Origin of the sequence: Acinetobacter sp. YH12023, from assembly GCF_013420135.1 — a bacterium.
GTDB lineage: Bacteria > Pseudomonadota > Gammaproteobacteria > Pseudomonadales > Moraxellaceae > Acinetobacter > Acinetobacter amyesii.
Genome location: NZ_VOYU01000018.1, coordinates 1 through 51,005, shown reverse-complemented (window position 1 = coordinate 51,005; position 51,005 = coordinate 1). Strand labels below are relative to the sequence as shown.

General features: G+C 40.6%; 51 protein-coding genes. 24 read left to right on the top strand and 27 right to left on the bottom strand.

Annotated features, from left to right (window positions below; genetic code table 11):
• Window positions 1-167: 167 nt before the first annotated feature.
• Window positions 168-737: a peptidylprolyl isomerase gene (locus FTT92_RS15555; protein WP_180024952.1), complete on the bottom strand. Its 570-nt coding sequence runs from the start codon at window positions 735-737 to the stop codon at window positions 168-170.
• Window positions 738-838: 101 nt separating this feature from the next.
• On the opposite strand from FTT92_RS15555, the gene FTT92_RS15550 reads away from it, so the two are divergent.
• A complete protein-coding gene (locus FTT92_RS15550) occupies window positions 839-1,510 on the top strand; it encodes an acetoacetate decarboxylase family protein (RefSeq protein WP_180172563.1) in 672 nt (223 codons plus the stop codon).
• Between the two features lie 63 nt (window positions 1,511-1,573).
• Here the strand turns inward: FTT92_RS15550 and FTT92_RS15545 are convergent, their stop codons facing one another.
• On the bottom strand, window positions 1,574-2,644 hold the full coding sequence (locus tag FTT92_RS15545; RefSeq protein WP_078194436.1) for an alpha/beta hydrolase: 1,071 nt from the start codon (window positions 2,642-2,644) through the stop codon (window positions 1,574-1,576).
• Window positions 2,645-2,845: 201 nt separating this feature from the next.
• On the opposite strand from FTT92_RS15545, the gene FTT92_RS15540 reads away from it, so the two are divergent.
• The gene (locus FTT92_RS15540; RefSeq protein ID WP_078194437.1) at window positions 2,846-3,415 is read left to right on the top strand and encodes a hypothetical protein; all 570 of its coding nucleotides are present in this window, start codon (window positions 2,846-2,848) and stop codon (window positions 3,413-3,415) included.
• A 184-nt stretch (window positions 3,416-3,599) separates the two neighbouring features.
• On the opposite strand, the gene FTT92_RS15535 is transcribed toward FTT92_RS15540, so the two are convergent.
• Window positions 3,600-3,827, bottom strand: a complete 228-nt coding sequence (locus tag FTT92_RS15535; RefSeq protein ID WP_228144800.1) for a hypothetical protein — start codon at window positions 3,825-3,827, stop codon at window positions 3,600-3,602.
• A 939-nt stretch (window positions 3,828-4,766) separates the two neighbouring features.
• On the opposite strand from FTT92_RS15535, the gene grpE reads away from it, so the two are divergent.
• The 4 genes from grpE to FTT92_RS15515 all read left to right on the top strand — a co-directional run bounded on the left by grpE (window position 4,767) and on the right by FTT92_RS15515 (window position 8,994).
• Window positions 4,767-5,306 (top strand): nucleotide exchange factor GrpE, encoded by a 540-nt coding sequence (grpE, locus tag FTT92_RS15530; RefSeq protein ID WP_111885723.1) that lies wholly within the window; start codon window positions 4,767-4,769, stop codon window positions 5,304-5,306.
• A 120-nt stretch (window positions 5,307-5,426) separates the two neighbouring features.
• Entirely contained in the window at window positions 5,427-7,367 is a 1,941-nt protein-coding gene (gene dnaK, locus FTT92_RS15525) for a molecular chaperone DnaK (protein ID WP_078194438.1), read from the top strand.
• A gap of 214 nt (window positions 7,368-7,581) precedes the next feature.
• Window positions 7,582-8,493: a matrixin family metalloprotease gene (locus FTT92_RS15520; RefSeq protein ID WP_180172562.1), complete on the top strand. Its 912-nt coding sequence runs from the start codon at window positions 7,582-7,584 to the stop codon at window positions 8,491-8,493.
• Between the two features lie 123 nt (window positions 8,494-8,616).
• Entirely contained in the window at window positions 8,617-8,994 is a 378-nt protein-coding gene (locus FTT92_RS15515; RefSeq protein WP_171263823.1) for a hypothetical protein, read from the top strand.
• Window positions 8,995-9,062: 68 nt separating this feature from the next.
• Here FTT92_RS15515 and erpA read toward each other — a convergent pair whose 3' ends face one another.
• The 4 genes from erpA to FTT92_RS15495 all read right to left on the bottom strand — a co-directional run bounded on the left by erpA (window position 9,063) and on the right by FTT92_RS15495 (window position 13,015).
• Window positions 9,063-9,398, bottom strand: a complete 336-nt coding sequence (gene erpA / locus FTT92_RS15510) for an iron-sulfur cluster insertion protein ErpA (protein ID WP_078194440.1) — start codon at window positions 9,396-9,398, stop codon at window positions 9,063-9,065.
• 134 nt (window positions 9,399-9,532) lie between these two features.
• Entirely contained in the window at window positions 9,533-10,540 is a 1,008-nt protein-coding gene (locus FTT92_RS15505; protein ID WP_180024958.1) for a putative solute-binding protein, read from the bottom strand.
• Between the two features lie 202 nt (window positions 10,541-10,742).
• Window positions 10,743-11,753: a putative solute-binding protein gene (locus FTT92_RS15500; RefSeq protein ID WP_078194442.1), complete on the bottom strand. Its 1,011-nt coding sequence runs from the start codon at window positions 11,751-11,753 to the stop codon at window positions 10,743-10,745.
• A gap of 257 nt (window positions 11,754-12,010) precedes the next feature.
• Window positions 12,011-13,015: a putative solute-binding protein gene (locus FTT92_RS15495; protein ID WP_180172561.1), complete on the bottom strand. Its 1,005-nt coding sequence runs from the start codon at window positions 13,013-13,015 to the stop codon at window positions 12,011-12,013.
• 196 nt (window positions 13,016-13,211) lie between these two features.
• Here FTT92_RS15495 and FTT92_RS15490 point away from each other — a divergent pair, with 196 nt between their 5' ends.
• Complete coding sequence (locus FTT92_RS15490) at window positions 13,212-15,149, top strand: ATP-binding cassette domain-containing protein (RefSeq protein ID WP_168379520.1); 1,938 nt, start codon at window positions 13,212-13,214, stop codon at window positions 15,147-15,149.
• Between the two features lie 529 nt (window positions 15,150-15,678).
• On the opposite strand, the gene FTT92_RS15485 is transcribed toward FTT92_RS15490, so the two are convergent.
• The 5 genes from FTT92_RS15485 to dnaA all read right to left on the bottom strand — a co-directional run bounded on the left by FTT92_RS15485 (window position 15,679) and on the right by dnaA (window position 22,487).
• A complete protein-coding gene (locus FTT92_RS15485) occupies window positions 15,679-16,056 on the bottom strand; it encodes a hypothetical protein (protein ID WP_168379519.1) in 378 nt (125 codons plus the stop codon).
• Between the two features lie 170 nt (window positions 16,057-16,226).
• Window positions 16,227-18,695, bottom strand: a complete 2,469-nt coding sequence (gene gyrB / locus FTT92_RS15480; RefSeq protein WP_180172560.1) for a DNA topoisomerase (ATP-hydrolyzing) subunit B — start codon at window positions 18,693-18,695, stop codon at window positions 16,227-16,229.
• 43 nt (window positions 18,696-18,738) lie between these two features.
• Entirely contained in the window at window positions 18,739-19,821 is a 1,083-nt protein-coding gene (gene recF / locus FTT92_RS15475) for a DNA replication/repair protein RecF (RefSeq protein WP_078194447.1), read from the bottom strand.
• 23 nt (window positions 19,822-19,844) lie between these two features.
• Window positions 19,845-20,993 carry a DNA polymerase III subunit beta gene (dnaN, locus tag FTT92_RS15470; protein ID WP_078194448.1) on the bottom strand — a complete coding sequence of 383 codons (1,149 nt, stop codon included), beginning with the start codon at window positions 20,991-20,993 and terminating at the stop codon, window positions 19,845-19,847.
• Window positions 20,994-21,101: 108 nt separating this feature from the next.
• A complete protein-coding gene (dnaA, locus tag FTT92_RS15465) occupies window positions 21,102-22,487 on the bottom strand; it encodes a chromosomal replication initiator protein DnaA (RefSeq protein ID WP_180172559.1) in 1,386 nt (461 codons plus the stop codon).
• Window positions 22,488-23,146: 659 nt separating this feature from the next.
• Here dnaA and rpmH point away from each other — a divergent pair.
• From rpmH to mnmE, 5 genes are all read left to right on the top strand, one after another.
• A complete protein-coding gene (gene rpmH / locus FTT92_RS15460) occupies window positions 23,147-23,281 on the top strand; it encodes a 50S ribosomal protein L34 (protein ID WP_000831329.1) in 135 nt (44 codons plus the stop codon).
• 31 nt (window positions 23,282-23,312) lie between these two features.
• On the top strand, window positions 23,313-23,705 hold the full coding sequence (rnpA, locus tag FTT92_RS15455; protein WP_078189509.1) for a ribonuclease P protein component: 393 nt from the start codon (window positions 23,313-23,315) through the stop codon (window positions 23,703-23,705).
• A 9-nt stretch (window positions 23,706-23,714) separates the two neighbouring features.
• Window positions 23,715-24,035, top strand: a complete 321-nt coding sequence (gene yidD, locus FTT92_RS15450) for a membrane protein insertion efficiency factor YidD (RefSeq protein WP_078189510.1) — start codon at window positions 23,715-23,717, stop codon at window positions 24,033-24,035.
• A 5-nt stretch (window positions 24,036-24,040) separates the two neighbouring features.
• Window positions 24,041-25,807, top strand: a complete 1,767-nt coding sequence (yidC, locus tag FTT92_RS15445) for a membrane protein insertase YidC (RefSeq protein ID WP_078194451.1) — start codon at window positions 24,041-24,043, stop codon at window positions 25,805-25,807.
• Between the two features lie 92 nt (window positions 25,808-25,899).
• On the top strand, window positions 25,900-27,255 hold the full coding sequence (mnmE, locus tag FTT92_RS15440) for a tRNA uridine-5-carboxymethylaminomethyl(34) synthesis GTPase MnmE (RefSeq protein WP_180172558.1): 1,356 nt from the start codon (window positions 25,900-25,902) through the stop codon (window positions 27,253-27,255).
• An 85-nt stretch (window positions 27,256-27,340) separates the two neighbouring features.
• Here mnmE and FTT92_RS15435 read toward each other — a convergent pair whose 3' ends face one another.
• The 5 genes from FTT92_RS15435 to FTT92_RS15415 all read right to left on the bottom strand — a co-directional run bounded on the left by FTT92_RS15435 (window position 27,341) and on the right by FTT92_RS15415 (window position 30,195).
• On the bottom strand, window positions 27,341-27,808 hold the full coding sequence (locus tag FTT92_RS15435) for a hypothetical protein (protein ID WP_180172557.1): 468 nt from the start codon (window positions 27,806-27,808) through the stop codon (window positions 27,341-27,343).
• A gap of 193 nt (window positions 27,809-28,001) precedes the next feature.
• Window positions 28,002-28,250 carry a hypothetical protein gene (locus FTT92_RS15430; RefSeq protein ID WP_180172556.1) on the bottom strand — a complete coding sequence of 83 codons (249 nt, stop codon included), beginning with the start codon at window positions 28,248-28,250 and terminating at the stop codon, window positions 28,002-28,004.
• A gap of 16 nt (window positions 28,251-28,266) precedes the next feature.
• Window positions 28,267-28,530 (bottom strand): hypothetical protein, encoded by a 264-nt coding sequence (locus FTT92_RS15425; protein ID WP_180172555.1) that lies wholly within the window; start codon window positions 28,528-28,530, stop codon window positions 28,267-28,269.
• Between the two features lie 107 nt (window positions 28,531-28,637).
• The gene (locus FTT92_RS15420; protein ID WP_228144801.1) at window positions 28,638-29,813 is read right to left on the bottom strand and encodes an MFS transporter; all 1,176 of its coding nucleotides are present in this window, start codon (window positions 29,811-29,813) and stop codon (window positions 28,638-28,640) included.
• 115 nt (window positions 29,814-29,928) lie between these two features.
• The gene (locus tag FTT92_RS15415; protein ID WP_180172554.1) at window positions 29,929-30,195 is read right to left on the bottom strand and encodes a metal/formaldehyde-sensitive transcriptional repressor; all 267 of its coding nucleotides are present in this window, start codon (window positions 30,193-30,195) and stop codon (window positions 29,929-29,931) included.
• Between the two features lie 56 nt (window positions 30,196-30,251).
• On the opposite strand from FTT92_RS15415, the gene dmeF reads away from it, so the two are divergent.
• Together dmeF and FTT92_RS15405 are read left to right on the top strand one after the other, a co-directional pair.
• On the top strand, window positions 30,252-31,208 hold the full coding sequence (gene dmeF / locus FTT92_RS15410) for a CDF family Co(II)/Ni(II) efflux transporter DmeF (RefSeq protein WP_180172553.1): 957 nt from the start codon (window positions 30,252-30,254) through the stop codon (window positions 31,206-31,208).
• Window positions 31,209-31,324: 116 nt separating this feature from the next.
• Window positions 31,325-32,023 carry a DsbC family protein gene (locus FTT92_RS15405; protein WP_180172565.1) on the top strand — a complete coding sequence of 233 codons (699 nt, stop codon included), beginning with the start codon at window positions 31,325-31,327 and terminating at the stop codon, window positions 32,021-32,023.
• Window positions 32,024-32,103: 80 nt separating this feature from the next.
• Here the strand turns inward: FTT92_RS15405 and FTT92_RS15400 are convergent, their stop codons facing one another.
• The 3 genes from FTT92_RS15400 to guaD form a co-directional block, all read right to left on the bottom strand.
• Window positions 32,104-32,361 (bottom strand): GlsB/YeaQ/YmgE family stress response membrane protein, encoded by a 258-nt coding sequence (locus FTT92_RS15400; RefSeq protein ID WP_180172552.1) that lies wholly within the window; start codon window positions 32,359-32,361, stop codon window positions 32,104-32,106.
• 178 nt (window positions 32,362-32,539) lie between these two features.
• Window positions 32,540-33,067: a hypoxanthine phosphoribosyltransferase gene (hpt, locus tag FTT92_RS15395; protein WP_180103148.1), complete on the bottom strand. Its 528-nt coding sequence runs from the start codon at window positions 33,065-33,067 to the stop codon at window positions 32,540-32,542.
• Between the two features lie 224 nt (window positions 33,068-33,291).
• On the bottom strand, window positions 33,292-34,608 hold the full coding sequence (guaD, locus tag FTT92_RS15390; RefSeq protein ID WP_180172551.1) for a guanine deaminase: 1,317 nt from the start codon (window positions 34,606-34,608) through the stop codon (window positions 33,292-33,294).
• Between the two features lie 208 nt (window positions 34,609-34,816).
• Between guaD and FTT92_RS15385 the strand changes: the two genes are divergently transcribed.
• Window positions 34,817-35,431, top strand: a complete 615-nt coding sequence (locus tag FTT92_RS15385; RefSeq protein WP_257231762.1) for a nucleotidyltransferase family protein — start codon at window positions 34,817-34,819, stop codon at window positions 35,429-35,431.
• Between the two features lie 68 nt (window positions 35,432-35,499).
• Here the strand turns inward: FTT92_RS15385 and FTT92_RS15380 are convergent, their stop codons facing one another.
• Together FTT92_RS15380 and FTT92_RS15375 are read right to left on the bottom strand one after the other, a co-directional pair.
• A complete protein-coding gene (locus FTT92_RS15380; protein ID WP_180172550.1) occupies window positions 35,500-36,465 on the bottom strand; it encodes a TerC family protein in 966 nt (321 codons plus the stop codon).
• A gap of 302 nt (window positions 36,466-36,767) precedes the next feature.
• On the bottom strand, window positions 36,768-37,961 hold the full coding sequence (locus tag FTT92_RS15375; RefSeq protein WP_180110251.1) for a sugar transporter: 1,194 nt from the start codon (window positions 37,959-37,961) through the stop codon (window positions 36,768-36,770).
• Window positions 37,962-38,093: 132 nt separating this feature from the next.
• Between FTT92_RS15375 and FTT92_RS15370 the strand changes: the two genes are divergently transcribed.
• Both FTT92_RS15370 and FTT92_RS15365 read left to right on the top strand, forming a co-directional pair.
• Window positions 38,094-38,399, top strand: coding sequence for a GNAT family N-acetyltransferase (locus tag FTT92_RS15370; RefSeq protein ID WP_373684125.1), 306 nt, complete (start codon window positions 38,094-38,096; stop codon window positions 38,397-38,399).
• 306 nt (window positions 38,400-38,705) lie between these two features.
• On the top strand, window positions 38,706-39,032 hold the full coding sequence (locus FTT92_RS15365) for a GNAT family N-acetyltransferase (protein ID WP_257231761.1): 327 nt from the start codon (window positions 38,706-38,708) through the stop codon (window positions 39,030-39,032).
• Between the two features lie 68 nt (window positions 39,033-39,100).
• Here the strand turns inward: FTT92_RS15365 and FTT92_RS15360 are convergent, their stop codons facing one another.
• Window positions 39,101-39,436 (bottom strand): hypothetical protein, encoded by a 336-nt coding sequence (locus FTT92_RS15360; RefSeq protein WP_180172547.1) that lies wholly within the window; start codon window positions 39,434-39,436, stop codon window positions 39,101-39,103.
• A gap of 209 nt (window positions 39,437-39,645) precedes the next feature.
• Here FTT92_RS15360 and FTT92_RS15355 point away from each other — a divergent pair, with 209 nt between their 5' ends.
• Window positions 39,646-40,116, top strand: a complete 471-nt coding sequence (locus FTT92_RS15355) for a BLUF domain-containing protein (RefSeq protein WP_180109492.1) — start codon at window positions 39,646-39,648, stop codon at window positions 40,114-40,116.
• Between the two features lie 59 nt (window positions 40,117-40,175).
• Here FTT92_RS15355 and mpl read toward each other — a convergent pair whose 3' ends face one another.
• On the bottom strand, window positions 40,176-41,540 hold the full coding sequence (gene mpl / locus FTT92_RS15350) for a UDP-N-acetylmuramate:L-alanyl-gamma-D-glutamyl-meso-diaminopimelate ligase (protein ID WP_180172546.1): 1,365 nt from the start codon (window positions 41,538-41,540) through the stop codon (window positions 40,176-40,178).
• Between the two features lie 274 nt (window positions 41,541-41,814).
• On the opposite strand from mpl, the gene FTT92_RS15345 reads away from it, so the two are divergent.
• A complete protein-coding gene (locus FTT92_RS15345) occupies window positions 41,815-42,153 on the top strand; it encodes a DMT family protein (RefSeq protein ID WP_078189529.1) in 339 nt (112 codons plus the stop codon).
• Window positions 42,154-42,178: 25 nt separating this feature from the next.
• On the opposite strand, the gene FTT92_RS15340 is transcribed toward FTT92_RS15345, so the two are convergent.
• The gene (locus FTT92_RS15340) at window positions 42,179-42,628 is read right to left on the bottom strand and encodes a hypothetical protein (protein WP_180172545.1); all 450 of its coding nucleotides are present in this window, start codon (window positions 42,626-42,628) and stop codon (window positions 42,179-42,181) included.
• Window positions 42,629-42,843: 215 nt separating this feature from the next.
• Here FTT92_RS15340 and purE point away from each other — a divergent pair, with 215 nt between their 5' ends.
• The 3 genes from purE to FTT92_RS15325 all read left to right on the top strand — a co-directional run bounded on the left by purE (window position 42,844) and on the right by FTT92_RS15325 (window position 46,509).
• Complete coding sequence (purE, locus tag FTT92_RS15335; protein ID WP_180122725.1) at window positions 42,844-43,356, top strand: 5-(carboxyamino)imidazole ribonucleotide mutase; 513 nt, start codon at window positions 42,844-42,846, stop codon at window positions 43,354-43,356.
• A 16-nt stretch (window positions 43,357-43,372) separates the two neighbouring features.
• The gene (locus FTT92_RS15330; RefSeq protein WP_111886091.1) at window positions 43,373-44,494 is read left to right on the top strand and encodes a 5-(carboxyamino)imidazole ribonucleotide synthase; all 1,122 of its coding nucleotides are present in this window, start codon (window positions 43,373-43,375) and stop codon (window positions 44,492-44,494) included.
• Window positions 44,495-45,222: 728 nt separating this feature from the next.
• Window positions 45,223-46,509 (top strand): lytic murein transglycosylase, encoded by a 1,287-nt coding sequence (locus FTT92_RS15325; RefSeq protein ID WP_180172544.1) that lies wholly within the window; start codon window positions 45,223-45,225, stop codon window positions 46,507-46,509.
• A 100-nt stretch (window positions 46,510-46,609) separates the two neighbouring features.
• On the opposite strand, the gene FTT92_RS15320 is transcribed toward FTT92_RS15325, so the two are convergent.
• On the bottom strand, window positions 46,610-47,737 hold the full coding sequence (locus FTT92_RS15320) for an anhydro-N-acetylmuramic acid kinase (protein WP_180172543.1): 1,128 nt from the start codon (window positions 47,735-47,737) through the stop codon (window positions 46,610-46,612).
• Between the two features lie 63 nt (window positions 47,738-47,800).
• Between FTT92_RS15320 and tyrS the strand changes: the two genes are divergently transcribed.
• On the top strand, window positions 47,801-49,033 hold the full coding sequence (tyrS, locus tag FTT92_RS15315; RefSeq protein WP_171263825.1) for a tyrosine--tRNA ligase: 1,233 nt from the start codon (window positions 47,801-47,803) through the stop codon (window positions 49,031-49,033).
• Window positions 49,034-49,526: 493 nt separating this feature from the next.
• On the opposite strand, the gene FTT92_RS15310 is transcribed toward tyrS, so the two are convergent.
• The gene (locus tag FTT92_RS15310; protein WP_180172542.1) at window positions 49,527-50,168 is read right to left on the bottom strand and encodes a YitT family protein; all 642 of its coding nucleotides are present in this window, start codon (window positions 50,166-50,168) and stop codon (window positions 49,527-49,529) included.
• Between the two features lie 224 nt (window positions 50,169-50,392).
• Between FTT92_RS15310 and FTT92_RS15305 the strand changes: the two genes are divergently transcribed.
• On the top strand, window positions 50,393-50,665 hold the full coding sequence (locus tag FTT92_RS15305; protein ID WP_180085985.1) for a hypothetical protein: 273 nt from the start codon (window positions 50,393-50,395) through the stop codon (window positions 50,663-50,665).
• The last annotated feature ends 340 nt before the right edge of the window (window positions 50,666-51,005 follow it).

The window sequence follows — 51,005 nt, the reverse complement described above, 5'->3', positions numbered from 1 at the left end:
TGCTCATTATAGGGCAATTTCTTACACGTGCAAGTGCTTTTCACTCACAAAAAACACGAGTGTTTTATTTTTATGCACCATTATGGTTCAAAAAACACACTTTATTAACATAAATACATGATATTTATTACAAATATCATGTAAAATATTTTTCCTATTTTGTGTGCTTAGTTTTTTTCAGGTGCTGCTTTAATCACCACACTCTGTATAACCACTGGGTTTACAGGAACATTCTGGTGCATTCCATAGTTCGCAGTTGGAACTTTTACGATTTTATCGACGATATCCATACCTTTAGTAACCTTACCAAAAACAGCATATCCCGCATTCATTGCACTTTTATTGAGAAAGTCATTGTCTGCAACATTAATAAAGAACTGACTGCTTGCTGAATCAGGATGATTCATCCGTGCCATTGCCAATGTGCCGCGCTTATTGCTCAAGCCATTACTAGATTCATTCTTAATAGCCGCTTTTGTTGGCTTCTCCTGCATTTTGACATCCATGCCCCCACCCTGAACCATAAATCCAGGAATCACACGATGAAAGATCGTGCCGTTATAAAATTTTTCTTTTGCATAGCTTTCAAAGTTTTTAGCTGAGATAGGTGCCTTGTCATTGAATAGTTCAATTTCAATATTGCCCTGAGAGGTTTTCATTTCGACAATAGTATTGGCAGCAAAACTGCTTAAGCTCACACAACCAAGTGCTGCTGTAAATAAAATCTGTTTTAACATTTGCTAACTCTTCTGGTTGATCTCGTACTTGTTATTGACTGTATATTAGTCTCTGATGATTAAAAAGTAATTATTCTGCCATTATTAAAACGAGAACAATGATGACGCAAATAATACCGTCGGACACTCCATTGACACATTTACCGCCTTGGCAACTGCGTGGCGATGCTTTTATTTTGAATTATTGGATCTCTCCGAGTTTTATCCAACGAGCGCAGATGTTCCGTTTAGCGACATCAGCTTTGGGTCGTGTGGTTCAGGTGTTATTGGTCCGATACCATGATTCGCCTGTGGGTCCTTATGACGAATTGCTGATTTTAGATCACCCTTTATGGAGTAAGAAAAGGTTAAGTTCGATACCTAAGATTTATGTTTCGACAGATATCTCTGTCATTCATGGCCAAAAACTCTGGGGTATTCCTAAAGAGTTGGCAAAGTTTGAATGGCAACAACATGACAATGAAGTGGTCTGTACTATAGAAGTTGAACAACAAAAGATGCAGATCCGTTTAAAAAAATCACGTTTACAGCGTTCTTTCTATATTAATAGTCATCATATCCCAGCAGCGATGTTGCAAATCAGACAAGCGTGGGAAGGTAAGCGCTATCAATTTTCACCGAAGTTTCGCGGACGGCTCTCTAAACTGAAACAGGTAGAATGGCATAACACACAGGACATTTTTCCAAATTTTTCTGAAGCACGATTATTGCAAAGCTTTTATGTCCCAGAATTTAGCCTCGTTTTTCCTGCTGCAAAAATCCAAGATAAATAACCCAATAAATAAAAACCCAGTGTTTCACGTGAAACACTGGGTTTACTTTATATAAAGGAATGATTAGCTACGTTTATCCCAAAATTTACGGAACTTCGTACTGATCTCGATCACGTATTTTTTAGCTCGGTGCGAAACCGGGGTTAAATTGATAAAACCATGGGTTTGATCGGTATATTCTTGATAAAACACTTTCACCCCTTGCTGACGGAGTTTATGCGAATAAATTTCACCTTCGTCATGTAAAACGTCATGCCCTGCTGTCACGATATACGCGGGTGCGATACCTGCCAATTTTCCATAGGTTGGTGAAATTAATGGATCATCTAAGGCCACTGCATGTTGTTCCGCATATAAAGCAGTTACGACATCAATATCTTTTTCAGTCAGAACCAAACCATCTTTATAAGCATAGAAAGATGGGTGGCGACTTTTGAAATCCACCACAGGATAAATTAATAGCTGAGCTTGCGGGGCAAAAACTTTCTGAGCACTGCGCTGCGCAACTGCGGTAGCAATATTGCCGCCTGCACTATCCCCTGCCACCGCAATTCGATTTTTTAGAATTTTAAACTGACGACTATTTTGATAAGTCCAAGCCAAGGCATCTTCACAACTTTGCATTAATTGAGCTGGGCTGGCTTCTGGTGTTAAAGGATAATCAATACTTAAAACTTGTGCTTTGGCATGCACGGCCAATAAACGACAAACTTCATCATGCGTGTCTAGACCACCCACCACAAAACCACCACCATGATAAAACACGATCATCGGTAATTTTTTATTAGGAGCAGGATGATAATGACGCGCAAACAGCGTTGCACTTTGTAAAGGTAGACGTATATCTTGCACTTGTTTCACAAAGGTCGGCTTGGTCTTGATCGACTCCATCTGTAAATCAAATAATTTACGAGACTTCACATAGTCTTCGGTTACAAAGCCTGACTTACCTTGCTTTAGTTGAGCCGCCATCATGCATTTCACCAGCGGATCTAATTCTGGAAAAATAAACGGATAATCGAGACGTTTTGCGAGGCTTTCTTTGGCAAAGTTAGGAAGACGATCAAGTAACCGAGCAGCCGTACCTTGGCCTTTATCTTTCATATTTTTAAGTGATTCATTCAATGCAAACATGCTCTATCCTTCGAATTATGCTCTTCATACTTTCTACATGATCTAGGTCAAATGTGACCATATTCACATATAAGTCTCAACATCGACATACATAGTACAGACCTAGTTAAGCTAATCTTCTTTTATAGAGTTGTCATTGACAATTTACCCAAGTTTTATGGGTTGATTATGCTAACCCATTCTCGATAAAGGATACTCACCATGGCTAAAAAGATCATCCTTCTGTCTTTTGCGACTGCTTTTTTGGCTGTAGGCTGCGTAGCATTCCCTGAAGATGGTTACTACGATGGACGTTATGATCAACGTTATGACCGCCGTTATGATCATAATGATCGACGCTATGACAATCGTTATGATCGCCGTTACGACAGTCGTTATGAACAAGACCGCCGTACATGGGAACGTCAGCAACAACAACGTAATCGTTTAGAGCTCGAACGTAGAAAGCAGCAACTTGACCAGCGTAACTGGGAACAAAATCGTAAAAATCAACAAGAGTGGGATCGTCGTAAAAACGAACTCGAACGTCAACGTCTAGAACAACAGCGTAAATACTCTGAAGCTGAACGTCGTAAACGTGCTGAACAAGATCGTCAAAAAGTCAGCAAAGAGCGTCAGCGCTTAGAAGAACAGCGCCGTAAAGCCAGTCAAGATCGTAGAAAACAAATTGAGCAAGAGCGCAAAAAAAATATTCAAGATTTAAGAAAGGCATCAGATCAACAACGTAAAGCGGCTGAAGAACGTCGTCGCGCATGGGAAAATCGCCGTTAATTGATGTTTTTTTCAGATCGGTTAGAAGTAAAAAGCTCATCTACAGGATGGGCTTTTTTTTGCTCGCTAAAAATAGAAAAGGTCGTAAAAACAGCTATAGAAAAGAAAATAGACAGAAGAGGCATCCTATCTTCTGTCTATTCTTGACTGCCTGTTGTTACAGGTCAGAGAGCATTAAACAATCTTATTGCTGAACTGTAGGTTGCGGTGCAGGCGCAGATTGAACTTCAGCACCTTGAGCTGATGGATCTGCTTGAACCACAGCACCCGATTGCTCTGTTGTTACAGATGCTTCAGTTGCAGACGTTACTTGTGCAGTTTCTGGAGATTCTACAGTTTCTTGAGAAGTACAACCTACCGCAGCTAAACCAAAACCTAAAACTGCGACAGCGAATAAACCAATTTTTTTCATCTTCATTATTTCCTTCATTGAATCATTAAAAGCAAAGCTCAACTTTGCCCGAGTCATAATGGAAAATAATTCTGTGAAGTTCCCACCTTCTGAGTTGTACTTTGTACGAGGCACGGTACAGCTTATGAAATGTTTTATTAATCAGGCAGTTTTCATTCATTTTGAGGCTTTACATCATTTATTTAACTCAAGTGCTTTGTTTTTTATTAATAAAATAAATATAAATGGTTTTAAATAAAGCGTGATCTCAGCTTTTGAATACAACAAAGTCCAACAAAACTTGCAGCTCAGTTACTTAAGTGGCTGTTTTTATAAATTTCATGCAAAAAAAAAGCCTGCTTATGAGAGAAGCAGGCCATGAAAAACACATTTGAAATAAATTAAGAAACTACAGCGATAGAATCTGAAACAAAGAATACTGTGCTGATCATTTTTTGTGAAATATTTAATAAAACTGATACTAAGAGTTTTTATGTATAAATATTAACCACTATTTTTGAGGCAAAAAAAATGCTGATTCTTGGGAAATCAGCATGGAAAAGTGTTTCTAAAATCTAGAGGTAGTCACCATATCCCTCTCTCCAGTGGATATGGTCACTTCCGATATATATAAATTATGCAAATTTTCAGGCACAAAGAGAAACCGTTAAAATTTATGATGAAAATCTATAAATCCGATCAAAATATGATTATACATTCAAATCAATAATTTATATTTTCATAGAATTTAATTTTGCAGTCGATATTTTGCTGAAAAACCATTTATTTGAATAAAAAATTGCATTTAATCGCTTACTTCGCTTGAATTTTTATCCCCTGCCCCGATTTCTTTTATTAATCATGAATTCAAAACGCATGGCAGTTACGCATCGATGTCGTTTGAACGCACAGCTATAAGGACTGAACATGTTTAAGAACCCATTTAAACGGAGTAAATCAATGGCGACTGAGCAAAACCAAGACGCTCAAGATCTTCAACAAGAGCAAGCAGAACAGCAAACTCAAGCTGAAAACGAGCAAGCTGAAGTTTCAGTTGAAGATTTACAAGCACAAATCACTAATTTAGAAGAAAGCTTAAAACTTGAAAAAGCACGTACTGCAAATGCCGTATATGAAGCGCAAAAAAGTGTAGAGCGCATTCAACGCGAATCTGAAAAGCATAAAGATACTGTGCTGGAAAAATTTGCAAAACAATTGCTTGAGTCAGTTGATAACCTTGAACGCGCGATTGCTGCGGCAGGTGATGAAAAATCAGGTTTATCTGAAGGTGTAGAACTTACACTGAAATCATTGCTCAGCACTTTAGAGAAATTTGGTGTGGTTGCTGTGGATACTGCAAATGGTTTCAATGCAGATCTTCACCAAGCTGTGGGCATCGATCCAAATGCCAAATCGAATGAAATCGGAACAGTATTGCAAAAAGGCTATAGTTTAAACGGTCGCCTATTACGCCCTGCTATGGTTATGGTTGGTGCATAAAGACAAATTTTCTGAGACGAATTAAAAATTTTAACCAATATTACTTGAAAATTTTTGATTGGCTCTCATATCGGATAACAAGCGAAAACATCGTAAAAGAATTTTAGAGGAAACATCCAAATGGCGAAAATCATTGGTATTGACTTAGGTACTACAAACTCTTGCGTAGCAGTACTTGAAGGCGACAAAGTAAAAGTAATCGACAACGCTGAAGGCGCTCGTACAACCCCATCTATTATTGCGTATAAAGACGGCGAGATCCTTGTCGGTCAATCTGCTAAGCGTCAAGCAGTGACTAACCCTAAAAACACATTATTTGCAATCAAACGTTTGATCGGTCGTAAGTACCAAGACCAAGCTGTGCAAAAAGATATCGGCCTTGTACCTTACAAAATCATCAAAGCTGACAATGGCGATGCTTGGGTTGATGTAAACGACAAGAAACTTGCACCACAACAAATCTCTGCTGAAATCTTGAAAAAGATGAAAAAAACAGCTGAAGACTACCTTGGTGAAACAGTAACTGAAGCGGTAATTACTGTTCCTGCGTACTTTAACGATGCTCAACGTCAAGCGACTAAAGATGCAGGTAAAATTGCTGGTTTAGATGTTAAACGTATCATCAACGAACCAACAGCTGCTGCACTTGCGTTCGGTATGGACAAAAAAGAAGGCGACCGTAAAGTTGCGGTTTACGACTTAGGTGGTGGTACTTTCGACGTATCAATCATTGAAATCGCTGACCTTGATGGCGACCAACAAATCGAAGTGTTGTCTACAAACGGTGATACATTCCTTGGTGGTGAAGACTTCGATAATGCATTAATTGAATACTTGGTTGAAGAGTTCAAGAAAGAACAAAGCGTAAACTTGAAACAAGATCCGCTTGCACTTCAACGTTTAAAAGAAGCTGCTGAAAAAGCAAAAATCGAGCTTTCCTCTTCGAATGCAACAGAAATCAACCTTCCATACATCACAGCAGATGCGACTGGTCCTAAACACTTAGTGATCAATGTGACTCGCTCTAAACTTGAAGGTTTAGTTGCTGAATTGGTTGCTCGTACAATTGAACCATGTAAGATTGCACTTAAAGATGCAGGTCTTTCAACCTCTGACATCTCTGACGTAATCTTGGTGGGTGGTCAGTCTCGTATGCCACTTGTACAACAAAAAGTACAAGAGTTCTTCGGCCGTGAGCCACGTAAAGACGTGAACCCAGATGAAGCTGTAGCGATGGGTGCTGCGATTCAAGGTGCAGTACTTTCAGGTGATAAAACTGACGTACTTCTTCTTGACGTAACTCCGCTTACACTTGGTATTGAAACAATGGGTGGCGTGTTAACAGCGATCATTGAGAAAAACACGACGATTCCTGCGAAGAAATCTCAAGTGTTCTCAACTGCTGCAGACAACCAACCAGCTGTAGACATTTCAGTTTACCAAGGTGAACGTAAAATGGCACAGCAAAACAAATTGTTGGGTAACTTCCAATTGGGCGATATTCCACCTGCTCCACGTGGTGTACCACAAATTGAAGTATCATTTGACATCAACGCTGATGGTATCTTGAAAGTATCTGCAAAAGATAAGAGCACAGGTAAAGAGCAATCAATTCAAATTAAAGCTAACTCTGGTTTGAGCGATGCTGAAATTGAAGCGATGATCAAAGATGCTGAAGCGAATGCTGAAGAAGATCGTAAATTTGAAGAATTAGCGAAAGCACGTAACGAAGCTGATGCACTTGTTTCTTCTGCTCAAAAAGCAGTAAAAGATCTTGGTGAGCAGGTAACTGCTGATGAGAAATCTGCAATCGATGCTGCTGTAGCTGAGCTCGAAGCAGCGACTAAAGAAAACGATGTAGATGCAATCAAAGCGAAAACTGAAGCACTTCAAAACATCATTATGCCGATCACTCAACGTGCTTATGAAGCTGCACAAGGTCAAGGCGGTGCTGAAGGTTTTGATCCTAACGCTTTCCAAGGCGCTGAAGGTCAAGCTCAAAAAGCAGATGACGGCGTTGTAGATGCTGAGTTCACTGAAGTGAAAGATGACAAAAAATAATTTGTCGCTTTAACTGAGTCTTTCAAAGCTCAAAAAGACCGCGCGAAAGCGCGGTTTTTTTTTGGATGATTTTATCTGCATCAGGCAATATTCAAATAACACGCAAACGTTCAAACAGCCACATTCTTTTCGACTCACTATCAATCTAAACTTAGATTTGCATAGCGCTAAATTTCAGTTAAATTAATGTAATATAATCAAGTTTTGCGACTCTATGCGTTTGATTTTAATTATTGTTGTCATCGTTTTGAGTACTTGGTGGATCTATCAAACCAAGCAGCATCCTCAACTGAAATTTAATTCAATTTCAGATCGACTTTTACACCCTCTCGATACCCGACTGCGTTATCGGGTTGCTGATGTCGATCCGCGTTTTGGATTAAGCCAGCAACAAGTCATTCAACTTAGCCAAGAAGCCGCAGAGATATGGCATAAAGGGACACTCAAACCGTTATTTATCTATGACCCAAATGCACAACTGGCGATCCATCTAATTTATGATGATCGCCAAGAACAATACAATGCCTATAAGCAAGTCCAAAAGACCTTAGCCGCAGATAAAGCCCGTAATGATTTATATGCCGAGAACTTAGCAAATTCGAGAAAAGGTCTGGAGATGAATGAGCAACAGCTCCGATCAAAACAAGCCATGATTCATGCGGAAATCGCACAGCTGTCACAAGAACGTATGAATTGGAGCCGAATAGAGCATGCACAAGGCCCTAATATGCAACGCGTTGAAAGAGAACTTGAGCAAGTTAAAGCACAAGCGATGCAATTAGACCAAGAAATAGATCGATTTAATCAGCAAAATGATCAATTTAACCAACAAGTCTTAAGCTATAACCAGCAAATCGATGAATATAATGCAGGCGTGATACAAGCCAGTCAGCGCTTTCCTGCTCGAGAGTTTCATAAAGGTGTCTTTATGGGCGATCAGATTCAGATTTATCAATTTGATGCCGAAAATGATTTACGCCTTACCCTTGCCCACGAACTCGGACATGCTCTCGGCTTATCTCACCATAATGACCCTGCTGCATTAATGTACCCAATCTTGGGCGCGCAACAATTAGAAAACTTTAAACTGATGCCAGCAGACCAAGGCTTACTATATTATCGTTAGTTAGAATACCCTGAGCAAAAAAACCATACAATCTATAAGGATATTATAGGATTCACCAACAATAATTAGCATTTCATGTTATTGTTGATTTGCAATAAATCCCTTATATCAATGACATCTTACGTGGAGAGCAATGTGAGTTACTACCATATCTTAATTGAAGTGAATGACCACATCAGCACGATTGAACAAACCCGTGATATTGAGATTTTTGATATTACAGACATTCAACCTTATCTCCATGCGGTACTTTTACCCTTTTTTAATGAGCAATTAATTGAGCTCGAAGACGAAAATCTTGAGTTTAAAGATGTCTTGCATTTACAGGTCAAACAAACCCTATTGCCGATCCGTGACCTCATCGAAGAAGAACAACGCCTGCTTCCGAGTGATACCGATGTCACCATTACGGCATATGAAATTTTTAATAATTATCAATTGACTCAAGACGTGACTACCGTAATTTTAGATCTATTAGAAGCACTAAAATTTGAAGCCTAATATCGATTTTAAACATTAAAAAAGCCCTCTAAATGAGGGCTTTTTTATGGCTCAATTCATCATCGCGATTAGATCGAGAATGAAGATCCACATCCACACGTGGTTGTCGCATTCGGGTTTTGAACCACAAATCGAGAACCTTCAAGACCTTCAATATAGTCGACTGTTGAACCAACTAAATATTGATAGCTCAGTGAATCAACCAACATCTTCACATCACCATTGATAAATTCAGCATCATCTTCGTTTTGGCTTTCAGCAAAATTAAATCCATATGAGAAACCTGAACAACCACCACCAGTCACATATACACGTAACATAAGGTCTTGATTACCTTCACTCTCACGCAATTGGCGTACTTTATTGGCAGCATTGTCAGTCAGCACAAGTGCTTGAGCATTCATGATGGATTCCTCTGAGTCATTGGGGTGTCTTTAAAAAGAAAAGACCATATTTCAAGTATAACATACTCAATATATGGTCAGTCTTCACAGTTTAAAGTTAAATCAGAGTATTTTTCTCAAGATTCATTTAAAACTTATTTATAGTTTTCTTCCTGTAATGCGCATTCGAAGTTTTTCGGATCTTGTTTACAGCGGAATTGCCATAATAGTTTCATCATTCGCTTGTCGTAGATACCACGTTTAGTCAAATCGATACGCGCTTCACGCATCATTTTTTGATAACCAGCTTTGTCTGCAGTTGGAACATCCATCCAATATTTGGCTGGAATTTCCGATTTCATTTTTCCTAAAATGGTGAATGCACGAGGTAATTGTGTTTTGACCCAATCACGTGATTTTTGTCCATAACCTGCAGGGAATTTATCTGGGCGAATAATGATATTTCCCGTCACTTGTAAAATTGGATAATTGACGATTGCGCCTTTGCTGCCTAAACCTTTATGTAATTCCAATGGTTTGAACACCGCAGCAGGTGCCCCAATTATATCTACCTGACCATTGTTAAATTTGGCGCCAAAATTGGTTACATCAGCACTGACTGCTTGAGCTCCGACCTGCTGCACCATAATTTTCTGTGCTTCATCATAGTCAAGCACCGCAATTTTTTTACCTGCTGCTTTAGCGACAGTATTAATACTTCGGTCATTCACTAACAGATAGGCATCACCAACAGGTATCACACCTGCCACTTCATATTTACTATTGACCATGCTCTTAGCAAATGTTGGACTTGCAAGACCTTGCATAACTTTTACGGCCAATTTCAAATCTGGAATCGCACCAATGGCATCTAAAGAACCGGTAAAATTATTGAATTGGCGACCACGCATACCAGTAACACTGATCCCATCACATTTACCAGCTTTAAAATCTTCTGCAATCACCGCTTCATTTTGACCGACGCGGAGCTCAATGTCTGCGCCCCAGTTTTTTGCCGCCAATTGATAATCTTTCATCAGGGTAAAAACATCACCATTTTTACCGACCAAATCAAATACGCATACCACTTGCTTCGCTTGAGCTACGCCATTTACCGCTATTAATGCAGCAGCAACACTCAATGCCTTTGTCCATTGTTTCATACTGACTTTCCTTGTTTTTTAATGTTTTTGTTTTTAACCATTTTTTGAATTTTGGGTCATGCTGAGTTCGATTCAATTGACTCACAGCCCACGATTTGAATTTAGATTACCTGAATATTTTGCTGACTCAATGGCGAGAATGACCTATAAATTTGCAAAAAAAAGCCTGGATAAATCCAGACTTTTTTCTTTAAATATCAGCTTATTCGCCGCCAAGTGAACATTCAAAATTAGCTTTATCGACAGAACAACGTGCCTTTTTCAAAACAGACATCATGCCTGCATCGTAAATGCCACGCTTCGTCATATCCATACGACCTTCACGCAGTAATTTTTGATATTTGGTTTTATCTTCTGCACTTAGGTTAAGTTTATATTTCGCAGGAATACCTGCTTCTAGACGGTTAATCATCGCGATACTCTTCGGTAAGTGTTTCACAAACCAATCACGTGATTTTTGACCAAAGCCTGCAGGAAACTGATCAGGACGAATAATAAAGTCCGCAGTCACTTGTAAAACTGGGAAGTTAAACATCGCACCATTGGTACCTAAACCTTTATAGATCTCTAATGGTTTGTAGGCATATGCAGGCGCACCCACCATATCGACCTGACCATTATTAAACTTCGCCACAAAGTTAGATACATCTGAAATCACAGCTTGAGCGCCGACACGTTGCACCATAATTTTTTGTGCTTCGTCATAGCCTAAAACTGCAAACTTTTTACCCGCTGCTTTTTCAATTGAGTCAATTTTTTTGTCTTTGACAAAGATGAACGCTGAACCTAGTGGGGCAATACCCGCCACTTCATATTTCTTACCACCTAGATTGCTGACCATTTTTGCAGCATTACGTTGGTCTAATGCAAAGGTAATCGCACGTTGTGCAATCGCATTGCTCGGTGCGCCACCCAGCGCATCAATAGAGCCTGCAAATTTGTTGTATTGACGCGCACGCATTGCGGTCATAAATACACCGTCACATTTACCCGCTTTAAAGTCATTGTCGGCTACTGCTTCGTCTTGACGCGGAATTAAGTTAATTTCAGCACCCCAGCCTTTTGCGGCAAGCGCCCATTCCTGAGCCATTTGATATGACTCGCCTGACTTACCTAGTAAGTCAAATACACAGATATCTACTTTTGCTGCCTGAGCTGAACCAGCAAAGCCAATTGCAGCAAATGTAGCCAATGATAGGAGCGTTTTTTTCATTCTATTTTCCTTTCAAATCTTTTTATGGTTCAGAGGTGTCCTTACACAAGCCCGATATTAAGCAAGTTAAATTAAAAAAAATAGAGCATTTACTCCATTTATTTATGTCATTTTGGCATATTCTGTTTTTCTGTGATGCATATCACATTTTATTCAAAGTTAAATTATAAATATAATCATCATCTTATATTTGCAAAACTGGCTTTTTACATTTACAGCGATTGCATCAAAATTTACAAAGAAATACAGAAAAAAGCTTATTCACCCGCCACTGAACACTCAAAATTGGTTCGCTCAATCGTACAACGGGCTTTTTTTAGTACCGTCATCATCGTGGAGTCATAGATCCCTTGTTTGGTTAAATCCATCCGACCTTCGCGTAAAATTTTCTGATATTTCACCTGATCGTCTTTGCTGAGATTCATCTTATATTTGGCAGGAATTTCAGCTTCCATACGTTTCACCATGGCAAAACTTTTTGGTAATTGCTTAACAAACCATTGCCGAGAAGGTTCAGCAAAACCTTCTGGGAATTTATTATTACGAATAATCAGGTCTGCCGTGACATTCACCACAGGAAAATTCACCATCGCCCCGGTAGTGCCTAAGCCTTTTGAAATTTCGAGTGGCTTAAAGGCATAAGCTGGCGCAGCAACAATTTCAACTTCGGCCTGATTAAACTTGCGAATAAAATTAGAAATTTCTGACATCACTGGCACAGCGCCAACACGGTCGACCATCACTTTTTGCGCATAATCATAATGCAAAATGGCAAATTTTTTACCTTCAGCTTTTTCTAAATTATTGATATTGCGATCACGGACAAAAATGTAGGCTGAACCAATTTGCCCGATCCCTGCCACTTCATAACTATCTTTCCCTAGATTGCTAATCAGTCGTTTACTGTTCCGTTTATCTAAGACATAGGTAATGGCTTTTTGTGCGATAGTATTATTCGGTACACCGCCAATGGCATCAATCGAACCGGCAAATTTGTTATACGCACGTGCCCGCATCGAGGTCATATAAAATGCGTCACATTTCCCTTCTTTAAAATCTTTATCGACTTTGGATTCATCTTGATATGAAATCAATTGAACTTGTGCTCCCCATGCCTTACTGGCCAGAGACCACTCTTCCATCAGCTTATAAGATTCCCCTGCTTTTCCAAGTAAATCGTACACACAAACCTTCTGATTGGCATAGCTTTGTGCAGACATCACACCTGAAAGAAGCGATAAAATTAAAATTCCTTTTCTCATTTCTTATATTCCCAATATGTTTTATTAATCCATTTAAAACAACAACTTGAAATATTTTTTTAATACTATAGCCCGTTCAATATACCTAAATACGTGGAATCTGTCACATTTTTTCAGATGGTTGCGATGCTTTGTTTTTTCTTTTGCAAAGCCATCCATTAGAATAGCCCCACATTCTTCTTGTTTAGTTAGTTCCATGATTCAGTTAGACCAACTTTCCATTCGTCGCGGTGGGCGTGTTTTATTTCAAAAAGCATCTATGCAATTGCATCCAGGCTGGAAAATCGGCTTAACCGGTGTAAATGGTGCGGGTAAATCCACTCTTTTTTCTGCGCTTTTAGGTGGAATGGAATCTGATGGTGGTTCATTAACTCGTCCTGCGGTATGGACCGTCGCTCATATGGCACAAGAAATCAAAGCACTCGATATGAAAGCGATTGATTTCGTTCTTTCAGGCGATGAGGAATATTGGGATATACAACATAAACTTGAACATCCAGAACAATTAGACAATGAAGCGTTGGCACACTTATATGGCCGATTTGATGAAATCCATGGCTATACAGCACCATCCAAAGCCTCACAACTGATGGCCGGCCTGGGATTCTTTGAACATCAGTCCCAGCTCAATGTTTCAAGCTTTTCAGGTGGTTGGCGTATGCGTTTAAACCTTGCGCGTACCCTAATGAGCCGCTCTGACCTTTTATTACTCGATGAACCAACCAACCACTTAGACTTAGATGCGATTTTGTGGTTAGAAGATTGGTTAAAAGCTTATGAAGGCACACTGATCTTGATTTCACATGACCGTGATTTCTTAGATGCGGTGACTGATCATATTTTACACATCGAAAATCAAGAGCTGACGCTTTACACCGGTAACTATTCAACCTTTGAACGCACCCGTTCTGAGCGCTTGGCACAACAACAACAAGCCTATGAAAAACAACTTGAAACTCGTGCGCATCTCCAAAAATTTATTGACCGTTTTAAAGCCAAAGCGACTAAAGCTAAGCAGGCTCAAAGCCGTATTAAACAATTAGAACGCATGCAGGAACTTTCTGCGGCGCATGTCGATACACCATTTACCTTTAGTTTCCGTGAACCGACCAAAATGAGTTCACCGCTGCTGCAAATGGAACACGCAGATATTGGCTATGGCGACAAACTGATCGTGACCAATGTAAACCTGCAAATTACCCCAACCAGCCGAATTGGTTTACTCGGGATGAATGGTGCGGGTAAATCAACCTTAATTAAATCCTTAGTTGGTGATCTTCCTTTATTACAAGGGACGCGCAAAGCTTCTGAACTGTTGAATATTGGCTATTTTGCGCAGCATCAAATGGATGCTTTAGATGGCAATGCCAGCCCGATGTTGCAATTATCTCGAATCGCTGACAAAAAAATCAGTGAAGCGGCATTACGTTCATTCTTAGGCAGCTTTGGTTTTAGTGGCGAACGCATGGATACGCCAAGTGAAGGCTTTTCAGGCGGTGAACGAGCACGATTAGCTTTGGCTTTGATTGTTTGGCAGCGCCCCAATGTTTTAATTCTAGATGAACCGACCAACCATTTAGACCTCGATATGCGTCATGCCCTAACTATGGCATTACAAGATTTTGAAGGCGCTGTGGTTTTGGTTTCGCATGAACGTCAATTGATTGCCAGCGTTTGTGACGAATTATTGTTGGTACATCATGGGAAATGTCGCGAATTTGATGGCGACCTCGTGGCTTATGCCGATTGGCTGCGTCAAGCACGGATTGATATGATGAAAAATAGCCAACAAGCCCCTATTCCCATCAAATCTCAAGTTGAAACTAAACCGACGATTTCCAAAGTCGATAAAGAAGCGCAGCGCAAAGAAGCTGCACGTCAGCGTGAATTGACCCGCCCGATTCGTAAAAACATTGAAAAAAATGAAGCGCAAATCAGCAAAATTCAACCACGCTTAAACGAGATCGAGGAATTATTAGCAGACAGTGCTTTATATGAAGCCAGTCGAAAAGATGACTTACTCAAACTGATGAATGAGCAAACAGAGTTAAAAGCCAAACTCGAATCTGTCGAAGAGCAAATGCTTGAATTAATGATGGAATTAGAAGAAATGGAAAGTAGTTTTGAGGCTTAATTTAAAAAGCAAAACCCTAGATTTGCATTATTAAGAAAACCTAACTTAAACTCAAAAATCAATCGCCGTGAAATTTAAATGTTCCACGGCGATTTTTTATTTATACTTCACAATAATAATCACACTATAAATCTAAAAAATATTTAAAAAATCGAATGTTCATATCCAACTAGTTATTGCATCGTTAAGGCATTTCTATGCAGAAAGAATCTAAAAATTGAGCGATAGCTTTTACCCTAATTTTGTAAATGAATTCAAAAAAAATACTTCACATCAAACTCATTGCCGCAGTTATCCATAAAAGTCATTTTTAAATTCAAATCTTAGTTTTAAATTCATTTTTATTTTTTAAATTCAAAATATCGAACTACCTTTTTGTGGATAAATATTTTTAAATAATATTATCCACAATTATAAATAACTTTGATGTTAAACACTATTAAATGTGAAAATTCACAAAACTTATCCACATTTGCAAGATGGATGCATTTTATCTCCACTGACTACATCAATTTAAACTTTTTATTGTTTAAGATAAGGCAGAAGGATGGGCTTTTTTTGCCTTTAAAAAACGTAATTCTTGTATTTTCCAGGTCTGATCAAAATGCCAGATTTCCTGTATTTGCTGCTGTGTTTCAGCTAAACCAATTAAAATTTTGCACTCAGTTTGGTCACGATTAAACTCATAATCTTCAAATTCTACGTCTGGTTTTTGTGGTTTCCAAACCCCATTTTTCACTGCATGTGCAATACGTTCATAGCGGATATAATTACTTTCGACACGCCCGTCTTGCTCATAAACCACCTTAAAGTGCTCATCTTCGTATTCGGCAAGAACGGTATAATTTCCGGTAAAAAATGCATTTACCCAGATGTCACGAATGTGTTCAAGTTGATTGTCCATCATATATAGACCTCTTATTTTTAGCTGCTAAGTTCAAATTGATTTGAGCTTAGCATCAGAATAAGTCAATTTTATAAAACACAAATTGGCGATTTAATATTCAATTTTATTTAAGATAGCACAAAAAAAAGCACTCCGAAGAGTGCTTTTTTGAATGATTCTGTAATCAGAATTTAGGCATCAATATCCGCATTTAACGCATTTTCTTCAATGAAGGCACGACGTGGTTCCACATCATCACCCATCAAGCAAGAGAACATACGATCAGCTTCAATCGCATCCTGTACCGTTACTTGCAGCATGTTACGGTTCTCAGGATCCATCGTGGTTTCCCAAAGCTGCTCAGCATTCATCTCACCCAAACCTTTATAGCGCTGAATCATCATGCCACGGCGTGAGTCTTGTAAGATGTTTTGCCAAACCTGATGGAAGCTGCTCACTGGAATTTTGCGCTCGCCTTTTTGTAGGTAAGCACCTTCTTCCAATAAGGTGAACCAACTCTTCGAATTTTTGAGTAAACGCGCATATTCACCTGAACCCAATAGACCTGAATCTAACAAGTATTGGTGTGGTAAATTATGAACATAGATGGTAATACGCGGGAAATAGGTCGCTGACTTATTGCCTTCAGTATCTTCATACTCAAACGTTTCGATGCTTAATTCAGGACGTAGGCTAGGTTGAGTTTTCTCAATATTGGCACGTAGTTGCTCACCCCAAGTCTGTACATAGTCTTGGTTATTTGCTTGATCTAACTTAAAGCCTTCGACTGCCAATAAACCATCCAACACACTTGCAGGATAACGTACAGTCAGACGATGCAAGCTCTTTTGAGAGGTTTGATAATCCGCAATCACACCCGCTAAAGCCTCACCACGAATGGCTGGCGCTTCTGCACTGATGTGTAATTCAAGCTCATCAATTGCATTTGAAATCAGGTAAGTCTCAAGCGCATCATTATCTTTGATGTACTGTTCTTGCTTGCCTTTTTTCAGCTTATACAGCGGTGGCTGTGCAATATAAATATATCCACGTTCCACAAGTTCTGGCATTTGACGGAAGAAGAAAGTCAACAGTAGCGTACGAATGTGCGAACCATCGACGTCGGCATCGGTCATGATGATGATTTTGTGATAACGCAGTTTATCTGGGTTATATTCCTCACGGCCAATACCACAACCTAAAGCGGTAATCAGTGTTCCTACTTCTTGAGAAGAAATCATCTTGTCAAAACGTGCACGTTCCACGTTGAGGATTTTACCTTTCAGCGGCAAAATCGCTTGCATCTTACGGTTACGGCCCTGTTTTGCAGAACCACCCGCAGAGTCACCTTCGACTAAGTAAAGTTCAGACAACGCAGGATCTTTTTCCTGACAATCGGCCAATTTACCTGGCAGGCCTGCAATATCAAGCGCACTCTTACGACGTGTCATTTCACGTGCTTTACGCGCTGCATCACGCGCACGGGCTGCATCAATAATTTTGCCTGCAATAGATTTAGCGGCTTGGGGGTTCTCTAAAAGATATTCAGAGAACGATTTATTCATTGCTTGCTCAACCGCAGTTTTCACTTCGCTCGACACCAATTTTTCTTTGGTTTGCGAAGAGAATTTTGGATCAGGCACTTTCACCGAAACAATCGCAGTTAAACCTTCACGCGCATCATCACCAGAAACTGCTACTTTCTCTTTTTTGAGTAAGTTTTCGCTTTCCATGTAGCTGTTTAAGCCACGAGTTAATGCAGCACGGAAACCTGCTAAATGCGTACCACCATCTTTTTGTGGAATGTTGTTGGTAAAGCAACGAACATTTTCCTGATAAGAATCATTCCACTGCAATGCAACTTCTACACCAATGCCATTATCCGCTTGAGTAGTAAAGTGGAAGATATCGTTGAGATGTGTTTTACCTTGGTTAATGTATTTTACGAATTCAGATAAGCCGCCTTCATAGTCATACACATGTTCAAGGTTTACACGTTCATCACGTAGAACAATACGTACACCAGCGTTTAGGAATGATAATTCACGTAAACGACGTGCCAAAATATCGACATTAAAAATAGTCTGGCTAAAGGTTTCTGCACTAGGGTAGAAACGGACTGTTGTACCTGAAGTTTCAGTCACACCAGTTTCACGTAATTTATAGACAGGATCGCCATGGCGATATTCCTGCTCATAGCTCTTACCCGCACGACGAATATTTAATAGGAGCTTTTCTGATAAAGCGTTTACAACTGAAACGCCAACACCGTGAAGACCACCTGAAACCTTATAACTGTTATCGTCAAATTTACCGCCCGCATGCAGAATCGTTAAAATCACTTCTGCTGCAGAAACACCTTCTTCTGGGTGAATGTCGGTAGGAATACCACGGCCGTTATCCGATACTGAAACTGATTCATCTTCATGGATGGTGACTTGAATTTCGTCACAATGACCTGCCAACGCTTCATCAATTGAGTTATCGACAACTTCAAACACCATATGGTGTAGGCCAGTACCATCGTCAGTATCACCAATATACATGCCCGGACGCTTACGTACAGCGTCTAGACCACGTAATACTTTGATGCTAGAGGAATCATAAGCTTTTTCTATGGTTTGTTCTGTTTGAGAAGCAGCTTGATCTTCTGAACTCATGGTTTCTCCCTAGTGAAAAATAGGTCTATCCAAAGGTGGTATTTCATTGCACAACAGCCTGCACCGTACCATTTTCAACTTTGAATAATTGATAAGAAATAGATAAATCATGTAAGTGTTTTTGCACTGAATCATGGTCTAAAGTGGTAATAAAAACTTGACTACCAAGATGGCTTAAACGCTCAATTAAACGCTGTTGTGCGGTTAAATCTAATTCTGCTGTCAGATCATCTAATAATACCACAGTTTCCTTATTACAAGCATGTAGCATTGCAATCTGTGACAGTTTTAACGCCATGATCAATAACTTTTTTTGCCCACGAGAGAGTACAACATCTGCATCCCCCATAGCGGTTTTTAACCTTAAATCTGCACGGTGCGGACCATACTCGGTATAGCCACGCTCGCAGTCTTTAAAATGCTGATTGGTCAGATCATTCAACAGCCCTGTTTCGGCATGAAAGCCTGCATTGTATTCCAGTGTCACTGTTAAATCAGGCAATAAGGCTTCTAGATCTTGTTGAAAATATCGAATCCACTGTTCCACCACATTACTGCGCAGACTATGCAAGATCTCACCATAGTCACTGAGCATTTTGTTCCACGGTTCTAAGTCAGACAAACTCAAATGACGTCGTGATTTCAGCAAACTATTCCGTTGTTTTAATGCCCGTGCATAATATTGCCATGTATGGTAAAACTCCGGTTCCACGTGGAACATCAACCAATCTAAAAGTTGACGTCGTGGCTTCGCACCATGATCAATGATATCCGTACTTTGTGGGTCGATGAGTTGTAGCGGTAAAATCTTAGCCAACTGCCCTTGTGTCCCCACTAGGTCGCCATTGACTTTAATCACTTGCTCGCCCGACTGCATTTTTTGCATACCAATGCGGTCTGTTGCAGACTGCGCAAAGACAACAGCGTCAGGGCTATTATTTTGAATATAGTTTTTCGGAATATGGGTTCGAAAAGAACGTCCGGTTGCCAGCAAATGTACTGCTTCTAATACAGACGTTTTACCTGAACCATTTTGCCCATAAAAGACATTAAACGGCTGCAACCCAGAGAGTGCAACCGTCTTTAAATTTCGAACACGTTCTACATGTAAACGCGTGATATGCATAATAATTGAGACGTCAGTCCGAATTAAACACGCATTGGCATCACAACATAGGTTTGATCTTGTTGCTGTGGATCTTGTACCAATACCGACTGGTTCGCTTCTGTCATGGTCATTGCAACATCATCACCATCCAATACATTCAGAACTTCCAATAAGTACTGTGCATTAAACGACATTTCCATCGGTGCATCTGCATATTGAATCGCAAGATCTTCGATTGCTTCATCTTGCTCAGGGTTATTGGCACGAAGTTGTAAAGTGTCCGCATCAAACTTCAAGAATACGCCGCGCAATTTTTCATTACTCAAAATTGCAACACGTTGTAGCGATTGCTTGAAAACATCATGTGCAATGCGCACGTTTTTATCGCCACCACGTGGAATCACACGGCGGTAGTCTGGGAATTTACCATCGATCAATTTTGTGGTGAAACGTACGGTAATATCACCCTGCTCTTTATCACGGCTGGCAATGGTAATTGTTACATTTAATAATTCACGACCAATTAACAACGATAATTGCTCGTCTTCAACACTCAATAGACGCTGCAATTCACCTACGGCTTTACGTGGAACAATCGCTTGCATTGCTTGTGTCGCATTCGAGCTTGCCGCAGTTTCACACATCGCCAAACGGTGACCATCGGTCGTTACTGCACGCAATTGATTTTCATCAATTTCAAGCAAAGTACCCGTCAAATAAAAACGCACATCTTGAACCGCCATAGCAAAAGACGTTTTTTCAAATAAACGCTTTAACTCACGTTGAGTCACACCGACTTGAGTGCCTTGAGTATTTTCAGTGGTTAATAATGGATAGTCTTCTGCAGGCAAAGTACCCAATACAAAACGACTGTTGCCAGATTTTAAAATACAACGTTGATCTTCAGTAATTTGCAAATCAATCAATGCCGCTGAAGGCAATGATTTACAGATATCCATCAGTTTACGCGCAGGAACTGTCGTCACCCCTGCTTGTAAACATGCGCCATCTGCCAGCGGTGTACTCGCAACCAATTCCACTTCTAGGTCAGAACCTGTAATGGTCAATGCTTGCTCAGTAACCTGTACTTTGACATTGGATAAAATATTTAAGGTATGGCGACGCTCAACCGCTCCTACGACATGTGACAGAACATTCAGTAAGCTTTCTTTCGCGATTTTTAAACGCACAATACATTCCTCTAAAAACTGAAGACAGACAAAATAAATTAATTTTTTAGCAGTGTACTATGCGGCAGAATATACCGCATTGCAAGAACAGAATTTGAACAAAAAGACTTAACTTTGCAACAGACGTTGCAAGTTTTTATAGTCCTCATTGAAGATTGGATCTTCTTCACGCAGGCTTTGTACTTTTTCACAGGCATGCATCACAGTACTGTGGTCACGGTTACCAAAAGCCATACCAATTTCAGGGAAACTATCCCCTGTCAGCTCACGTGCTAGCCCCATAGCCAACTGACGTGGACGTGCATAAATACGTGTACGTTTTGGGCCAACCAATTCTTTGAGTGGAATACGGAAATATTCACTCACCACACGCTGAATATTTTCAGTACTAATAGTACGTGCACGAATCGCCAACACATCTTTTAATGATTCACGCACCACATCTAGATCGATTGGGGTACCTTTAAAACGAGAAATGGCTACAACTTTATTCAACGCACCTTCTAGTTCACGAACATTGGCAACCACTTGTTGAGCAATAAACAGCGCACAATTACGTGGAAGTTCCACCCCATTGCTTTCCGCTTTTTTCAGTAAAATTTCAATACGGGTTTCAATATCGGGTGGTTCCACACCCACCGATAAGCCCCACGAAAAACGTGAAACCAAACGTGGATCCAACTCAGTCAGTTCTTTTGGATAACGATCCGAAGTTAAAATGATTTGTTTAGATTCATCTAATAATGCGTTGAAGGTATAGAAAAACTCAACCAAGCTAGCCTCTTTACCCGCCAACAAATGAATATCATCCACCAATAACAAATCTAGCGAACGACAATTTTTCTTAAATTCTTCGACCTTACCTTGCTGTAACGAGCTCACAAAGTCTTGTACAAAACTTTCAGCCGTCATGTACATCACACGTGCATTCGGCTTCGCTTGTAATAATGCATTACCTACGGCTTGCATTAAATGGGTTTTACCTAAACCAGTCGGTCCATATAAAAATAACGGGTTATGCTGTGAAGCACCGGGCTGCGTCAAAACTTTACGACAGGTTTCTGCCGCCATCTGATTGGAACGGCCTTCAACAAACAAGGAAAAGGTAAATAATGGGTTAAGCTGACGCTTACGGTTATTTTTTGAAGACGTCTCTTCTTTTTCTTTTTTAGGACGATTCGGTGCAGACACATGCGGCGTTGACTCTAATGCTGCGGTGGTTGTTGCAGGTTGCTCAGCTGCAGATAAAATTGCACCAGGCCGTGAATCAACCAAAATCTCGACTTTACGTACCCGACCTTCAGACAACTGTTCCGCTAAAATAGAGATCAGTTCTAAATGGTGCTCTTGAATATAGCGTGTCCAATACGGATTCGGTGCATAGAGTTTTAGACTATCACCTGCATCTTCTGCCACTAGTGGGCGTATCCACATTGTATAGACATTTCCTGAAAGCTCTTGTCGCAAGCGAGTTAAGCAGTCTGTCCAAAGCATGTGAAACCCCTATTTCAGTCCATTGTACGAAAAAAATAATTCAACCCCGCCTAAGCGGGCAGCCATTCTAACCATCTTATCCACATCTGTCATGAACAAATCAGTCGAAATCGATCAAAAAAACGCAAATTGAGTTTAAATTTAAATTTAAATCGCGTGTGGATAAGTTTATCCGCAAGCTGTGGATAAATTGTAGCACAAAGTTATCCACAAACTATCAAAATTATAAAAACATCGTTATCCACAATGTAATTATTTGTTTTTTAAATCTAAAAATGCGTTTTCCACAGAAAATATCAACACTAATAGTAATAAATTTAAATTTTAAAATTTGAATTTATTTATAAGATCGACCCATTCTGGGGATAACTTGATGGTTAGTTTAAATTCAAATTTAAATTCATAAAAACCAATTCACAAATTTGAGATTGTGGATAAATCTGTGAGTAAACTTGAAGATAACTTAAATAATTAACATATACAATGATTTAGTTTGTGAATATTTTAATTTAAAAATTTCTGACTGATTTCTAATCCTTATATTATCTTGATATATCACAGCCTAGATTTTGAAAGAAAGCATGTTTTTCATTGACAGCTCAAGCAATGAGCACTAAAATCGCGAACCTTTACTGAAAGATCATTTTTGGAGTTTCGATATGAAACGTACTTTCCAACCTTCTGAGTTGAAACGTAAACGCGTTCATGGTTTCCGTGCTCGCATGGCTACTAAAGCTGGCCGTCAAGTATTAGCGCGTCGTCGTGCAAAAGGTCGTCACAGCTTAACTGTTTAATTTCAGTTAAGACTGTCAAGACTTGGGTGTTATGACAACACTTTACGGCTTTAGCACAGATGTGCGAATACACTGTGCTGCCGATTATAAAAGTGTGTTCGATGGTGCGCTTTTTAAAGTGCATCAACCCCATTTCTTATTTCTAGCAAAAATCTCCGAACAGCCGAATAGCCGTTTGGGTATTGTTGTTGCTAAGAAAAAAGTGCGCCGCGCACATGAAAGAAATCGAGTAAAACGACTTGCACGCGAAAGTTTTCGCCTGCATCAACAGCAGTCTAATGTATTAGATATTGTCGTTATGCCAAAAATGGGCATAGAGGCGGTACCGAATGCAGAGTTGCATCAGCAATTACAATTTGCTTGGCAAAAATTGCAGCGCCTTGCAAATAAGCATAAAAAAATAGCTACCTCCCCACAAGCGTAGAGATGACCAATGGTTCGTTTACTGCATTGGCTCATTCGTTTCTATCAGATTGCGATTAGTCCTTTATTGGGACCACGCTGTCGTTATATTCCAACATGTTCTCAATATTCTTTGGAAGCAGTCCATCAACATGGTGCTGTACGTGGAGTGTGTCTAGCTGTTCAGCGTATTTGCCGTTGTCATCCTTGGGGCGGTTCAGGCTATGATCCTGTTCCATCAAAAGCAATTCGTTTTATTTCATTTCAGCAAATAGATTCTCAAACGCTTCACGTTGCTGTACCCTTTCGTGAACGTTTATTGAACCAAAATCACTCTAACCACTTGGGGTAATACCTATGCAACAATGGGCCAGGATTGCAATTCTAGGGGCCATGTTTGTTGTCGCATATTTGCTCATTTTGGCTTGGCAGAAAGATTATGGACATGCGGAACAAAAACCTCAGCAAAATGCTGCGGTGGTAACGCATGAAGTATCTGCCGATTTGCCAAATGGCCAGACAGCTACGGCTGCTACTGATGTGCCGCAAGCAAATAATGCTGCTACACAACAAACAACAGATGCCACTGCACCTGTTAGTCAACAGTTAATTTCAGTACAAACTGACCTTTACCATCTTTGGATTAATCCAAAGGGTGGCGATATTGTTCGTATTGAATTACTCAATCATGACAAAAATAAAGACAGCGACGAACCGTTTGTAATGCTTGAAAGCGATGCAAAACGTACTTATGTTGCTCAGTCTGGCTTAATTGGTCTTAATGGCCCTGACAGCAATCCGAAAGGACGTCCAACCTATGAGATTGAAAAATCTTCATATACGTTAAATGACGCAAAAGCTGTGAAGGGTAAAGATGGCCAAACAGCAAAAGTTTTGTCAGTACCAATGGTTTATAAAACAGCAGATGGTGTAGAGGTTATTAAAACCTTTAACTTCACTGAAGGTGAATACCCTGTTGTCGTGAATCATAAAATCGTGAACCGCAGTGCTCAGAACTGGCAAGGTCAGATGTTTGGTCAGCTTAAACGCGACAACTCTGAAGATCCAGGTAAATCTGATCAAGGTATTTTCACTTTAGGTACATTCCTTGGTGGTGCATGGGGTTCGCCTGAAGAACATTACAACAAACTTAAATTTGCCAACTTCAATGAAGAAAAATTGAATGTTGAAGCAACTGGCGGTTGGGTTGCAATGGTTCAGCATTACTTCGTGAGTGCGTGGATTCCTGGACAGATCAAATTAACGCAAGCCAATGGTCAACCGTATGCTGCGAAACTTGAGTCACGTAAATCTACTGATGATATGAACATTATTCAGTTCACTTCACCTGCAATCAATGTTCCTGCAGGAACTGTGGCAGAAGTAGATGCAACGTTCTATTCAGGTCCAAAAATCCAATCTGAATTAAAAGAATTGGCGGTTGGTTTAAACCAAACTGTAGACTACGGTTGGTTATGGCCTATTGCGAAATTATTGTTCGTCGGTCTTGAGTTTTTCCACGGTTTAGTGGGTAACTGGGGTTGGTCAATTATTCTATTGACCATTCTGGTGAAACTGATCTTATGGCCTTTGTCATCGAAGAGCTACCGCTCTATGGCGAAAATGCGTGTGATTGCACCTGAAATGCAACGCATGAAAGAAGAGTTCGGTGAAGACCGTATGCGCTTCTCGCAAGAAATGATGGCATTGTATAAACGTGAACAAGTAAACCCACTATCAGGTTGCTTGCCGTTATTGCTCCAAATGCCGATCTTCCTTGCTTTGTACTGGGTATTGATGGAGTCTGTTGAACTTCGTCATGCGCCATGGTTAGGTTGGATTCAAGATTTATCTGCGATGGATCCGTGGTTTATTTTGCCGCTATTAATGGGCTTAACCATGTTTATTCAGCAAAGTTTGAACCCACAACCGGCTGATCCAATGCAGGCGAAAGTCTTCAAAATCATGCCAGTGATCTTTACGGTATTTATGTTGTTCTTCCCTGCGGGCCTTGTGCTTTACTGGATCTGTAACAACAGTATTACTATTCTTCAACAAGGTTTGATTAACAAATCTGTTGAAAAAGAACGTTTAAAACGTGAAGCGGCTGACTCAGCAAACTAAGCATTGCTGATGGGCTGAATAAATCCGCTTAAGATGGTAATCTTAGGCGGATTTTTCTTTATCTGTCGTTTGAAAATTTTTAGGTGAATTTTATGTTAAACCGAACCACCATCGCAGCAATTGCCACACCGCCGGGTCGTGGTGGTGTCGGCGTGATTCGCCTGTCTGGTCCCCAATCTTATGCCATTGCTGAAGCATTAACGCAGCAATCCTTACCACAAGCACGTTTTGCTGGTTTCCGTAAGTTTTATGATGCATCGAATGAAATCATGGATGAAGGTTTGGTGATTTGCTTTCCAAATCCGCACTCTTTTACGGGTGAAGATGTGGTGGAGCTTCAAGGTCATGGCGGCCCCGTTATTCAAAATGCATTATTGGCGCGGTTACTTGAATTGGGCGCTATTGCTGCAAAAGCAGGCGAATTTTCAATGCGCGCCTTTGAAAATGGCAAAATGGACTTGGTGCAAGCCGAGGCGATTGCTGATCTGATTGATGCCACCTCACAAGCAGCGGCACGTTCAGCGGTACGTTCATTACAAGGTGCCTTTTCGAGCAAGGTCAATACGGTGTTAGAAAAACTTATCCATTTGCGTTTGCATGTGGAAGCAGCGATTGATTTTCCTGAAGAAGAAATCGACTTTTTGGCGGATGGTAAGATTTTGGGTTTATTGGATGAAGTGGCAAGCTCAGTCCATGCTGTACAGCAGTCTGCTCGTCAAGGTCAGTTACTGCGTGAAGGTCTACAAGTGGTGATTGCTGGTAAACCCAATGCAGGTAAGTCATCGCTACTCAATGCTTTAGCGGGTGTTGAACGTGCGATTGTGACGGATATCGCGGGTACGACACGTGATGTTTTACATGAAAAAATCAGCCTCAATGGTTTGCCGATTACCTTGACCGATACCGCAGGTTTACGTGAAACCGGTGATATCGTCGAAAAAGAAGGGATTCGCCGCGCAATTAAAGAAATTGAGCAAGCTGACTTGTTACTTTTGGTCTATGACTTGAGTCAGGGCGAAGATCCACTACAATTGGCTCAAGCGTACTTTGCCGATCATATTGAACCGAAGCGTTTGATGTTGATTGGTAATAAATGCGATTTGACGGGATCTACCGCGGAAATGACCGATTTAAACGGTTTTCGACATATTCGCGTTTCGGCTAAAAAAGAAACTGGCGTTCAAGCGCTTATTGATGCGATTACAGCGCATGCAGGCTTTCAACCAGAGGAAGATACCTTTATTGCTCGAACACGCCATTTAGACGCAATGAAGCGCACTCAGCGCTATCTTGCAGAAGCACGTGAGCAGTTGGTGGTTTATCATGCGGGTGAGTTGGTAGCCGAGTCTCTACGGTTGGCGCAAAATGCCTTAGGTGAAATTACGGGTGACTTTAGTGCGGATGATTTGCTAGGGAAGATTTTTGGATCATTCTGTATTGGCAAGTAATAAAACGATTGAGCTCCTCATTTCACCTATGGATAGATCCATCCAAAGCACGATATTCGAAAACATCGTGCTTTTTTTACATCGTTTAGCGTGGGTTTGAGCCAAAAATGATTTTAAAGATTGTTCTCAGCACATCTTTTATTTTCATCCCATAAAAAGGATTGATTGCTGCTCTTTTTGAAGCTGCTTCAACTTTGACTTTGAGTGTTGCATAGTCTGGAAATTGTTGCTGTTGCGAGGATTTTTCGACCGCTGACAAAATATCAATTAAAAAAGCACGATTGATTTTTGAACTTAATGGAATGGATTGATACCACTGTTTTTCAAAGCGACGATCTAAAAAGATATCGGGAATTTCGGGGCTAGTGGCATAAAACATGGCTTTGGTGCGCATACATTTACTGCATTGACCACAATTTTTTGGTCGAGCCCTATAGTCCACACAAATCGACAGGGTTTGTAAATCTAAGTCAGATTGGCTTAAAAATGCGGTTTTTTGTGATCGCGTGACATCATCGTCGAGGGTGATTAAGACCCCAGATCGGTTCTTCATCAATCGGTTGGATGCCGTATTTGAGCCATAGGGATGAACGAATAATTGTTGATCTAAAGGTAATCGGCTGAAATTCGATATTGCTGGTAATGTTCAAAAATCGAAGCGCAGGAAAACAGCGAAAAGATATGTGTGACATGCGAACCTTTAGGGTTACAGCCATATTTACTGTACAGCGTGTAAGCATCGGTTTTTACCACGCGACTTTGCTTAAAAACTTGGCTTCTAAATCATGGGTCTGATCCATTAAGGCCTGAAATTTTTCATGGTCATCAAATTTATAATCCATTCCATGCACAGTGAGACAATCAGAGTCTTGCCCATTTTCAAGAAAAGCTTTGTATGTACTATATGTGGAGTCAATTCCACCGCTAAAAAAGCTTAAATTTTGAGTGGTTTGGTTTGCCGGTGGTGTTTGGATAATCGATGCAGCACTGAGCATGACTGGTTGATATAAATCAGGTAACCAAGCGGCCCAGACCGTTGAAACCTCCCGTGCGGAGTGGAGGGTTTGTATTGAATTCTACATGCAGCGGGATGCCAAGGCGCATGGCAATGGGTAAAAAGCCCCAAACAATAAAATCATAGGTTTCTAATTGCGGTAAGGATTCAAACGGTAAAATATAGTGAATATTCCCGTATTCGCTGCTGGCGATGATTTGATTTTCCGCAGTGTTAATTTGACATTGAATTTTTAGCATTTTTTTAAATTTTTGAATCACATCACACAAGATACTAATTTAATTTAATTGATTTTTATAGGGTTTTTTAATTGTTTTTGGGTTAAAGAAGCATCCGATACAAGATGCTTCTTGAATAATTTCAGTAGTTAATTGGTGTTCAGACTACGGTGCCAAAGCAATAAGCCGATACACAATAAACCTACACCCATACAAAAACCTAAAACACCGACGATCAAGCCGAAATGATCAGATAAATAGCCGGCTGCAATAATTGGAATAATGGTTCCTAAATATCCGATAAACAAATAGGTCGAGATCACCGCAGCACGGTTTTGATTGTTGGTCATTTGATGAACTAAGCCAAATGCGCCTAAAAGCCCTAGACCATGCCCTACACCGACTAAAATATCGCTAATAAAAAACAATGCACTCCAGTGTTGGGTCATACATAGCGCAAGGAGCGCATAGCTCAGTATTAACACTATTAAGCCGGCATTGACACATTTTGCAGAAGGAATCGATTTCGCCATAAATTGCACGACAGCGGAAACGAGCAAGATACTTGCAATGGCACTACCACTGACCAAAGGGCCATGCCATGGGATCGCATCTTTGACGAAAGAGGGTGCGAGTGATGCAAATAAGCTGAAGGAGCCAAAGGCACAAAAGGCAGTCAGTCCAGCGATATAAAATCGTGAATGATCACGCTTTTCAGGCAATTCCAAATGTGGTGCCACTGAAAAAGGCTGTGGCTCAAAATTCGGTGTGCGAATAAAAAATAACCCTATTAAACACGCCAACCCCCCAAAGATCACAGGGATATAAGGGGTGACTAAAGGCTGTTCCGAAAATTGGGCAATCACTCCACCAATAAATGGGCCAAGACCAAAACCAATCACGGTAATGATTGAACTCAACTGTGGAGCATTATTTTTATGCGGTTCAGGAATGGTATAGACCAAACCAAGCATGGCTGAGGTGCTGATTAAACCCGAGGCAATCCCGATAATAAAGCGCCCGATAGATAACCACAGCGCATTACTGGCAAACACCGACAAGCTTAAACCTAAGATGATGCACGCCATACCGATTTGCAGGGTTCTTAAAAAACCAAAACTATTACTGGTACGACCTAAAAACAGCAAGGTCGCTAGACAACCAAACATGTAGGCAACAAAGATATAGGTGATATGACTCGGCAGCAGTCCCCAAAGTTGTTGATAAATGGGATACAGAGGACTAGCTAGCGCTGTACCAATAGTGCCCATACAGAGTGCAAGGCTCACCATGATAAACGGTCGCCAAGAGGGAGATGTGGTCATTTTAAAGTCGCAGAGGTACAGTCAATAGGGTCAATATTGTGCTGTATGAGAAAGACGGAAATATGGGCTCAGTTTAATGCCGATTTTTTTCCATGGTCAAATCACATTTGTAACTTTATCCATAGCGTTTAAGCAGTTTTACAAATTCTTCCAGTTCTGCTTCATTGATTTCAGCATCTTGAGGTAATACATGATGGCGTAAATGTGCTTCGATTAATTCATTCATTAATCCATTTACAGCACCTTTGATGGCCGCAACCTGTTGTAAAACCTCGATACACCCTGCTCCGGGTTGCTGTAAAGCCAGTTCAACCGCATTGACCTGACCTTGTAGGCGTTTAACCCGATTTAAAATCTTTTTGTCCTGATGTAAATGACTCAACACTTTCTCCCGAAAATAAATATACTATGGGGGAGTATATTTAAGCATAGAACCTAATGAAAACTTCCCCATCCATCCGAATTCATCATCATCAATTTGATGAAGGTAATCCACTCGCACAAAAACGGATCTTAATTGCCACTATTTTAACGGCAGTCATGATGTTGTTAGAAGTCATTGGCGGATGGATTTTTAATTCGATGGCATTATTGGCTGATGGTTGGCATATGAGTTCACATATGTTGGCATTAGGCTTGGCCTATTTTGCCTATCGTGCGGCACGCCACTATGCCCAAGATGCTCGTTTTAGTTTTGGGACTTGGAAAATTGAAATTTTAGCGGGCTATAGCAGCGCGATATTATTGATGGTCGTTGCTGCATTTATGGCTTTTCATTCGGTGGAACGCTTATTCAACCCGGTCCAAATTCATTATAACGAAGCAATCCCTATTGCGATTTTAGGTCTAATGGTGAACTTGATCTGTGCTTGGTTATTGCATGATGACCATCACCATCACCATCACCATCACCATCACCATCACCATCACCAGCATAGCCATGAAGAGCAGCATGATCATCATCACGACCTCAATCAGAAAGCAGCCTTCATGCATGTGGTTGCTGATGCGGTGACTTCGGTGTTGGCGATTGTGGCTTTATTTGCTGGAAAATGGATGGGCTGGGGATTTTTAGATGCGCTATTGGGGATTGTTGGTGCGGTACTTGTTGGTAAGTGGGCCATTGGGCTGATGAAAGAAACAGGACAAACATTACTGGACGCAGAAATGGATCATCCTGTTGTCGCTGAAATTCGTGAGGTTTTGCAAGATTTACCAGCGCCTGTTATGGTGACCGACTTACATGTGTGGAAAGTGGGTAAAGGTCAGTTTTCATGTATTGTAGCTTTAGAAACAAGTCAGGCATTGAGCGCAGATGAAGTGCGTCAAGCACTGTCGATTCATGAAGAAATTGTGCATGTGTCTGTTGAAATTAATTCACCTGATGCAGCTTAATATGTTCCACGTGAAACGGCATGTAGCTATTGCGTAATGAACTGAAAAAAGCCCAAGACTTTCACGTGTTAAGGCTTAGAATGCTGAATCAATTAAATGTTGAAGTTGTTCGGTCTATGTTGAAAAAAATATGTGCGTTGGCGTTGAGTACTACCCTTTCGACTTTTGCTTTAGCAGATGCGGCACAGGTTCAAAAGCTCTTGGCAGAAAAGCACCCCAGTTTAAAAATTGAAAATATTCAAAATACCGAAATGCCGGGCATATATAGCGGTTTTATTGAAGATCAAGTTTTGTATTTGAGTGAAAATGCGGATTATGTGATTGCAGGATCTATGATCCGTTTAAAAGATCAAAAAAATCTGACCAAACAATTGATCCTCGATCAGCAAAAAACTGAGTGGAATAAACTCCCATTACAAGATGCGATTAAAACAGTCAGGGGGAATGGGAAGCGCCAAATCGCGATCTTTTCTGACCCAAATTGCCCATATTGTAAGAAGCTTGAAGTAGAACTGGCAAAACTCAATGATGTGACCATTTATACTTTTGTCACAGCGATAAAACCGCAGTCGTTGGCGCCATCGAAGCAGATTTTTTGTGAGTCAAACCCTGCTATGGCCTGGGATAATTTAATCAATAAGGGAATTCAACCGAAGTCAGCGCAAAGTTGTGCAAACCCGATTGAGCGAAATTTAAAATTAGCAAAAAGCTTAAAACTAAGTGGTACACCGGGAATCGTCTTTGCCAACGGTTCGATCTTAACCGGTGCATATCCTGCTGCTGAATTAGAATCGATGTTAAAAGAGATCAAATAATTTCAGCTGTACGGTATGAATAAAATATAAATAAAAAAAATACCCGTCTACAGGCGGGTATTTTAATGGTGCTATAAAAATTAGACGTGGGTTTTTTTCGTTACAAGGTTATAGATAAACAACACGATGATCGCACCAATGACGGAAGCGATAAATCCTGCAGCAGAATTTTCTCCATACAGACCTAATAAACGTCCGCCATAGGTCGCAAGTAAGGAACCTGCTATCCCGAGAATGGTGGTCATGATGAAACCGGCTTTGTCATCTCCAGGATGGATCGCACGTGCAATTAAACCAGCAATAAAACCAACAACAATCGCAACAATGAGTGACCACATAGTAACTCTCCTTTTGTTATCATGTATTTGTTTTTTACGACATGTTCAATCTTTATCTTTAATCAAAACTGCGCTGAGCTATAGCCTAAACATGCAAAAAACTGTTGTTTTTTTGTTCAAAACAAACCAAAAAATAAAAAAAAGTGGCCTTCGGCCACTCTTAAGTATCTGATCTTACTTAGAGACCAATTTCGCCAATAAATGGAATATGACGATATTTTTGATCATAGTCCAGACCATAACCCACGATAAATTTATCTTCGACTTCAAAACCTAAAAATTTCACTTCGAGTTCAATCTCACGACGTGAAGGCTTGCTAACCAAAGTACAAAGCTCGATTGAGTTTGGATTACGCGTCTGTAAAATTTCTAAAACTTTGCTTAAGGTATTGCCTGAGTCAATAATATCTTCAACCACCAAGACATCTTTATCTTTAATGTCGCCGTCTAAATCTTTTAAGATTTTTACATCACGAGTAGATACGGTCCCAGCGCCATAACTTGAAACGGTCATGAAGTCGAGTTCATGCGGTTTTGAAATTGCGCGGCAAAGGTCAGCCATAAAAATAACAGAACCGCGTAAAAGACCGATTAACACCAACTCTTTGTCGCTGTTAGCATAGTGTGCATCAATTTTTGCGCCAAGCTCTTTCACTTTAGCTTGAATTTCTTCAGTGGAAATCAGTACGCTCATTTGAACAGACATGGGTAGATACCTAAAAAAGCAAATCAAAAAATAAAAAAGGTGTTGACTTGCAACACCTCTAAAGATGAACCAATTTTAATACATCTGGCTCGCAGATGCATCTTTTTTGCCGTTGAAAATGTAATCAGTTTTTCTTGGAAGTGCTGTCACGCTTGAGTAAGCACAGACACGCGACGGCAATCAGTCCAATTTTCAACGCTGTTTTTCGTCTTGGTCGAGCCGTTTTATGCTTTGACATAAGCACATTGTCCAAACACATAGGTGGCATGGATATTACGATCATCACCCATCAGCATCAGAGCAAATAAAGCATCTTCCAGATTTTTGGCACGTTGTTGACGTAGGGCTTGTAGCGCAGTGGCATTTAAATCGAGCACCACAAAATCTGCTTCTTTGCCCAAATCAAAGTTTCCAAGTTTGTCCTCTAGATCTAAGGCTTTTGCCCCCCCTAAAGTGGCATGGTACAGCGCTTCAAATGCGGACAGTTTATCGCCTTGAAGTTGTTGAACTTTGTAGGCTTCATTGATGGTTTGTAGTTGGTTAAAAGAGGTGCCTGCGCCAATGTCTGTGCCTAAGCCGACTTTCACCTGTTTTTCCCATGTTTTCATTAATGGAAATAACCCACTGCCTAAGAACAAGTTCGAGGTGGGACAAAACGCGATTGCAGAGTTGGTCTGATGCATACACTCCCACTCGGCATCTTCCAAATGCACGCAGTGCGCAAACACGGAACGTGATCCGGTCAGACCATAATGATGATAAACGTCTAAATAGCCGTTTTGCTCAGGGAATAATGATTTAACCCACGCTATTTCATTTTTATTTTCACTCAAATGCGTATGTACATAGACATCAGGATACTCGGCTTTTAGCTCCCCTGCCCGTGCCAATTGTTCAGGCGTTGAGGTTGGGGCAAAGCGAGGCGTGATGGCATACAGGTTACGGCCCTTGCCATGCCACTTTTCGATGAGTGCTTTGGAGTCGTTGTAGCCACTCTCAGCTGTGTCACATAATGCTTCAGGGGCATGTCGATCCATCATGACTTTACCGGCAATTAAGCGCATCTGATGCTGTTCTGCGGCTTTAAATAAAGCATCGACCGATTGTGGATGAACGGTACAAAAAACAAGAGCTGTTGTGGTTCCGTTTTTGAGTAACTCGTTTACAAAGAACTGTGCAATTTGCTCTGCATAAGCCGGATCTTCAAATTGGATTTCGGTTGGGAAGGTATAAGTATCAAGCCATTCCAGTAGCTGTTCACCATAAGCCCCCATCATTTCCGTTTGTGGATAATGAATATGGGTGTCGATGAAACCCGGAACAATCAATTGATCTGGATAATGTTGTACTTCAACCTGATCTGGGAGATGGTGTTGGCCCTCAGACCATGGACCGAACCATTGAATTTTTCCGGCTTGCGTAATCAGCAAACCATCTTCGAAATAGCGCACTTGGTCGTGAATTTCACGTGCTTGGGCAACTGTATTCTGAATATCTAGAAAGCGACCACGGATCGCGGTAGATGCGATAACAGAAGACATGACATACCTGCAGTTTAGAATTTTTTCGATTGATTGTAGCTTAATTTGGCTAGAAAAGGCGTTGTTGTAATTAGAGGATCATGTTCTAAAACATCGAACAGCCATTAATGTATGTCGAGAGCATGTCATTTTTTCAAAGCGATTGATTAAATCAATGCGCTTGTGTCAGGCTAAATCGAATCAAAGAATAGAATTCAACCGTGTATCTATGTCCCATCCAATGCATCCTGTGAATCAATCACAGCTTGAAGCCACTTATGTTGAGCGCTTGCAGCAACTGATTCAGCAACATGACGGCATCATGTCTATTTTAAAGCAGCTTTATTTGGTGGATGCCAGTGCGTATATTGCCGCAGGTGTCATTCGAAATATGCTGTGGTCAGTGCTACACCAACACAGCTATACACTGTCCCATACTGAGGTGGATATCATATTTTATGATGCTGAGGATAACGGTGCTCATAGTGATCAGATCCAAAAAAAAATGCAGTCTTTCTTTCCATTGATACAGTGGGATGTGACCAACCAAGCTTTGGTGCATCATTGGTATCGTTTAGACAATGGTGATTCTATTTTGCCCCTAACATCGATTTCCCATGCCCTATCGTTGTGGCCAGAAACTGCTACTGCCATCGCCGTTAAATTGGATGATCAACAACAAATACAGCTGATTGCTCCTTTGGGCTTAGATGATTTATTTGAGTTAAATGTCCGCTGGAACCCACGTTTAGTCAGTCAGGCGACTTTTTTGCAGCGTGTGCAGCAAAAACAATTTTTACAACGCTGGCCGAAACTCAAACTCTTGATGACGCCTGAAGCTTAGTTCATGGCTTTGTTACAAAATAAAAAAAAAAGCCTTCTCGAAAGAAGGCTTTTATTTATCTAAGCGTTTTATAAGGTGGTTTGATGGTACTTCTTACTGTGTCGGATTGATAACCATGCAGTAATGGTTAAGGTCACCACAATAAAACCGAGTGAAATCCAAATTGGCATGTGGAACACATCGAGCAATAGCATCTTAGCGCCAATAAACACGAGGATAGTGCCCAGACCATATGGTAAGTAATGCATTTTCGATGCAGCACCTGACAAGAGGAAGAACATTGCACGTAGACCTAAAATCGCCATTAAGTTTGCCGTCAGTACAATGAATGGGTCAGAGGTAACCGCAAAGATCGCTGGGATTGAGTCAACCGCAAAAATGACGTCCGATGCTTCAACCAAGATCAACACTAAAAAGAGCGGCGTTGCCCATAAGACACCATTTTGACGAACAAAGAATTTATCTTCATGCATCTGAGGGGTAATACGCATGTGTTTACGTAGCCACTTCAAAATCGCCATATCTTCGATATCTTTATCTTCTTCGTCTTGGCCTTTAAGGAATTTAAAGCCGGTATACACTAGGAATGCACCGAAGATGTACAGCACCCAAGAGAATTCTTGAACGAACCATGCCCCAATAAAAATAAAGATGGTACGCAGTACAATTGCACCAAGGACACCGTAGAGTAACAGTTTGCGCTGCAAAGCAGGTGGAATGGCAAAGGCTGCAAAAATCATGAGCCAGACAAAAACGTTATCAATTGCAAGTGATTTTTCGAGCAGATAACCAGCGAAATATTCCATGACTTTGGTGTTTGCAACAGCGACACCAGCGGTTTGCTGTAAGTAGAGCCACAATGCACCACCGAATAAGGTAGCCACAGAGACCCATGCAATACTCCAATAGGCAGCGGTTTTGACTTTGATTTCTTGGCCTTTGTTGTTTTTAAAGCCTAAAAAGTCGATGAGTAGCATGATGGTGACTAAACCGAAAAATGCCAGATATAGCCATAAAGAGCCAATCGTTTCCATGTGTATTCTCCACATCTAACAACCAGCCATAAAAAAACCTCGACCAGTTGCCAGACGAAATAAAACGCCTGAGACAACATGATCAAGGTCTTGCCTACATCGTACTGTAATGATTTTCAGCAGCGATGCTCAGATACCGACTTTTTGCAAAGTGTAATGACGATATTCTGACACGTAAAACAAGGTTTACGTTTGGAGGAGGCTACTCCCCTTGTTCAAATTTTGTTTTGGACACTGTCCAAATATGCGGCAAAGCATGACAGTTTTTAGTTCAAAGTGCAATCAGCAATTTACGAATTCATTTAATGTGCCACAGGAGGGTTAAAATCACCACGGTGTACCAACGCTAAGGCTAAAAGTGTGCCGATCACCGCGATGATTCCTCCAATCACACCGATATAACTTAAACCGAAATGTACGCTGACCATGCCGCCCAAGAGTGCGCCACCGCCAATCCCAACATTATAAAGTCCTGAATAGATAGCCATGGCGACATCGGTGGCATCGGATGCGAGAAGCAGCGTTTTTGACTGTAATGCGAGACTAAATCCAATGATACTCATGCCCCACAATAAGCACACTGCACTTACACCTGCAAAACTCAAAGAAACAGGAAGCAACAGCAGCATCGATAAAGCCAGTGTGGCTGTACTTAAAGGAATCGCAACTTTGGGATATTTCCCACCAAATTTTCCAAAGAGATAAGAACCTAGAAAGCCTGCTGCACCAAAGATTAATAACAACGTGGTGGTTTGCATGGAGCTGAATGCAGCAATGTTGAGCGAAAACGGTTCGATATAGCTATATGCGGTAAATTGCGCGCTAATGACGATAATGGTTAATGCAAAGACCATTATTAAGCTTGGACGGCGAATAAACTGTTTTAGGCTGCTCAGCGAACCTGAGTTCAAACTCGGCAGTATTGGCAGCGTTTTGGCTAAAATCAGGCAAACGATACTGGCGCCAATGCCAATCAGAGCAAAGGTATTTCGCCAACCATAGGCTTCTCCGACCATACGCCCAAACGGAATACCGAGAACCATCGCCAAAGCTGTGCCTGTGGCCAAAAGCCCCAAGGCTTGAAACTCTTTGCCTTTCGGTGCAACACGAACTGCCAGCGACGCAGTAATTGACCAAAAAAGTGCATGCGAGAAAGCAATGCCAATTCGACTGAGCAATAAAGTATTAAAGCTCCATGCGAAATACGACAGAACATGGCTGATAATAAACACCATAAATAAGCAAATCAGGAGTGATCGACGTTCAATATTTTTGGTCAATAACATGATCGGCAAAGAAATCGGCGCAACCACCCATGCATACAGCGTAATCATGATGCCGACATCGGTCGCGGCTAAGCTAAATGTTTTGCCAATATCGCTAAGCAACGCGACAGGTACAAATTCAGTGGTATTAAAAATAAATGCTGCGAAAGCCAAAGCAATCACAGCCGTCCAAGAGCCAGAAGAAGCCGTTTCGGAGGGAGAGGCAGACATGAGTGTCTTCAAATAAATAAAGTGGCTTATTTTACTATGCTCTATACACGAGCAGGAACAGATTTAAGCCCCGTGCATGCGGTTTAAATTAATACAAAAACAACAGAGTTGACCTGCATTACATGCCAATTTATAAAAAAATGGAGGAAATTTAAGATGTTTGTACAACAAGATAATGATCAAAAAAAAGGGGCTTTTTTTGTTGAGCAAGATGGGGAGCGTTTGGCAGAGATGACTTACTCATGGGCAGGCGATGATAAATTTATTATTGATCATACCGATGTCAGTGATAGCTTGCGAGGCCAAGGTGTTGGACGACATCTCCTCGATGCAGCAGTGAATTTTGCTCGGGAAAAGAACGTGAAAATTATTCCACTCTGCCCTTTTGCAAAATCCGTATTTGATAAAGATGAATCGATTCGTGATGTTCTACGCTAAATTGCATAGCGTGATGTAGATTAATCATTTGGATAAATAAAAACAGCCTGATCGTATTGCAATCAGGCTGTTTTTATTTGAAATCTAGTTGTGAAGTTGAATTAAGATCGTGATTTATACAGCGATACACCCAAGCATGCTGCAGCAATCAGTAATACAAAGATAGCGACAAGATAAAGGTCCATAATAAAAATATCCGGCAAGTGTGATTTAATTGTTTTTTAATTAATGTGAAAGGTGTACGGATTTATTATCACCTACAGTTGAATATAGGTTGTTTAAGTTCTGTACCAATCACTTTCTCGTTTGTTACACGGTGTATTTTTTCATAAAAAGGAAGAAAAAACAGTGACTATGCAACATCAAGATAATGGTCAAAAAGGTGAATTTTTTCAGTTAAATGCTGAGGGTGTACGCCTTGCAGAAATGAGTTATCTATGGCGTGATGAACATACCATTGTGGCAAATCACACGTGGGTAGATGATTCCTTACGTGGGCAAGGGGTTGCTCGTGTACTATTGGATCATTTGGTGGAATTCGCTCGTGAGAAACACTTAATAATTATTCCAACCTGTTCTTATGTAGAGTTGATGTTTCGCCGAGACAAGACATTAGCCGATGTTCAAGCCTAAAAAAGCCCGCGATGCGGGCTTTTCTATCATTATGAAATTTTAAAAAAAACTTAAAAGCTAATTTGTATTTAATTGAGCTTTAATTTTAACAGCGTTGAAGGTGCTTTAAAAAGATTTGGCCAAAACTGCAATAAGATCGAGCAGCTTGATATCCCTAAAAATAAGCTTAAACACATGATATTTAATAATGCAAAGTCATTCAGTACAAAATAAATACTGCCAATAGTCATCATCATCAGTAAATAAATGAGATAGTGAGGAATCACAGTACGCAGTATTATTCCTAAAATAAATGAGCAAATAACAACATTAAAAAAATCTGAAACGCCAAAATTATTCAGTACGATCAAGGCAGCAAAATATACACAAGTGATCGATAAAAAAATGAGTAAATTTTTAAGCATGGTCGGCCTCTTTATTCATCTTCAAATGGAAATAATTTCATTGTTTTAATATGTATAAGTTTAAAAAAATGAAGGTGATATCGGTATACGTGATCTTGGTTTTCTGTTGTAAGTTAAAAAGCACATTTGATTAAAAAATATACAAATATTTACTCATCCTGTAGAACTTTCTACGTTAAAATCGTACAAATACTTTAAGAATAAACACAATGATACAACTCTGTTATGCCAGTACACGTGTAGAACAACAATTTGATTTAATACAAGATTTAAGTGATATTTTGGTGAGAGCCCGCAGCTTCAATACCGAACAGCGTATTTTTGGCGTGCTGTACTATGCCGAAGGCAGGTTCTTCCAATGCCTGCAAGGTGAGCAAGCGGCTCTCGAACAGCTTTTTCAGCATATTGCGAAAGATACTCGCCATCGGGATATTGTGCGTTATCCTGATCAAAATATTGATCAAATCGATTTTTCAAAATGGTCGATGAAATATGTCAACCGACATAGTGAAATTGCTAGTTTGTTTCAGCGCTTTGGACATTCAAGCTTTCAACCCGACGTGCTCAATCTAGAACAAATTCAGGCGTTTTTAACGACCTTGTTAAGATTAGAGAATGTTGAACAGCCTGTTAAGCTGGATTTAGGCTATAAAAACCGAGGCTATCAGCATTATTTTTAAGCTGAGTGTGAATAAAAAAAAGCCCGCGCATCGGGCTTTTTTTATTTTATCTAGTGGGTTTAGGCTTTTAATGCACTGATCAGCTTCTGATGTAAACCACCAAAACCGCCATTCGACATAATCACCACGGCATCGCCCTCGCCTGCCTCGCTTACGATGGTTTGAATGATGTCATCCAGTGAACGGGCCACCACAGCTTTATTCGTAGCAGCTTCAATCACAGGTTGTAAATCCCAATCCAGACCTTCCGGCTGATACCAAATCACTTCATCGGCTAAACGCGCAGAATGTGCAAGGCCATCTTTGTGGCTACCCATACGCATAGTGTTCGAACGCGGTTCAATTACTGCCCACAATTTACGCTCACCGAGACGCTTACGCGCACCTTCTAACGTGGTATCAATCGCCGTTGGGTGATGTGCAAAGTCGTCATAAACTTCAACGCCACGTACGGTGCCCAAAAGCTCCATACGACGTTTTACACCACCAAAGTTCGAAAGCGCCTCACACGCCGTTTCAATCGAAACACCGACATGTTCAGCCGCAGCAATGGTTGCCAAAGCATTGGCTACACTGTGTTGGCCGGTCATGTTCCATTTGACTGTGCCCTTCACTTCACCGTGTTGTAAAACATTGAAATGTGAGCCATCAGCAGATAACTGTTCTGCATACAATTCAGATTTGTCATTGGCATCTAAAGATGTACGCACCACAGGTGTCCAGCAGCCCATTTCCAAGACTTCATCAATATTTGTTTCAGTGATGGGCGCAATGATACGGCCTTCACTTGGAATAGTACGTACTAGATGATGGAATTGCTTTTGAATCGCAGCCAAGTCTTCGAAGATATCGGCATGGTCAAATTCAAGGTTATTTAAAATCGCTGTTTTAGGATGGTAATGCACAAACTTTGAACGTTTGTCGAAAAATGCCGAATCATATTCATCGGCTTCTACACAGAAGTATTGACCACCGCCTAAACGTGCGCTTTCACTAAAGCCTAAGGGTACGCCGCCAATCAAGAAACCCGGGTTTAAACCCGCTTGATCGAGCACCCATGCCAACATGGTTGTGGTTGTGGTTTTACCATGGGTGCCTGCAACACCTAAGACATGTTTGCCTTGTAGGACGTGGTCTGCAAGGAACTGTGGGCCAGAAATATAAGGTAGGCCTTCGTTCAGCATGTATTCCACTGCATCAATGCCACGTTTCATGGCATTGCCGACAATCACGAGATCTGGGTGTGGTTGAAGGTGGCTACGGTCATAGCCTTGCATTAAGGTAATGCCTGCATTTTCCAATTGGGTAGACATTGGTGGGTAAACGTTTTGGTCTGAACCCGTCACCTTATGTCCTAAATCACGCGCCAAGAGCGCCAATGAACCCATAAAGGTGCCACAAATACCCAAGATATGCAGATGCATTCGTTCTAACTCCACTGCTTTTATCGACACATCACTTTGTTATTGTGGTGTTGTCATTATAGATTTGGTTGAAAAGGTTAATTTCATTTGAGAGCAACCATAGCAAGGGTCTTAGGGAAAAGATAGATTTTTTTGTATGAGATCGTGCAAAAAGATTGAGCACGTAACTGATCAAATGTACGCAATTTTCTTGAGGATAAAAACACGGAAAATAGGCGCGAAATCATGATGAAAAACGTACAATAAGCGCAATTTTTTGCGATCTTGATTGCTTATGTCACTTGCCCTGTTTTTATTGATTATTTCCAACTGTTTTATGACTTTGGCCTGGTATGGGCATTTGAAGTTTTTACATGATGCACCGCTTTGGCAAGCGATTTTATTTGGATGGGCGATCGCGTTACTCGAATACAGTTTTATGATCCCAGCAACGCGACTGTTGGCCAAACATGGGTGGTCTTTGGGTCAAATGAAAATCACACAAGAAGTCGTGACGCTATTGGTCTTCGTTCCATTTATGATTTTCCTTTTTAAACAACCCTTTAAGTTGGACTATTTGTGGGCAGGTTTATGCCTTTTTGGATGTGTCTATTTCGTGTTTCGCAGTGCTTAACTGATCCAATGCTGCATGGCTCTGATCATTTAAGTGAGGCGTGTTTGCAGGCATTTTTGAGGACTTTACTAAACTCACGGTCTCGTGGAGTGGGATCTTCATAGTCAAAGGCATAATCACTCTCACTGGTCAGTACAGTCATTTGACCGTCTGCTTCAAAGTTCATGAGAGCAAAACCATAGCTTTGGTCATCACAATAAACACGATATTCTGAAATTGAATACATTTTATCGCGGCCATCATCTGCTTTGTAATAGCCTTTCATCTTGACCGACTCACGTTCATCAATGATCGATTTTCCGGTGACTAAAAATTTTTCGTGGATGTAGCCATTACTCTTAATTTGGCCGTTATAGTCTTTTTGTTGCTGTAAAAGGTTAAATTCTTTCACAAATTGGTTCGTATTGAGTTGAACGAGTTGGGCAAAACTTTGAGAGCTTAGGGCTAGAGTAAGTAGGATAAAGATCTGTTTCATATTTAAAGGGTTGTTATAAATATTGATTTAATAAAAGTTTTTATAAAATTGAAAAAAATAAAAATATTTTCATCAAAATATTATGGAGTTTTCTTTTAAAGACAACCGTTAAATTTTATTGAGATGAATTTTCAGTCTATAATATGGGGCTCTTATTAAAGCTTGGCTCTAGTCGAGATTTACTCTCTCTTACTTTAATCTCTGGAAACATTGCAATGAATGCGGCCGCTTCACAAGACACTCCTCTCGTTGGAATTATCATGGGTTCTCAATCGGATTGGGCAACGCTAGAAAACACTGCCAATATGCTGAAACAGCTTGGCGTCCCATTTGAAGCGGAAGTTGTATCTGCACACCGAACTCCAGATCGATTATTCGAATATGCTGAAACCGCACGTGATCGTGGTATTCAAGTGATTATTGCCGGTGCTGGCGGTGCAGCGCATTTACCAGGTATGTGTGCAGCCAAGACTGACCTACCTGTACTTGGTGTACCGGTAAAATCATCAATTTTAAACGGCGTGGATTCATTGCTGTCTATCGTGCAAATGCCAGCAGGTATTGCAGTTGGTACTTTGGCGATTGGCGCAGCGGGTGCGACCAATGCAGCGATCATGGCGGCACAAATTTTAGGTTTAACGCGTCCTGAAATCGCAAAAAATGTTGCAGATTTCCGTGCTGCGCAAACCGATAAAGTGGCGAGTAAAAATATTCCGGGTCAAGCTTAATTAAGGGGCATTTCTCATGGATAAAACCATTGGTATTTTTGGTGGTGGCCAGCTTGGTCGCATGATGGCGCAAGCGGCATTGCCTTTAAACATTCAATGCACCTTCTTTGAAGCGAGTACCGACTGCCCTTCAGCAGCGCTGGGTCCAGTGATTTCGACTCAAGCTGAAAATGGTTTGCAAGATTTCATTCAGAGCGCAGATGTTTTCAGCTTAGAGTTTGAAAATACTCCGTTAGCAGATGTTGATGTGTTGACCAAGAACAAAGCATTGCACCCACCGCGCCAAGCTTTAGCGATTGCACAGCATCGTTTGTCTGAAAAAGCCTTGTTTGATGAATTGGCTATCCCAGTTGCACCTTATAAGGCCGTGACATCTTTCGAGGGTTTACAAGCTGCTGTTGCTGAGTTGGGTTTACCCATCGTACTGAAAACATCGCGTGGCGGTTATGACGGTAAAGGTCAATTTGTGCTACGTAGCGCTGAGCAAATGGATCAAGCATGGGCTGAACTGGGCCCTGCTGGTGAATTGATTGCGGAAAGCTTTGTAACCTTCTCACGTGAAGTCTCAATCATTGCGGTGCGTGGTCAAGATGGCGATGTGAAAACATGGCCATTGGCGGAAAACCACCACCACAACGGCATTTTGTCGCATTCAATTGTGCCTGCGCCAAACAGCGCAGACTTACAACCAGTTGCGCAAGACTACATTACTCGCCTGCTCAATCATTTGAATTATGTCGGTGTTTTGACGCTAGAGCTGTTTGTGACAGATAAAGGCTTATATGCCAATGAAATGGCGCCACGTGTGCATAACTCGGGGCATTGGTCGATTGAAGGCGCAGTGTGTTCACAATTTGAAAACCACATTCGTGCTGTAGCAGGCCTACCTTTGGGTTCGACTGAAGTTGTTCGTCCAACGGTCATGGTAAACATCATTGGTCAACATCCGAAGTCTGAAGATGTATTGGCACTGAATGGCGCGCATTTGCATCTGTATAACAAAACAGAGCGTGAAGGCCGCAAAATCGGTCACATCACTTTAATGCCGAACGATACTGCTGAATTAACAGCTTTATGCCGTGCTTTGGCGAAAATTTTGCCGAATCCACTGGCACTTAGCGAAGATATGACCATTTAAACCTGTGTTTGAATGATAAAAAAGCGGTCATGCACATGGCCGCTTTTTTTATTGCTGTAGTTCGGGCATCATTGCGCCTCTTTGCAAAATCACACCGTTTATCGCTGAAACGATAAGAAACCATTGATCACAAAGTGTTCATTCGTTTATAAATATTCTGCGTTAATCTTCGTATGGTTTTTTGTGTATCAATAGTCTGCGATGTATGTGAATCAAAATCAAAAATAACCAATGCGTTTTGAATTCAAATTGTGTTTTTAAATTCAAACTATGAATTTGAATTCAAAAAATCCTATACCAAAAACAATGAATTCAAAGTTTATGAATTCAAATTTGAAAAATGAATTCATTTCGCCGTGTTTAAATTTAAAATTTGAATTTAAAAGTTGCTCAGACTTATTGGATTTATAGGGAGTATATTTTAAAACCTATAATATTTTGATTATTAATAATAAAAATGAATTTTTACCCCATTTTGCATTTGTGGATAATTTTTTATGCGCCTAATTTATTTTTAAATTTAAAAGTTTTGAATTTAAATTTAAACCGGTGTTTGGTTTCTAATGAATTTAAAGTTGGGTTGTGGATAACTACTTTTGAATTCAAATTTTAAAAATGAATTTAAATAAGTAGAGATTATGAATTTAAATTTACGTTTTGAACCTTTAACTTTTGCTTTGAGCTGCTATTGTTAAAGCAACAATTTAAATTCAAAAAAGATCTAGGGTATGAAGCATCACTTAGGATTTGTTTTCGGGACTGCTTTATTGGCAATAACTCAGGCAAATGCCGAATTGATTATTAATGGTCAGTCTGTCAATTCGTCGAGCATTCCTACAACAAGCAGCATTTCACCACAAAATAACTTTCAAGGTTGTTTAGCCAATTTGCGCTCGCAAGCAATGAATGCTGGTGTGAGTGCATCCACTTATGATCGCTATACACAAAATTTAACACCTGATTATTCTGTGATTGAAAAGCTCAACTATCAGCCTGAGTTTTCAACACCGATTTGGGACTATTTGTCAGGTCTGGTGGATGAAGAGCGTGTACAACTGGGTCAGCAGAAATTGGCGCAGCATCGTGATGTATTAAACCGTGTCGCAGCGGCTTATGGTGTGCCTGCTGAAACCGTGGTCGCGGTTTGGGGTGTGGAGAGTAATTTTGGTGATATTGCGGGTAGTTATCCTTTATTACAGTCATTGGGCACTTTAAGTTGTGAAGGCCGCCGCCAAAGCTATTTCCGTGGCGAGTTTTTTGCAGCCATGCGGATTTTGCAGCGTGGTGATTTAAATGAATCTCAATTGAAAGGTTCGTGGGCAGGTGCATTTGGTCATACCCAATTTATGCCGAGTACCTATGAAGAACTGGCCGTGGATTTTGATGGTGATGGCCGCCGTGATTTAGTGTCGAGTACCACGGATGCGTTGGCATCTACAGCCAACTTCCTGAAAAAGCGTGGTTGGCAAACTGGTCAGCCGTGGGGCTTTGAAGTAAAAATTCCCGAAGGAATGTCGATCAGTGGTGAAAGTCGCCGTAATAAAAAGTCATTAGATAGCTGGATGAATCGTGGTTTGCAGCGTGCCGATGGTACACCGTTAATACAAGGTAACCTTTCTGGATCGAGCCAAGCAGGTTTAATGGCACCGGCTGGGGCAAGTGGGCCTGTGTTCTTGGTGTTTAAAAATTTTGATGCAATCTATAGCTACAATGCAGCAGAGAGTTATGCATTAGCGATTGCGCATTTATCCGATCGCTTGCAAGGCAAGGGTGGCTTTAGTACGACATGGCCAACCGATGATCCTGGGACTTCACGTGCGGAACGACGTGAGATTCAACAATTTTTACTTAACCGCGGCTATGATATCGGTAAAGTGGATGGATTAATTGGAGATAAAACCCGTCAAGCAATTCGACAAGAGCAAAATCGACTGGGTTTAAGTCCAACAGGTCGGGCGGGACAGCAGATTTTACGGGCATTTCGTAATGAGCATGCCAAGGCAATGATGAATTAAGTTTGAGCTATGCTTTTTATATAGTAGTCAATATATATAAAAGCTTGTCTATATAAAAAAAGGTCTGCAATTGCAGACCTTTTTTATATGTTTTTGACTCTTAAACCGCAGTGATTGTACCTAAGATACGATAGCCAGCAGCACCAGTCACACTTGGTAAATTTGCACTAAGCTGATTGATAAAGCGCATCGCCAACCAAGCAAAGGCTGTGGCTTCCACCCATGTTGGGCTTAAGCCTAAATCTGCGGTACTTTGTACCGTCCATTCATGTTTACGTAAACGCCAGCGCAGTTGCTCTAATAGGTGCGAATTGTATGCACCACCACCGCATACATAGACTTCACCAGTATCCATATCAGAACGGTAAATGGCTTTTTTAATGGCACGTGTGGTGAGTTTCATTAAGGTTGCTTGAATGTTTTCTGGCGTATCTTCAAGTTCGTCATATTCGAGATCTCCACGCCAATCGAGAATCTGTTCATCTAACCATTCAAGATTGAAGTCTTCACGACCTGTGCTTTTAGGTGGTTCTTTAGAGAAAAACTCATGTGCTTGTAAGCGGTCGAGCAGACTGCGAATAGGTTGACCATAAGCTGCCCAGTTCCCATTTTCATCATAGGGCTGACCAGTATAACGTTCGCACCAAGCATCCATTAAAATGTTAGCTGGACCTGTATCAAAGCCATACACGGCTTCAGGTTGACCTGCAGGCAACATGCTAACATTGGCAATTCCGCCCAAGTTCAAAATCACACGGTGAATGGTGTCATGTTGGAAAAGCGCTTGATGAAACGCAGGTACCAACGGTGCCCCTTGACCGCCTGCAGCCATATCACGGCGGCGGAAGTCTGAAATTACCGGGATTTTAGTGAGTTCGGTAATAATGTTTGGGTCGCCAATTTGTAGGGTAAAACCATGTTCAGGGCGATGACGGATGGTTTGTCCATGTGAGCCAATCGCCTTGATTTGACTACGATCTAGCTCATTCTTCTCGATCAATTCATTGATGCCCTGACCGATCATTTGAGCTAAAGCAACGTCTGCCTTACCCATGCGATCAATTTCGTTATCATCAGGCAAAGTAAGTGCCATCAGTTCATCACGAAGGTCTGGGTCAAAGGGAAGTGTGAGCGTCGCATGAATCTCTAAAGGATCAAAAGAAGCAGCAACAATATCGACACCATCCATGCTCGTGCCGGTCATTACCCCAATGTAGATCGCTGTCATGATGATTCTTAAGCCTGCAATGTGCTGAAAAAGTGTTAGTATATCGCACAAATTGTATAACTGATCTATTTGGATTTTGTGATGTCAAATTTCCTGCCGGCTGAAGAACAACTTGCCCTCATCCAACGAGGCACACATGAGATTATTTCTGAAGAAGATCTTCTTAAGAAATTAAAGCAGAATCGCCCATTAAAAATTAAAGCGGGTTTTGACCCGACTGCACCTGATTTACATTTAGGTCATACGGTTCTGATTAATAAATTAAAAGTTTTCCAAGATTTAGGTCATGAAGTTTACTTCCTGATTGGTGACTATACAGCCATGATCGGTGACCCAACGGGTAAGAGCGCTACGCGTCCACCGTTGTCACGTGAAAAAGTTTTAGAAAATGCCAAAACTTATCAAGAACAAGTGTTTAAGATTCTTGACCCTGCGAAAACTAAAGTTGTGTTCAACTCAGAGTGGTTTGGTCAAAAAACTGCTGCTGACTTGATTCAGTTGGCTTCACAGCAAACTGTGGCACGTATGTTGGAACGTGATGATTTCACTAAACGTTATAACAGCCATCAACCGATTGCGATTCACGAATTTTTATATCCATTGGTGCAAGGTTATGACTCAGTTGCGCTAGAAGCGGATGTAGAGTTGGGGGGTACAGACCAAACCTTTAACTTGCTGATGGGTCGTACATTACAAAGCCGTTATGACCAAGAATCTCAAGTGTGCATTACTGTGCCAATTCTTGAAGGTTTAGACGGCGTAAATAAAATGTCTAAATCTTTGGGTAACTATATTGCTGTATTTGATGCACCGGGTGCGATGTACCAAAAAGTGCTTTCAATGCCAGATGATTTGATCGAACGTTACTTTGACTTGTTGAGCTTTAAATCGATTGAAGAGATTCAACAGTTGCTCAAAGAAGTGGCTGAAGGTCGTAACCCACAAGAAGTGAAGAAAATTCTTGCACTTGAATTGGTTGAGCGTTTCCATGGCGCAGAAGCTGCGGCAAATGCGCACAAAGGTGCAGGTAACTTGATTACTGAAGGTGAACTTCCAGAAGGTACACCAGAAGTGACTATTTCTCGTGGCGCATTTGGTGGTGAGATTTTCATTACTTCTATTTTGCGTGAAGCGGGTTTGACTAAAAATGCAGCTCAAGCAAAAGATGCGATTGGTCGTGGTGCAGTGAAAGTGGATTGGGAAGTGGTCGATGCAAGTTATGCTGTGTCAGAAAACAAAACTTTGATCATCCAAGCGAGCAAAAAAGCGATCGCAAAAGTAACTTTTACCGACTAATAAATTCTTGAATTTTTAGTTAAGTTATTGAATTAAAAGCAGGCTTCGGCCTGCTTTTTTTTACCAATCAATATATTAATAATATAAATAAGCAAATTCAAAAAAAACCTTATAAAAACAACACTTAAATTTTGCCAAATGTGTTGCATTTCTTGAATTTTATGTATAAGATTTATTCATCTAGAGAGATATATATACCATCTAGAGGGTACATAATCATAACTCCACTTTTTATAAGTCTCTTCCCCAAGGGACTCTTTTTTTAGTGAGTTAACAAATAACTATAATAACTACACGATGGATCGACTAAAGATTCAATTCTAAGGGAAAGATTTTGGGAGAGATCTTTCCCTTTTTTATTTGTAAAATTGAAGTATTCCTTTCAAAAGTCACATTTATTTCTGTATTAAAGACTTTAACCGCGCCCAAAAAAAACCGATTCAATCGAGCTTTAAAATGTTTCTACTTAGACAGATGTTCATTGAGTTTTGTTTTAGGGCTTAGGGCCAAATTGAATGAAGCTTAATTTAGGTAAGATCCGCTTAACTAATGTTCCCACTAAAAGTGCGGTAATAATGGTGCCTTCACGTACTCCGATGACTTGATGTAAGACCAGCCAACTGCTGATAACTGCAATACTGACCAAGACAATGTCGCCATAGGTCTTACAGTTGCCAAAATCAAGGCGATAACGAACAGCAATGGCTTGATAGAGACCTTCTGCGGCTAAGAGGACTAGACTGGCTTTGACCACTAAGCTCACACCTAAAGCGGTAATCAGGCAACTTGCCAAGCAAGCCAAGAGTTGAAGTGGGTAACTTTCTATGCTCCAGCCTTGGGTCAGCCACATTAAACTGTCAATAAATGCACCAAATAAAATTCCCACAGGTAATTGCAACCACTGTATCCACTGAAAGCGTGATTTTAAGATCAGCATTTGCAGCAGGATCATGATGATATGCATTAATACTGTTAATGTGCCGACGGTGAGTGGAAAGATATAGCTAAAGCTGTAGGGCACCGAAGAAATAGGGGATGTCCCTAAATTTGAATGTATAGAGAGTACGACACCAAAAGCTAATAATCCTAATCCGCTTAATAGTAAGAATAAGCGTGGAAAAAACTGTGTTGGCATCCTGCACCTAAAAAATAAAAAGAGTGTACGTGAAATGCAGCCTGCGCTCTATGCGTCTAAAGCCCAAAAATAGTGGCTTTTTATGACAGTGATCGTTAATAGTGATTATTCAAATAAATAGGCTGTAGTTTTATCAGCAAAAATGACTAAGCATGTAATTAAAATGATTTTTGCAAAAACAGGCCTTATGGAACAATGGTCAAAAATCAAAAAAGAGCAACAACATGGCGTATTACAATACCGATAATCATGATGAACAGATCGATCGAATCTTGAGATATTTATTTGACTACCAAACCAAACAGCATAAACGAGCATTATTTTGTGAGGCGCAGCAACAATTACATGATTTGGATATCGCGGCACAGTACCAACTATTTGCATTGGTGCGAGAACAACTCCCTCGACGTGCAAAGCTGCTATTTTCTGCCGAGGATTTCAGTGGTAAGCAACAAGTCATCTTGGAAGTCATGCAACATTTAGCATATGAACGTTAAAAGAATGCTGGGAAATATAAAAATGCACGCTAAAAAAGTCTATGAAGCTTGAATCGGTGTGATGACAGAAAAAATGATGTGCTTTGAGGCAGAAAAGTAGACTAATGATTAATAAATAATCAAAGTCACTTTTATTAGACTTAAAAGCGCTGAAAAATATTTGCTAGATATAAGAAATTTACTTAATTAAATATCGACTATTTGCTAAAAATTTATAAAAAATGCTTAAAAAATAGGTAAAAGTGCAATTTTTTTAGCAAAAACGCTTATAAAAAATACATACGTGAAAAATATAGTGAATTGGGGGTTGCAATGATTCTGAAATGCTCTAGAATGCACC

Bases quoted from the DNA above. Each gene is read 5' to 3' on its own strand.
- FTT92_RS15355 (WP_180109492.1), top strand. From the start codon at position 39,646: ATGATACAACTCTGTTATGCCAGTACACGTGTAGAACAACAATTTGAT.
- FTT92_RS15330 (WP_111886091.1), top strand. From the start codon at position 43,373: ATGGATAAAACCATTGGTATTTTTGGTGGTGGCCAGCTTGGTCGCATG.
- FTT92_RS15305 (WP_180085985.1), top strand. From the start codon at position 50,393: ATGGCGTATTACAATACCGATAATCATGATGAACAGATCGATCGAATC.
- FTT92_RS15375 (WP_180110251.1), bottom strand. From the start codon at position 37,961: ATGTCTGCCTCTCCCTCCGAAACGGCTTCTTCTGGCTCTTGGACGGCT.
- dmeF (WP_180172553.1), top strand. From the start codon at position 30,252: ATGAAAACTTCCCCATCCATCCGAATTCATCATCATCAATTTGATGAA.
- FTT92_RS15340 (WP_180172545.1), bottom strand. From the start codon at position 42,628: ATGAAACAGATCTTTATCCTACTTACTCTAGCCCTAAGCTCTCAAAGT.
- FTT92_RS15500 (WP_078194442.1), bottom strand. From the start codon at position 11,753: ATGAAAAAAACGCTCCTATCATTGGCTACATTTGCTGCAATTGGCTTT.
- purE (WP_180122725.1), top strand. From the start codon at position 42,844: ATGAATGCGGCCGCTTCACAAGACACTCCTCTCGTTGGAATTATCATG.
- FTT92_RS15310 (WP_180172542.1), bottom strand. From the start codon at position 50,168: ATGCCAACACAGTTTTTTCCACGCTTATTCTTACTATTAAGCGGATTA.
- FTT92_RS15540 (WP_078194437.1), top strand. From the start codon at position 2,846: ATGGCTAAAAAGATCATCCTTCTGTCTTTTGCGACTGCTTTTTTGGCT.
- FTT92_RS15505 (WP_180024958.1), bottom strand. From the start codon at position 10,540: ATGAAACAATGGACAAAGGCATTGAGTGTTGCTGCTGCATTAATAGCG.
- FTT92_RS15555 (WP_180024952.1), bottom strand. From the start codon at position 737: ATGTTAAAACAGATTTTATTTACAGCAGCACTTGGTTGTGTGAGCTTA.
- FTT92_RS15545 (WP_078194436.1), bottom strand. From the start codon at position 2,644: ATGTTTGCATTGAATGAATCACTTAAAAATATGAAAGATAAAGGCCAA.
- FTT92_RS15420 (WP_228144801.1), bottom strand. From the start codon at position 29,813: ATGACCACATCTCCCTCTTGGCGACCGTTTATCATGGTGAGCCTTGCA.
- FTT92_RS15380 (WP_180172550.1), bottom strand. From the start codon at position 36,465: ATGGAAACGATTGGCTCTTTATGGCTATATCTGGCATTTTTCGGTTTA.
- FTT92_RS15430 (WP_180172556.1), bottom strand. From the start codon at position 28,250: ATGCTCAGTGCTGCATCGATTATCCAAACACCACCGGCAAACCAAACC.
- gyrB (WP_180172560.1), bottom strand. From the start codon at position 18,695: ATGAGTTCAGAAGATCAAGCTGCTTCTCAAACAGAACAAACCATAGAA.
- FTT92_RS15535 (WP_228144800.1), bottom strand. From the start codon at position 3,827: ATGAAAAAAATTGGTTTATTCGCTGTCGCAGTTTTAGGTTTTGGTTTA.
- yidD (WP_078189510.1), top strand. From the start codon at position 23,715: ATGGTTCGTTTACTGCATTGGCTCATTCGTTTCTATCAGATTGCGATT.
- guaD (WP_180172551.1), bottom strand. From the start codon at position 34,608: ATGTCTTCTGTTATCGCATCTACCGCGATCCGTGGTCGCTTTCTAGAT.
- rnpA (WP_078189509.1), top strand. From the start codon at position 23,313: ATGACAACACTTTACGGCTTTAGCACAGATGTGCGAATACACTGTGCT.
- FTT92_RS15325 (WP_180172544.1), top strand. From the start codon at position 45,223: ATGAAGCATCACTTAGGATTTGTTTTCGGGACTGCTTTATTGGCAATA.
- FTT92_RS15345 (WP_078189529.1), top strand. From the start codon at position 41,815: ATGTCACTTGCCCTGTTTTTATTGATTATTTCCAACTGTTTTATGACT.
- FTT92_RS15405 (WP_180172565.1), top strand. From the start codon at position 31,325: ATGTTGAAAAAAATATGTGCGTTGGCGTTGAGTACTACCCTTTCGACT.
- FTT92_RS15520 (WP_180172562.1), top strand. From the start codon at position 7,582: ATGCGTTTGATTTTAATTATTGTTGTCATCGTTTTGAGTACTTGGTGG.
- erpA (WP_078194440.1), bottom strand. From the start codon at position 9,398: ATGAATGCTCAAGCACTTGTGCTGACTGACAATGCTGCCAATAAAGTA.
- dnaK (WP_078194438.1), top strand. From the start codon at position 5,427: ATGGCGAAAATCATTGGTATTGACTTAGGTACTACAAACTCTTGCGTA.
- FTT92_RS15435 (WP_180172557.1), bottom strand. From the start codon at position 27,808: ATGAAGAACCGATCTGGGGTCTTAATCACCCTCGACGATGATGTCACG.
- FTT92_RS15360 (WP_180172547.1), bottom strand. From the start codon at position 39,436: ATGCTTAAAAATTTACTCATTTTTTTATCGATCACTTGTGTATATTTT.
- recF (WP_078194447.1), bottom strand. From the start codon at position 19,821: ATGCATATCACGCGTTTACATGTAGAACGTGTTCGAAATTTAAAGACG.
- FTT92_RS15385 (WP_257231762.1), top strand. From the start codon at position 34,817: ATGTCCCATCCAATGCATCCTGTGAATCAATCACAGCTTGAAGCCACT.
- FTT92_RS15400 (WP_180172552.1), bottom strand. From the start codon at position 32,361: ATGTGGTCACTCATTGTTGCGATTGTTGTTGGTTTTATTGCTGGTTTA.
- FTT92_RS15320 (WP_180172543.1), bottom strand. From the start codon at position 47,737: ATGACAGCGATCTACATTGGGGTAATGACCGGCACGAGCATGGATGGT.
- dnaA (WP_180172559.1), bottom strand. From the start codon at position 22,487: ATGCTTTGGACAGACTGCTTAACTCGCTTGCGACAAGAGCTTTCAGGA.
- FTT92_RS15550 (WP_180172563.1), top strand. From the start codon at position 839: ATGACGCAAATAATACCGTCGGACACTCCATTGACACATTTACCGCCT.
- FTT92_RS15490 (WP_168379520.1), top strand. From the start codon at position 13,212: ATGATTCAGTTAGACCAACTTTCCATTCGTCGCGGTGGGCGTGTTTTA.
- FTT92_RS15485 (WP_168379519.1), bottom strand. From the start codon at position 16,056: ATGATGGACAATCAACTTGAACACATTCGTGACATCTGGGTAAATGCA.
- rpmH (WP_000831329.1), top strand. From the start codon at position 23,147: ATGAAACGTACTTTCCAACCTTCTGAGTTGAAACGTAAACGCGTTCAT.
- grpE (WP_111885723.1), top strand. From the start codon at position 4,767: ATGGCGACTGAGCAAAACCAAGACGCTCAAGATCTTCAACAAGAGCAA.
- mpl (WP_180172546.1), bottom strand. From the start codon at position 41,540: ATGCATCTGCATATCTTGGGTATTTGTGGCACCTTTATGGGTTCATTG.
- yidC (WP_078194451.1), top strand. From the start codon at position 24,041: ATGCAACAATGGGCCAGGATTGCAATTCTAGGGGCCATGTTTGTTGTC.
- FTT92_RS15495 (WP_180172561.1), bottom strand. From the start codon at position 13,015: ATGAGAAAAGGAATTTTAATTTTATCGCTTCTTTCAGGTGTGATGTCT.
- mnmE (WP_180172558.1), top strand. From the start codon at position 25,900: ATGTTAAACCGAACCACCATCGCAGCAATTGCCACACCGCCGGGTCGT.
- hpt (WP_180103148.1), bottom strand. From the start codon at position 33,067: ATGTCTGTTCAAATGAGCGTACTGATTTCCACTGAAGAAATTCAAGCT.